Origin of the sequence: Neorhizobium alkalisoli, assembly GCF_002968635.1 — a bacterium.
Lineage (GTDB): Bacteria > Pseudomonadota > Alphaproteobacteria > Rhizobiales > Rhizobiaceae > Neorhizobium > Neorhizobium alkalisoli.
Map to the genome: position 1 here is coordinate 568071 of NZ_PVBN01000002.1, position 53450 is coordinate 621520.

Annotated in this window: 48 protein-coding genes (1 of these 48 only partly in view); 23 read left to right on the forward strand and 25 right to left on the reverse strand. The window is 60.4% G+C overall.

Going from position 1 to position 53450, the window contains the following annotated elements:
* Both C5L13_RS07250 and C5L13_RS07255 read left to right on the forward strand, forming a co-directional pair.
* Positions 1–459, forward strand: the 3' portion of a protein-coding gene (locus C5L13_RS07250; protein ID WP_105382564.1) for a lytic murein transglycosylase. The gene continues 744 nt to the left of window position 1, outside the view; the window shows 459 of its 1203 coding nt (coding positions 745–1203); the start codon falls outside the window, past its left edge; the stop codon is at positions 457–459.
* A gap of 84 nt (positions 460–543) precedes the next feature.
* Entirely contained in the window at positions 544–1509 is a 966-nt protein-coding gene (locus tag C5L13_RS07255; protein WP_105382565.1) for a DMT family transporter, read from the forward strand.
* 370 nt (positions 1510–1879) lie between these two features.
* On the opposite strand, the gene metF is transcribed toward C5L13_RS07255, so the two are convergent.
* From metF to ettA, 4 genes are all read right to left on the reverse strand, one after another.
* Entirely contained in the window at positions 1880–2767 is an 888-nt protein-coding gene (gene metF / locus C5L13_RS07260; RefSeq protein ID WP_105382566.1) for a methylenetetrahydrofolate reductase [NAD(P)H], read from the reverse strand.
* 11 nt (positions 2768–2778) lie between these two features.
* Positions 2779–3774: an ArsR/SmtB family transcription factor gene (locus C5L13_RS07265; protein ID WP_105382567.1), complete on the reverse strand. Its 996-nt coding sequence runs from the start codon at positions 3772–3774 to the stop codon at positions 2779–2781.
* A gap of 145 nt (positions 3775–3919) precedes the next feature.
* The gene (locus C5L13_RS07270) at positions 3920–6202 is read right to left on the reverse strand and encodes a methyl-accepting chemotaxis protein (protein ID WP_105382568.1); all 2283 of its coding nucleotides are present in this window, start codon (positions 6200–6202) and stop codon (positions 3920–3922) included.
* 226 nt (positions 6203–6428) lie between these two features.
* On the reverse strand, positions 6429–8078 hold the full coding sequence (gene ettA, locus C5L13_RS07275; protein WP_105382569.1) for an energy-dependent translational throttle protein EttA: 1650 nt from the start codon (positions 8076–8078) through the stop codon (positions 6429–6431).
* A 141-nt stretch (positions 8079–8219) separates the two neighbouring features.
* On the opposite strand from ettA, the gene C5L13_RS07280 reads away from it, so the two are divergent.
* From C5L13_RS07280 to C5L13_RS29465, 5 genes are read left to right on the forward strand one after another with little or no spacing between them, the layout of a single operon-like run.
* Complete coding sequence (locus C5L13_RS07280; RefSeq protein WP_105382570.1) at positions 8220–9164, forward strand: alpha/beta fold hydrolase; 945 nt, start codon at positions 8220–8222, stop codon at positions 9162–9164.
* Between the two features lie 54 nt (positions 9165–9218).
* On the forward strand, positions 9219–10184 hold the full coding sequence (locus tag C5L13_RS07285) for a DMT family transporter (protein ID WP_105382571.1): 966 nt from the start codon (positions 9219–9221) through the stop codon (positions 10182–10184).
* Entirely contained in the window at positions 10181–11383 is a 1203-nt protein-coding gene (locus C5L13_RS07290; RefSeq protein ID WP_105382572.1) for a CaiB/BaiF CoA transferase family protein, read from the forward strand. Before C5L13_RS07285 ends, C5L13_RS07290 begins: the two co-directional genes overlap by 4 nt.
* Entirely contained in the window at positions 11380–13029 is a 1650-nt protein-coding gene (locus C5L13_RS07295) for a thiamine pyrophosphate-binding protein (protein WP_105382573.1), read from the forward strand. The genes C5L13_RS07290 and C5L13_RS07295 overlap by 4 nt, the downstream gene beginning before the upstream one ends.
* A 59-nt stretch (positions 13030–13088) precedes the next feature.
* The gene (locus C5L13_RS29465; protein WP_280952603.1) at positions 13089–13211 is read left to right on the forward strand and encodes a hypothetical protein; all 123 of its coding nucleotides are present in this window, start codon (positions 13089–13091) and stop codon (positions 13209–13211) included.
* Between the two features lie 50 nt (positions 13212–13261).
* On the opposite strand, the gene C5L13_RS07300 is transcribed toward C5L13_RS29465, so the two are convergent.
* The 3 genes from C5L13_RS07300 to C5L13_RS07310 form a co-directional block, all read right to left on the reverse strand.
* Positions 13262–13603 carry a RidA family protein gene (locus C5L13_RS07300; protein ID WP_105382574.1) on the reverse strand — a complete coding sequence of 114 codons (342 nt, stop codon included), beginning with the start codon at positions 13601–13603 and terminating at the stop codon, positions 13262–13264.
* Between the two features lie 66 nt (positions 13604–13669).
* Positions 13670–14008, reverse strand: coding sequence for a TIGR01244 family sulfur transferase (locus C5L13_RS07305; protein ID WP_105382575.1), 339 nt, complete (start codon positions 14006–14008; stop codon positions 13670–13672).
* 78 nt (positions 14009–14086) lie between these two features.
* Positions 14087–14926, reverse strand: coding sequence for a DUF4432 family protein (locus C5L13_RS07310; protein WP_105382576.1), 840 nt, complete (start codon positions 14924–14926; stop codon positions 14087–14089).
* 193 nt (positions 14927–15119) lie between these two features.
* On the opposite strand from C5L13_RS07310, the gene C5L13_RS07315 reads away from it, so the two are divergent.
* Positions 15120–16508, forward strand: coding sequence for a L,D-transpeptidase (locus C5L13_RS07315; protein ID WP_170117222.1), 1389 nt, complete (start codon positions 15120–15122; stop codon positions 16506–16508).
* A gap of 163 nt (positions 16509–16671) precedes the next feature.
* Here the strand turns inward: C5L13_RS07315 and C5L13_RS07320 are convergent, their stop codons facing one another.
* The 8 genes from C5L13_RS07320 to C5L13_RS07355 form a co-directional block, all read right to left on the reverse strand.
* Positions 16672–17388, reverse strand: a complete 717-nt coding sequence (locus C5L13_RS07320) for a ParA family protein (RefSeq protein ID WP_105382577.1) — start codon at positions 17386–17388, stop codon at positions 16672–16674.
* A 218-nt stretch (positions 17389–17606) separates the two neighbouring features.
* The gene (locus C5L13_RS07325) at positions 17607–18752 is read right to left on the reverse strand and encodes an iron-containing alcohol dehydrogenase (RefSeq protein WP_105382578.1); all 1146 of its coding nucleotides are present in this window, start codon (positions 18750–18752) and stop codon (positions 17607–17609) included.
* On the reverse strand, positions 18749–20134 hold the full coding sequence (locus C5L13_RS07330) for an aldehyde dehydrogenase family protein (protein ID WP_105382579.1): 1386 nt from the start codon (positions 20132–20134) through the stop codon (positions 18749–18751). Before C5L13_RS07330 ends, C5L13_RS07325 begins: the two co-directional genes overlap by 4 nt.
* A gap of 18 nt (positions 20135–20152) precedes the next feature.
* The gene (locus tag C5L13_RS07335; protein ID WP_342588158.1) at positions 20153–20596 is read right to left on the reverse strand and encodes a type II toxin-antitoxin system VapC family toxin; all 444 of its coding nucleotides are present in this window, start codon (positions 20594–20596) and stop codon (positions 20153–20155) included.
* Positions 20562–20981, reverse strand: a complete 420-nt coding sequence (locus C5L13_RS07340; protein WP_105382581.1) for a helix-turn-helix domain-containing protein — start codon at positions 20979–20981, stop codon at positions 20562–20564. The genes C5L13_RS07335 and C5L13_RS07340 overlap by 35 nt, the downstream gene beginning before the upstream one ends.
* Before the next feature lie 83 nt (positions 20982–21064).
* Complete coding sequence (locus tag C5L13_RS07345; RefSeq protein WP_105382662.1) at positions 21065–22435, reverse strand: glutamine synthetase family protein; 1371 nt, start codon at positions 22433–22435, stop codon at positions 21065–21067.
* 73 nt (positions 22436–22508) lie between these two features.
* The gene (locus C5L13_RS07350) at positions 22509–24008 is read right to left on the reverse strand and encodes an amino acid permease (RefSeq protein ID WP_105382582.1); all 1500 of its coding nucleotides are present in this window, start codon (positions 24006–24008) and stop codon (positions 22509–22511) included.
* 130 nt (positions 24009–24138) lie between these two features.
* Positions 24139–24915, reverse strand: a complete 777-nt coding sequence (locus C5L13_RS07355) for an N-formylglutamate amidohydrolase (protein WP_105382583.1) — start codon at positions 24913–24915, stop codon at positions 24139–24141.
* Positions 24916–25087: 172 nt separating this feature from the next.
* Here C5L13_RS07355 and C5L13_RS07360 point away from each other — a divergent pair, with 172 nt between their 5' ends.
* From C5L13_RS07360 to C5L13_RS07380, 5 genes are all read left to right on the forward strand, one after another.
* Complete coding sequence (locus tag C5L13_RS07360) at positions 25088–25975, forward strand: MurR/RpiR family transcriptional regulator (RefSeq protein WP_105382584.1); 888 nt, start codon at positions 25088–25090, stop codon at positions 25973–25975.
* A gap of 139 nt (positions 25976–26114) precedes the next feature.
* Complete coding sequence (locus C5L13_RS07365; RefSeq protein WP_105382585.1) at positions 26115–27218, forward strand: ABC transporter substrate-binding protein; 1104 nt, start codon at positions 26115–26117, stop codon at positions 27216–27218.
* A gap of 65 nt (positions 27219–27283) precedes the next feature.
* Positions 27284–28159: an ABC transporter permease gene (locus C5L13_RS07370; RefSeq protein WP_105382586.1), complete on the forward strand. Its 876-nt coding sequence runs from the start codon at positions 27284–27286 to the stop codon at positions 28157–28159.
* The gene (locus C5L13_RS07375; protein ID WP_105382587.1) at positions 28156–28944 is read left to right on the forward strand and encodes an ABC transporter permease; all 789 of its coding nucleotides are present in this window, start codon (positions 28156–28158) and stop codon (positions 28942–28944) included. Before C5L13_RS07370 ends, C5L13_RS07375 begins: the two co-directional genes overlap by 4 nt.
* 12 nt (positions 28945–28956) lie before the next feature.
* Entirely contained in the window at positions 28957–30018 is a 1062-nt protein-coding gene (locus tag C5L13_RS07380; protein ID WP_105382588.1) for an ABC transporter ATP-binding protein, read from the forward strand.
* 58 nt (positions 30019–30076) lie between these two features.
* Here the strand turns inward: C5L13_RS07380 and metH are convergent, their stop codons facing one another.
* Positions 30077–33841, reverse strand: a complete 3765-nt coding sequence (metH, locus tag C5L13_RS07385; protein WP_105382589.1) for a methionine synthase — start codon at positions 33839–33841, stop codon at positions 30077–30079.
* 163 nt (positions 33842–34004) lie between these two features.
* On the opposite strand from metH, the gene C5L13_RS07390 reads away from it, so the two are divergent.
* Positions 34005–35261 (forward strand): AGE family epimerase/isomerase, encoded by a 1257-nt coding sequence (locus C5L13_RS07390; RefSeq protein WP_105382590.1) that lies wholly within the window; start codon positions 34005–34007, stop codon positions 35259–35261.
* 87 nt (positions 35262–35348) lie between these two features.
* Positions 35349–35834, forward strand: coding sequence for an MgtC/SapB family protein (locus C5L13_RS07395; RefSeq protein WP_105382591.1), 486 nt, complete (start codon positions 35349–35351; stop codon positions 35832–35834).
* 11 nt (positions 35835–35845) lie between these two features.
* Here C5L13_RS07395 and C5L13_RS07400 read toward each other — a convergent pair whose 3' ends face one another.
* On the reverse strand, positions 35846–36472 hold the full coding sequence (locus tag C5L13_RS07400; RefSeq protein WP_105382592.1) for a response regulator: 627 nt from the start codon (positions 36470–36472) through the stop codon (positions 35846–35848).
* Positions 36473–36658: 186 nt separating this feature from the next.
* The gene (locus C5L13_RS07405; protein WP_105382593.1) at positions 36659–38839 is read right to left on the reverse strand and encodes a sensor domain-containing phosphodiesterase; all 2181 of its coding nucleotides are present in this window, start codon (positions 38837–38839) and stop codon (positions 36659–36661) included.
* Between the two features lie 356 nt (positions 38840–39195).
* Here C5L13_RS07405 and C5L13_RS07410 point away from each other — a divergent pair, with 356 nt between their 5' ends.
* From C5L13_RS07410 to C5L13_RS07425, 4 genes are all read left to right on the forward strand, one after another.
* Complete coding sequence (locus tag C5L13_RS07410; protein WP_105382663.1) at positions 39196–40707, forward strand: sensor histidine kinase; 1512 nt, start codon at positions 39196–39198, stop codon at positions 40705–40707.
* A complete protein-coding gene (gene fixJ, locus C5L13_RS07415) occupies positions 40694–41326 on the forward strand; it encodes a response regulator FixJ (RefSeq protein ID WP_105382594.1) in 633 nt (210 codons plus the stop codon). Before C5L13_RS07410 ends, fixJ begins: the two co-directional genes overlap by 14 nt.
* Positions 41327–41423: 97 nt before the next feature.
* Entirely contained in the window at positions 41424–41765 is a 342-nt protein-coding gene (locus C5L13_RS07420; RefSeq protein WP_158693406.1) for a transcriptional regulator, read from the forward strand.
* A 115-nt stretch (positions 41766–41880) separates the two neighbouring features.
* Positions 41881–42531 (forward strand): helix-turn-helix domain-containing protein, encoded by a 651-nt coding sequence (locus C5L13_RS07425; protein WP_105382596.1) that lies wholly within the window; start codon positions 41881–41883, stop codon positions 42529–42531.
* Positions 42532–42658: 127 nt separating this feature from the next.
* Here C5L13_RS07425 and C5L13_RS07430 read toward each other — a convergent pair whose 3' ends face one another.
* The 5 genes from C5L13_RS07430 to C5L13_RS07450 form a co-directional block, all read right to left on the reverse strand.
* Positions 42659–43384, reverse strand: a complete 726-nt coding sequence (locus C5L13_RS07430; protein WP_105382597.1) for a copper homeostasis protein CutC — start codon at positions 43382–43384, stop codon at positions 42659–42661.
* 1 nt (position 43385) lies between these two features.
* Positions 43386–44360 carry an ROK family protein gene (locus C5L13_RS07435; protein WP_105382598.1) on the reverse strand — a complete coding sequence of 325 codons (975 nt, stop codon included), beginning with the start codon at positions 44358–44360 and terminating at the stop codon, positions 43386–43388.
* Positions 44357–45223: an ABC transporter permease gene (locus C5L13_RS07440; RefSeq protein ID WP_105382599.1), complete on the reverse strand. Its 867-nt coding sequence runs from the start codon at positions 45221–45223 to the stop codon at positions 44357–44359. Before C5L13_RS07440 ends, C5L13_RS07435 begins: the two co-directional genes overlap by 4 nt.
* On the reverse strand, positions 45223–46143 hold the full coding sequence (locus C5L13_RS07445) for an ABC transporter permease (RefSeq protein ID WP_105382600.1): 921 nt from the start codon (positions 46141–46143) through the stop codon (positions 45223–45225). Before C5L13_RS07445 ends, C5L13_RS07440 begins: the two co-directional genes overlap by 1 nt.
* A 67-nt stretch (positions 46144–46210) precedes the next feature.
* Positions 46211–47746, reverse strand: coding sequence for an ABC transporter substrate-binding protein (locus C5L13_RS07450; protein WP_105382601.1), 1536 nt, complete (start codon positions 47744–47746; stop codon positions 46211–46213).
* 142 nt (positions 47747–47888) lie between these two features.
* Between C5L13_RS07450 and C5L13_RS07455 the strand changes: the two genes are divergently transcribed.
* The 4 genes from C5L13_RS07455 to C5L13_RS07470 all read left to right on the forward strand — a co-directional run bounded on the left by C5L13_RS07455 (position 47889) and on the right by C5L13_RS07470 (position 51210).
* The gene (locus C5L13_RS07455) at positions 47889–49022 is read left to right on the forward strand and encodes an ROK family transcriptional regulator (protein ID WP_105382602.1); all 1134 of its coding nucleotides are present in this window, start codon (positions 47889–47891) and stop codon (positions 49020–49022) included.
* Between the two features lie 9 nt (positions 49023–49031).
* Positions 49032–50474 (forward strand): M81 family metallopeptidase, encoded by a 1443-nt coding sequence (locus C5L13_RS07460; RefSeq protein ID WP_105382603.1) that lies wholly within the window; start codon positions 49032–49034, stop codon positions 50472–50474.
* A gap of 242 nt (positions 50475–50716) precedes the next feature.
* A complete protein-coding gene (locus C5L13_RS07465) occupies positions 50717–50953 on the forward strand; it encodes a hypothetical protein (RefSeq protein WP_105382604.1) in 237 nt (78 codons plus the stop codon).
* Positions 50954–51024: 71 nt separating this feature from the next.
* Entirely contained in the window at positions 51025–51210 is a 186-nt protein-coding gene (locus tag C5L13_RS07470; RefSeq protein WP_105382605.1) for a hypothetical protein, read from the forward strand.
* 66 nt (positions 51211–51276) lie between these two features.
* Here the strand turns inward: C5L13_RS07470 and ligM are convergent, their stop codons facing one another.
* On the reverse strand, positions 51277–52683 hold the full coding sequence (gene ligM / locus C5L13_RS07475; RefSeq protein ID WP_105382606.1) for a vanillate/3-O-methylgallate O-demethylase: 1407 nt from the start codon (positions 52681–52683) through the stop codon (positions 51277–51279).
* Between the two features lie 472 nt (positions 52684–53155).
* Positions 53156–53450 (reverse strand): TOBE domain-containing protein (locus C5L13_RS07480; RefSeq protein WP_158693407.1); only part of this gene is annotated, 295 nt, incomplete at its 5' end.

A 53450-nucleotide genomic window follows, 5' to 3' on the forward strand; every position in this document is an offset into this window, starting at 1 on the left:
GAGAACCTGCCTTGGGGGAAATCGGGGCTCGGCAACGAGATCGCAGCCGGCGAATGGTTCAAGGCGGGCGTCACCCCGCGTGACGGCAACACGGGCTTTGGCGATCTGCCGGCAGCTCTTGTTCTGCCGCAGGGCCGAAAGGGACCAGCTTTCCTCACCTATCCCAATTTCCGCATTTACCTCGAGTGGAATCAATCCTTTATCTACACGACCTCGGCCGCCTACTTCGCCACCCGTCTGTCCGGCGCTCCACCCTATCTCAAGGGAACGCCTGAGCCCGGCCTCGACGATTCCGGCATGAAGGCGCTGCAGGCCAAGCTGCAATCGCTTGGTCACGACGTCGGAAAGGTCGATGGCATCCTGGGGTCCGGCACGCGCATGGCAGTCCAGAAGGAACAGGCCCGCCTGGGGCTGCCGGCGGATGGTTGGCCGACCATGGGGCTGCTTTCGGCGCTCTGAGCCCAAAGTTCCGCCGCGCAAGATTCGGGTGGCGATCTGGTCGTCTAGGCTATATTCCTCGTTTTCCACGCGAAGGAAAATTTCATGACGACCGCAACCGTTTCGAGACCCAGCGCAACTGTTTGGGCGCTTCTTCTGTTGTTGGGCCTGATCTGGGGCGGTTCGTTCTTCTTCGCACGCATCGCAGTGCTGGAAGTGCCTCCCTTCACTCTGGTCTTCTTGCGCCTCTTTCTGGCCGCGCTCGCACTCCACATCTATCTCCACGGTCGCTTTGGCCTCTACCAGTCCTTAGCGGCCCACTGGCGCTCCTTCGCCGTCATGGGTTTCGTCAACAATGCCCTGCCCCACACGCTGATCTTTTTCGGCCAGACGGAGATCGGCGCGGGTCTCGCCTCGATCCTCAATGCAACGACGCCGATCTGGACGGTCCTGATTGCCAATCGTTGGACGGCGGACGAAAAACTGACCGCGGGAAAAATTGCGGGCTGCCTCGCCGGCCTCGCAGGGACGGCTGTTTTGATCGGACCGAGCATTACGACGGCAGCATCCGCTCCGCTCTGGGCTCTGGTCCTGCCGGTGGTCGCCGCAATGTCCTATGGTGTAGCCGGAACCTACGGTAAGCGTTTCCGCAGCCTTCCTGCTCCGGTTTCCGCCACCGGCCAACTGACTGCCTCGACGCTGATGATGCTGCCTGTTTGCGCGCTCGTCGACCAGCCCTGGACGCTACCTGCGCCTTCCATGCAAGCTGTTGCGGCAATCCTTGCACTGGCACTGATCTCGACGGCATTTGCCTACATGCTTTTCTTCCGGATTCTGGCTACTGCCGGCGCCACCAATGCATCGCTGGTGACGCTCATCGTCCCTCCGAGCGCAATTCTGCTCGGCGCCATGTTTCTGGGAGAGCGATTGGAGGCGCCGGATATTGCGGGCATGCTCCTGATCGGTTTCGGCCTCGTCCTGCTCGACGGACGGCCTCTTCGCTACTGCAGCAAATGGCTTCGAAAAGTGTCAAAAAGAAGCGAAGCGCTCACGGAATATGACGGACAGTAACACTCATACACCACTTTTTAAGCCTGCGGCAATTAAGATTAACAAGAAATTTATATAGCAAATTCAAAAATTTACCGAATTCACATTTGTCGTTTGAGAGTTCGCCAACGGCGGTGCAGCATAGAATCTGCTTTCCAATCGACACAAAACCGACATAGACTTTAACGGTCAACGCAAGGAGGCAGACATGGGACGTACATACTCTCTGAATGTCCTGGTAGTCGGTGTAGCGTTCGTGTTCGTGGCATCTATGCTGTTTATTTGAACGCTACAGATTCCACTGCCCGGTCATAATTTTGCATCCATGACCGTTTGATATCAGCACTTCAATTGAACGCATGCTCCTCTCGTAGAAGCATGCGTTTTTCATTCAGGCCGCGACGGTGCGAGGACTGGCAATCTGCCGGCGGCCGAGACGCTCCAGCACGGCCGAAACGAGCGGCGCCCGGTTCATCGTATAGATGTGGAACTCATGGATGCCGCGGCGGCTCAGATCCTCCATCTGCTCTGCGGCAACGTCGGCGGCCACTTTGGCGCGGTCCTCCGGTTTCTCATCGAGCCCTTCGAAGCGGGCATCGAGAAAAGCCGGCACGGAGGCGCCGCAACGGCGGGCGAACCGCTTGAGCTGGGTGAGGTTCTGTATCGGCATGATGCCTGGCACCACGGGAATGGTAACGCCTGCCGCCTGCACCTTGTCGAGATATCGTTCGAAAATATCGTTGTCGAAGAAGAACTGGCTGAGGGCCCGCGAAGCGCCTGCCTCCGCCTTGGCTTTCAACGCCTCGATATCCGCGCCAAGATCAACGCTCTCGGGGTGCTTTTCCGGATAAGCCGACACGGACACATCGAAGTCCCCATATTCCATCAGGGCCTGCACCAGATCCGCCGTCTGCGCATATCCCTCGGGATGGGGAAGATACTCGGTTCCGATGCCGGTGGCCGGATCGCCCCGAAGAGCAACGATGCGACGGACCCCGGCGGCGCGATATGCCTCGACGACCGAGCGCGTTTCCTCGCGCGAAGCATCCACGCAGGTCAGATGCGCCGCTGTCGAAAGCCTCGCCTCACCGATCATCCGTGTTACGGCGGCAAGCGTCGGCTCCTTGGTCGAGCCGCCTGCGCCATAGGTCATGGACACGAATTCCGGCGCCCAGCCCGCAAGCTGCTCGACGGCCTCCCAGAGCTGGGCTTCCATCTCGTCCGATTTCGGCGGAAAGAATTCGAAAGAAACGCTGAAGGGTTCGCGATTGGCAGTCATGGTCAGCTCCCTTATGAGGCGTTTTGGGTTTCGGCGGATGCGTGGGAGGAAATCAGCAGCCTGCGGTCTCGTGCAAGCCAGACTGTCGCCGTAAGCGCGCCCTCCTTGCCGGAGCCGAGATCGATCGCCTCCTCGACCTCAAGCCCCACCTTGTCCAGCCACTCGGCCATGACCTGGTGGGAAAAACCGAGCCGGATATGCGCATGATCCTCGCGCAGATAGTCAAGCTTGTGAGGTGCCAGATCGACGATGATGATCCGGCCGCCGGGACGCAGCACCCGGGCAGCCTCCGCGATGGCCAGTTCTGGTTGATCGAGGAAGTGCAGCACCTGATGGATCGTGATCAGATCGAAGTCCTGGCCTTCCAACGGCAGGTTCAGGATATCGCCGTGCCGAACGGAGGCTTTGACGATGCCGGCCTTGTCGAGATTGGAGCGCGCCACCGAGAGCATGTCACGGCTGGCATCGATACCGACAGCCCGGCGGTAAAAATTGGACAGGAGTTGCAATATCCAGCCTGTACCCGTTCCAAGATCGAGCAGCGCGTCGATCGGCGTCTTGCCGATCAGCTTCAATAGTGCCGCTTCGACCGCTGCATCACTCACATGCAACCGCCGCAGCTCATCCCACTCCGAGGCGTTGCGGCTGAAATAAGCCTGTGCTCGCTCTGCCCTCAGGCGCTTGACCGCCAGGAGCCGCTCACTGTCGCGCAGCAGGACGGGGTCTTCCTCGGAAGCGGCAGCCAGCAATGTACGGACCAGAACAGCAGCCTTGCCTTCCTGTCTCAGACGGAAATAGGCCCAGGCTCCCTCCTGATAACGGTCGATCAACGACTCTTCGGCCAGAAGCTTGAGATGGCGCGAGATGCGCGGCTGCGATTGCCCGAGGATATCCGTCAGGTCGGTGACCGTGAGGTCGCCTTCCGCCAGCAGCGCGAGCAGGCGGAAACGAGTAGGCTCACCCGCCGTTTTAAGCACATCCACCAATGTATCGAGCGCGAGACCCATGAAAGCCGCATCCCATCCAATCAAGATATAAAGATATGTTTATGTGATTTGGCCGCTCGACGCAAGCGAGAACTCATCTCATAGCCTCCGCTGTAAAAAGAAAGGCGGCCGACAGGCCGCCTTTTTCAGCGAGGCAGATCGGATGTCAGAATTCTTCCCATTCATTTGCGGCCTGCGCCACGGCCGCATTGCCGTGAGAGACCGACAGCCGCGCCTGCTGAGGGCGGGGTGATGTTTGCGCCACCGGCCGTGCTGCCTGCAATGGAGGGGCCGCGACGGCGCGACGCCCGCCGGCATTTTCGCCGAGCTGGAAATGGGACAGCAGATCGTTCAGCTTGTCGCTTTCCTGCGCCAGGCCCGCACCCGCCGCATTCATCTCTTCGACCATCGCTGCGTTCTGCTGCGTCGACTGATCCATGTGATTGACGGCCGTATTGACCTCGGCCAGGCCTACCGACTGCTCCTGCGCCGCAATCGCGATGGCGTCCATATGGGTCGTCACGCTCTGGACAAGCCGCTCGATCGCTCCCAGCCCCTCGCCCGTATCGCTGACCAATTTCACGCCTTCGCCGACGGCAACCGCGGAATTGGAGATCAGAGCCTTGATCTCCTTGGCAGCATTGGCCGACCGTTGCGCAAGCTCGCGGACTTCCTGTGCGACGACCGCAAAACCCTTGCCGGCCTCACCGGCACGCGCTGCCTCCACGCCCGCATTCAGCGCCAGGAGATTGGTTTGGAAGGCGATCTCGTCGATAACGCCGATGATCTGGCTGATCTGTTGTGACGACGTCTCGATCCGCTCCATGGCCAGGACAGCATTGCGCACCACCTGGCCGGATTGGTCGGCCCGAGTGCGGGCATCACGAACGACATCGCGGGCTTCGGCAGTGCGCTTGGAGGTGGCGATCACGTTGGAGGTGATCTCCTCCAGCGCCGCGGCGGTTTCCTCCAGCGAAGCTGCCTGCTGTTCGGTGCGCTTGGAAAGGTTGTCCGAGGCACTCGAAATCTCGCGCGACCCGCTGGTAACCGTCGAAACCGAACTGCCGACGCTGAGCAGTGCTTCGCGAAGCTGACGTACGGACGTGTTGAAGTCCTGACGCAGTGCCTCGAATTGCGAGGCGAAGGGTTCATGCACTTCACAGAGCATGTCGCCCGCCGCAAGCCGCCGCAGGCTGGCGGCAAGGGCACTGGTCGCCTGGTTGAGACGTCCTTCTGCTTCGGCTTCGGTGCTGCGCTGCATCTCGATACGCTCGGCCTCGGCGCGGCGGCGATTGGCTTCGGCTTCCGCCTCCAGCTCGCGGTTCCGGCTTGCCGCATCCCGGAAAATCTCGACCGAACGCGCCATCTCCCCGACCACGTCGCTGCGCTCGGCAAAAGGAATAACGGCGGCGATGTCGCCCTCGGCAAGATTGGCCATGCAATCGCCGATCTTGCGTATCGAGCCCGACAGGCCGCGGGTAATCATCACGCTGACGGTGATCGAAACCGCCATGAAGATGCCGAGAGCAAATAATGTCAGCTGAAGGGTTGAAGATGCATCGTTCCACTTTTGGGTAGCAAGACCGGCGATCTTGCCGGCATTTTCCTGAATGAGCCCGGCGACGAAGTCCCGTCGTTTCACCATGGCCCCAACCCAGGCTTCGAAATCGCCGGGTGCCGGGGTGTATGACTTGAGGGAATCCATTGCCTTTATCGTCTTGTCGATCAGCTGACCGTCCGCCCCCTGCAGGAAGGCATCGTATCTTTGCAGCAGATCGGCCGGCGTAAACTGGCGGAAGGCCTGCTCATAGATGCGGATCTGATGCTTGCCGTGTCCGAACTTGGCGAGCTCCTCGGCGTTCAGCGCACCATTGCGGGTGTATTGCTGGCCGATGCGATTGATAATCAAATAACCTTCATTCACCTGCATGAAGGCATGGTAGCCCTGCACGGCCCGTGAAAGTTCCTGGTTGTCGACGAGGTTGCCGACCCGACCCGCAAGCTCGAGACCGGAGGCCGATATGGGTTGAAGATATCGGAGCGACATCAGCGGATCGGCACTGCCGGCATCGATGGCGGAACGGTATTCGGGAAGCTTGGCCCACCGCTCATCCAGGGATGATTTGATCTTTGCAAGGCCGGTGTCATTTATTCCGAAAGCTACGGTCTTGCCGTAGATATCGACAAGCGCCCTGTATGCGCTGTCGGCCTTTGCCCTTATGTCCGCCCTCGTAGCTGCCGTAGCAGCACCCTCGACAGGCATGACCAGCATCAGTTCGCCGCCCGCGCGGGCGAGCTTTTCCAGCGCCAATGCGCGTTCCAGTTCCCGATAGCTTGAATAGGAACTCCAACTAACGAATGCTCCGAGACACACCACTGCCAGCAGCGGCACCAGAGCCAGAAGCGTCAGCGAAGCGCGAAAAGGCAGCCGCTCGATCAAACGCGACATGAGTCAACCCTCTACGATGGGCTGTCTTCATGACAGCATGACCGGCCCGGTGAACATGAGCCTCCCCCGTCGCGAGCCTGCACTGCCAATCTTTGCAATTGTCTTGATCGGCCGCCGCAAGAATCACCCCCAAATCTAGGGGTGATGGATTCAGCATTCCTTTACCGTCTCTGGAAAGTAGAAAGCCCCGGAGGTCCGGGGCTTTGCACAGAACTCACTGAAGATATCAGCGGGTCAAACGCTTGTAAGTCACACGCCTGGGGTTGACCGAATCCACCCCGAGCCGACGAATTTTGTCCTGCTCGTAATCCTCGAAATTGCCTTCGAACCACTCGACATGACTGTCACCCTCGAAAGCCAGGATATGGGTGGCCAGACGGTCGAGGAACATGCGGTCGTGGCTGATGATAACCGCGCAGCCGGCGAAGTTTTCGAGCGCGTCTTCGAGGGCTGCCAGCGTTTCCGTGTCGAGGTCGTTGGTCGGTTCGTCGAGCAGGAGAACGTTGCCGCCGGCCTTCAGCATCTTGGCGAGATGCACGCGGTTACGCTGGCCGCCCGACAGATTGCCGACCTTCTGCTGCTGGTCGCCGCCCTTGAAATTGAACGCGCCGCAATAGGCGCGCGAGTTCATGTCGTACTTGCCGAGCTTGATGATGTCGTTGCCGCCGGAGATTTCCTCCCAGACGGTCTTGTTGCCGTCGAGCGAGTCGCGGCTCTGGTCGACATAACCGAGATGTACGGTATCACCGATGCGGACATCGCCCTCATCCGGCTTTTCCTGGCCGGTGATCAGGCGGAAGAGTGTCGTCTTACCCGCACCGTTCGGGCCGATGACGCCGACGATGCCGCCGGGCGGCAGCTTGAAGGTCAGGCCTTCGAAGAGTACGCGATCGCCATAGGTCTTGGAGATGTTCTCAGCCTCGATGACGACCTGCCCGAGGCGTTCGCCGATCGGGATGATGATCTGCGCGTCGCCTGGACGGCGGTTCTCGGCAGCCGCGACCAGTTCGTCATAGGCACGGATACGCGCTTTCGACTTCGCCTGACGTGCCTTGGGGCTTGCGGCAATCCATTCCTGTTCGCGGGAGATGGCCTTCTGGCGGGAAGCCTCTTCGCGGCCTTCCTGCGCCATGCGCTTCGCCTTGGCCTGCAGGTAGGCCGTATAGTTGCCCTCATAGGGAATGCCGCGGCCGCGGTCGAGTTCGAGGATCCAGCCCGTGACGTTGTCGAGGAAGTAGCGGTCGTGGGTGATCATCAGCACGGAGCCCGGATATTCGCGCAGGTGCTTTTCCAGCCATGCGATCGTTTCTGCGTCGAGATGGTTGGTCGGTTCGTCGAGCAGCAACAGGTTCGGCTGGGAGAGCAACAGCTTGCAGAGCGCCACGCGGCGCTTTTCACCACCCGAGAGGTTGTCGACGGGGGCGTCGCCCGGCGGGCAGCGCAGCGCGTCCATGGCCATCTCGACCTGGCTTTCCAGATCCCAGAGGTTCTGGCTGTCGATGACGTCCTGCAGCTTGGCTCCCTCTTCCGCCGTTTCGTCGGAATAGTTCATCATCAGCTCATTGTAGCGGTCGAGAATCGCCTTCTTGTCGGCGACGCCTTCCATCACATTGCCCATGACGTCCTTGGAGGGATCGAGCTGCGGCTCCTGCGGCAGATAGCCGAGCGTCGCGCCCTCGGCGAGCCAGGCCTCGCCGGTATATTCCTTGTCGAGCCCTGCCATGATCTTCAGCACGGTGGATTTACCAGCGCCGTTCGGGCCGAGGATACCGATCTTGGCATCCGGATAGAAAGAAAGATGGATGTTTTCCAATACCTTCTTGTTGCCGTAGGCCTTGTTGAGGCCGGCCATGTGATAAATGAACTGACGTGCCATAGGATAAACTGCTCCGGGAGGGGATTTGGTTTTGCCGCTATGTAGTGCATCCGACCGAAGAGTGTGAAGCACTTTTCGGAAAAAACCGATGCACAAGCGGGAAAATCGCGCATAAAGCGGTGCAGGAGACGGGAGGATCGCATGTTCGACGAAACCAGACAGCTCGCAAGCCCCACCGGCGCGAGCCTCGCCTACCATCATCAGCCGGGCGCCGAACCGGTGACGGCAATCCTCCTCGTCTGCCACGGTCTTGCCGAGCACTCGAAGCGCTACAAGCCGTTCGCCGAAGCCATGGCCGACCACGGCTTCCATGTCTACGCGTTCGATCATCGTGGCCATGGAGAAACAGCGGCGCCGGATGCGCCGCTTGGACGTTTCGCAAGGCGCGACGGCGTTCGGCTCGTTTCTGAGGATGTCAAGGCCATGCGCGACATGGCCGCTAGAAATCACCCCGGTCTGCCGGTCTTGCTCTTTGGTCATTCCATGGGAGGCCTGATCGCACTCAACGCAGCGATCGATCATCCCGACAGTTATGATGCCGTCGCCGTCTGGAATTCAAACTTCAATCCCGGCATGGCCGGACGTGCAGCGCAGGTGATCCTTCTGGCGGAAAAAGCGCTCAAGGGCTCGGACGTGCCGAGCGGCCTTCTACCAAAGCTGACCTTCGACGCCTGGGGCCGCTCGATCCCCGGCCGTCGGACTACGTTTGACTGGCTGAGCCACGATCGCGAGATCGTCGATGCCTATATCGCCGATCCGCTTTGCGGTTTCGATGCCAGCGTCTCGCTCTGGCTCGACCTCTTCGAAATGACCTTTCGAGCTCCGAAACTGATCGGCAGGCTGCGAACGGATCTGCCGGTCCACCTGATCGGCGGCGCCGAGGATCCGGCGACCAACAATGGCCGCGAAATCCTCTGGCTCTCAGAGCATCTTAAGAAGAGCGGTCTTTTGAACGTCACGACGAAAATCTGGCCGGCCACCCGCCACGAGACGCTGAACGACACGGTCCGCGCTCGCGCTGCCGCCGAATTCGCCGCCTGGGCAAAAGCTGCTCTTCCCCTCCCGATGTTGGCCAAATCGGAATGAGTTCATGACATTTAATCAAGTGCTTCCGGTGCCTCCCCCCGCTATAGGAAGAGCATGAGTTCGCAGCCCACAAGCCTCGCCGGATCGATACCCGAGAGCCGCACCGTTCACGGCCTCGGTCTGATGCTCCTTGCAATGCTGATCGCGCCGCTCATCGACATCTTTTCCAAGCTTGCGACCGACACCGCCTCCCCGACCTTCATCACCGCAGCCCGTTTTGTTTTCCAGGCGCTCTTCATGCTGCCGATCGTTCTCTGGAATGGCTCCTGGCGCACGTTTTCCTGGCGGCTCAGTGGCTATCACGCCATCCGCGCCGGCCTGATCACTCTCGCCATGATCTGCTTCGTCGCAACCCTTGCCGTCATGGAGGTGGCCGATGCAGTCGCCATCTTCTTCGTCGAGCCGATCATCCTGACGGTGCTGTCCAGCATCTTCCTCAAGGAGATTATCGGCTGGCGCCGCTATACCGCCTGCACGATCGGCTTTCTCGGCGCCATGATCGTCATTCGCCCGAGCTTCGAGGAAATCGGCTTCGTCGCCGTGCTGCCGATCGTCACCGCTTTCTGCATAGCGATCTTCGCCCTCATGACCCGCGCCCTTTCGCATCGCGAGGACCCGTGGTCGATGCAGTTCCAGATGGCGCTGTGCGGGATCCCTATCTCTGCCGTCCTGCTACTTGTTGGCGGCCTCTCCGACACCGCCTTCCTCGCCCCATCATTGCCGGATTGGCTGACCGTCACCTGGCTTGTCGGTGTCGGTGCGTTTGCGGCCCTTTCCGGCATCCTGGCCGTCTATGCCTATCGGGCGGCCCCCGCTTCCGTCATCGCGCCGCTGCAATATTTCGAGATCGTCTCCGCCACCCTCTTCGGCTGGCTGGTCTTCGGCGATTTTCCCGACCCGATGAAATGGCTCGGCATTTCCATCATCATCGGCTCCGGCCTCTATATCATCTGGCGCGAGCGGCGGGTCGCGTCGACGAAACCCGTGACCCGCACCGCAAAGACAGCCGTGGCCCCATGACCGAGACGAAAAAGAAACCGCCGCTTGACGGTATACGCGTCATCGAACTGGCCCGGGTTCTCGCCGGTCCCTGGGCCGGTCAGATGCTGGCCGATATGGGCGCCGATGTCATCAAGGTCGAAAACCCAGACGGCGGAGACGATACGCGTGCCTGGGGACCACCCTTCGTCGAAGACGCCACAGGCGAGAACCTTTCTGCCGCCTATTATCACTCCACAAACCGTGGCAAGCGCTCGATTGCCGTCGACCTGAAGAGCGAGGAAGGGCAGGAAATCGTTCGCCGTCTCGCGGCGACGGCGGACGTGCTGATCGAGAATTTCAAGCTTGGCGGATTGACGAAATATGGGCTCGACTACGAAAGCCTCAGGAAAATCAATCCGAAGCTGATCTATTGCTCGATTACCGGTTTTGGCCAGGACGGCCCCTATGCGAACCTTGCGGGCTACGACTACATCGTCCAGGGCATGTCGGGCTTCATGTCGATCACTGGCGCCCCGGACGGCGAACCGATGAAGGCAGGTGTCGCGATTGCCGACATATTCACCGGCATCTATGCGGTCACAGCGATCCAGGCAGCGCTGATCCATGCCATGAAGAGCGGCGAGGGCCAGTTCATCGACATGGCGCTCCTCGATGTGCAGGCGGCCGTTCTTGCCAACCAGAACATGAACTATCTGATTTCCGGCAAGGCGCCGGTCCGGCTCGGCAACGCGCATCCCAACATTTCGCCTTACGAGGTCGTGCCGACGCAGGATGGCCATCTCATCCTCGCCATTGGAAACGACGGCCAGTTCCGTCGCCTCTGCCGCATCCTGGACATGGAGCAGATGGCCGACGACGAGCGCTTCTCCACTAATAAGGCCCGCGTCGCCAACCGCGACGAGGTCCGGCGGTTGGTTTTGGCCCAGACAGCCAAATGGAAGAAGGCGGATCTGCTGGCTGCCTGCGGCGAGAATGGCGTACCCGCAGGCCCGATCAATTCGATCGAAGAAATGTTCGAGGATCCACAGATCAAGGCTCGCGGGCTTCGAATCGACCTCGAGGCCGCCGACGGCACAATCATTCCGGGCGTCCGCAGCCCGGTTGTGCTATCTGAGACGCCGCTCGCCTATCATCGTCCAAGCCCGGCACTTGGGGAGCATACGACCGAGGTGATCGGCGAACTGGAAGAAATGGAAAACAGGGGGAAGCAGAAATGAAGACCGGCGGTCAGCTCATCGTCGAGGCGCTCAAGGCGAACGGTGTCGAGCGCATCTCCTGCGTTCCGGGCGAAAGCTATCTGGCCGTGCTCGACGCGCTTTACCAGAGCGGCATTGAGGTGCTCGTCTGCCGCCAGGAAGGCGGCGCAGCGATGATGGCCGACACATGGGGTCGCCTCACGGGCGAGCCTGGCATCTGCATGGTGACGCGCGGTCCCGGCGCGACCAATGCCTCTGCCGGCCTGCACATCGCCCGGCAGGATTCGGTCCCCATGATCCTCTTCATCGGCCAGGTCCAGCGCGAAGCGCGCGAGCGCGAGGCCTTTCAGGAAGTCGAGTACCGCCGGGCTTTCACCGAGTTCGCCAAGTGGGTCGGCGAAATCGACGATGCCCGTCGGATACCGGAATTCGTGACCCGCGCCTTTGCGGTCGCCACCTCCGGTCGCCCCGGCCCGGTCGTGCTGACGCTGCCCGAGGACATGCTGGTCGAGGAAGTCGTGGCGCCTGAAGCCCAAGCCTACATGCCGGTCGAAAGCCATCCCGGCAAAAGCCAGATCGCTGCATTCGAAACCATGCTGAAGAATGCTCAGCGTCCGATGTTCATCCTCGGCGGCACCCGCTGGAGCGAAGAGGCGGTTGCCGATTTCCAGGCTTTCGCCAGCCGTTTCAAAATCCCCGTCGGCTGCTCCTTCCGCCGGCAGATGCTCTTCGATCACATGCATCCCTCCTATGCAGGAGACGTCGGCATCGGCATCAATCCAGCACTCGCAAAGGAAATCCGGGAATCGGACCTGCTGGTGCTGCTCGGCAGCCGCATGTCGGAGATGCCCTCCTCCAGCTACACACTGATCGACATACCCTACCCGAAGCAGAAGCTCGTCCATGTCTTCCCCGATCCGGAAGAGCTGGGCCGCATGTACCGGCCGGATCTGGCGATCTGCGCCGCGCCGGCTGAATTCGTCGCCGCATTGAAGGACCTCGAGCCGCCGGCCCTGCCGCTCTGGGCGGAACGAAAGTCGGCAATGCACGATGCTTATCTCAAGTGGTCGACGCCGCCGGAAGCAGGGCCCGGCCCGGTCAAGATGGGTCCGATCATGCAGTGGATCGAGGAGAACGTCCCGGACGACGCGATCTTCACCAATGGCGCCGGCAACTACGCCACCTGGCTGCACCGCTTCCACCGCTTCCGGAAATACAACACCCAGTCCGCCCCTACTTCCGGCTCCATGGGTTACGGCCTGCCGGCGGCGGTGGCGGCAAAGCAGCTCTTTCCGGAGCGCGAGGTGGTTTGCTTCGCCGGCGACGGCTGCTTCATGATGCACGGGCAGGAATTCATCACCGCTGTCCGTTATGGACTGCCGATCATCACGGTACTGGTCAACAACGGCATCTATGGCACGATCCGCATGCATCAGGAGCGCGAATATCCGGGGCGCGTCAGCGCCACCGACCTCGTCAATCCGGATTTCGTTGCCTATGCCGAGGCCTTCGGCGGGCATGGCGAACTGGTGGAGAAGACGGAAGAGTTCGGGCCGGCCTATCTGCGTGCCCGTGCCAGCGGCAAGCCGGCAATTATCGAGGTGAAGCTTGATCCGGAAGCGATCACGCCGAGCAGAACGCTTACTCAGATCCGCCAAAGCTCATAATCCGAACCTGGCGAGCGCGGCGTCCTGGAACCGATCATCTGACCCGTCGTTGATCGGTCATGGCAAAGGATACGAAACGTAAGGCTATCGGCGGAATGACGGCCTTCGTCGTCGTCATCTTCCTGCTCGCAATCGCGCTGGCCGCCTTCTATTTCTTCGGCCTCACGCCCGGTGAAGCCTGAACCTTGAGGAAGGAAGCGGGACCGGCTCGCACCGATCCCGAGCAGTCTGCTTAGATCGCAGCCGTGACGATGAACTCGACCTTGTACTTCGGAGCAGCGAGCTTGGCTTCGCTGGTAGCGCGGGCCGGCGGATTGGCCGGATCGATCCAGGCTTCCCATACGGCATTCATTTCACCGAAGGTGGACATATCCGAGAGGTAGATGATCGTCTGCAGGATCTTCGACTTGTCGCTACCGGCAGCAGCGAGCAGGCGATCGACTTCTGCGAGCGCGTCCTTGCACTGATCGCTGACGCTTTCGCCTTCTCCCACCTGACCGGCGAGATAGACGGTGTTGCCGTGGATCACGGCGCCGCTCATGCGGGCGCCCGGCTCGATGCGCTTGATGCTCATGGAACTACTCCTGAATTCTGAGCTGGGGGAAGACCTCGCGCTCCAGGCACGAGGCCCGATGAAATCTCAGCCGCGAATATGCTGGCTCTTTTCGTAGATTGCGGTCGAACGGGCACCGGAACGGCAGAAACCGAGCATCGGGCGCGGGAATTCGTCAAGCGCGTCAACCATGGCATTGATGCCCTCCGCTTCGACGCCCATGCGACCGACCGGAATGTGGCGGATGTCGAGGCCAAGTTCCTTGGCGCGTGCCGCGATATCGGCAAAATGCGGCTGGCCCGGCTCTTCATCGTCGGGTCGATGGCAGACGATGGACTTGAAGCCCATCGCCTTGATCTGATCGAGCTCTTCGACGGTGATCTGACCGGTGACGGAATACTCGTCGTTGATCTGGCGGATATCCATGGCTGAGCCCTCCGTTTTCAATGTGGCGCAAGCATTACGACGGTGCCGCGGGGGCGTCAATCAGGGAACCGCCGCGCCTCAGCCAAAGCTGAAGCGCAATCCATACTCGATGCTCTCCCCGGGCTTCAGCAAGCCGAGCTCACCCTTTTCCGCGAGCTCGTAGCGGCTCACCCAACGATGCGAGACCGGTTCGATGCCAAGTACATGAGCCGGCTCCTTCTGGTTCCGCCAGATCTGTAGGTGCGGCAGCGTATCCGTCTTGAACTTGACCTTGAGAGTGAGGCCACCGATTGCGGCTATGGGACCAAGGGCAATCTCGGCCCACTGCTCACCATTCTCTTTCGCTGGCACACAGAAGACACCGCCAGGATCGGCACCGAACTTCCAGGGAAAACCTTCGCCCTCCAGCATCTTCCCGCTGAGGCGAACATGATCGTCGAACAGCCATGCCCCGACATTCATGTGATACATATGTACAGGCGCAAACGCCTTCGTGCCGCTATTTGTGATCTTGTCCGAAAGCGTCACCTCCCCCGTCGCGCCGTCGATCCTCCAGTGCCGTTCGAGCAGTGCAGGCTCGCCTGACGCCATCGTCACCCGCACCCGGGCACGGCATTCCGCATCGCCATCCTGAACGTCCCAGAAGAGTATCTCGGCAGGATGGGAAGAAAAGGAGCCGTGAAGCGGATATTTCCGCCCGTCGGCCGCACCCTCGATCGGCTCGGGGTGGCGGATATGGTCCGGCCCGCAGGTAAAAAGGAAGCCTTCCAGCGAATGGTCGATTCGCGGATCGCCGTCGTCGGGAATGGCACGGCCCGGCGACAGGTCGATGTCACCGATCAGGCAACCGCCGATATCGAGCACGGATGTCTCGTCGAGGAAAAGTGTGGGACCTCTGGCCGCCGAAAACGCCTTCATAATCATTCCCTTCACGGTTTCGTCAAAAGTTCTACCCGATCGTGATATGAATTTAACGGGACATTCATGACGAATTCACTTTTTCCACACTACGGTCAAATTTACCTTGTCTGTGGCGACAGGTGCGGGCTGGGAACGAAGACCCGAGTTCCCGATTTACATATATTATGAAAACCAGGAAGTCGGTGACACAGTGAAGCGGCTATTTTTTGCAGGAATCAGCCTCGTCGTTTTGACAGGTGCCCAAGGCATTCCATCTGCAGAGGCGCAGAGCCGGTACCGTTACCCGTCGGAGACGATCCTGGTCGCCCCGGACGGCGCGATCCTGGACTATGTTCCAGAACGCGGCGATGTCGTCATCAGCCGCGACGGCATGGGCCGGCGCGTTTTTATCGACCGCTACGGCAATGTGCTGGCCACCGAAGTCCGCCAGGAGACCTACCGCCCTGCCCGTTCCGAGGAATATCCGCCTGCACCCGGCGGATATCGCAACTCCCGCAATCTCGGCGGTTATCAGGACGGTTACGGCTATCGCGACTACCGCGAATACCGGCCGGGCGAGCCTGGCGACGTGACCGGGACCGTTCCCGATCGCGGCTCGATCACCCGATTGCCACTGGAAGACCAGCCGCTGCCGGGTGCCGATAACGACTATCCGCAAGAGGCCTCCATTGAGCCCGATCAGCAGGCGATCGAGGCTCTCCATCCGCAGAAACCGATCATCACCGTGACCAAGAAGCCGCAGGCGGAGATCGCCGCGCTTCAGGTCTTTCTCGATCGCGAGGGCATCTCCCCGGGTGTGATTGACGGACACCTCGGCGACAACGTCAACAAGGCCATAGCCGCCTGGCAGGAGATGACGGGCGAAACGCTCGATCCGAACAATTCCGAAGACATCATGCAGCGGCTGACCTATTCGGGCGGCCTGCCGATCGTGGACTACACGATCACGCCGGCAGACGCCGCTGGCCCCTATGTCGCATCTATCCCGGATGACTACGCACACAAGGCGCAACTCCCCGCCATGTCTTATATGTCGGTAACGGAAAAGCTCGCCGAGCAATTCCATATGGACGAGAATTACCTGAAGGCGCTGAATCCGGGCGTCGATTTCACAATCCCCGGCGTAACCATCAAAATCATCAATCCGGGGCAGCCGAAGATCGGCCAGGTGACGCGGATCGTCGCCGACAAGGGCCGGAAACAGGTCTTCGCCTATGGCGAGGATGGACGCCTGGTCTCAGCCTATCCGGCGACCATCGGCTCGACCGACACGCCGTCGCCGACAGGCACCCATACGGTCCAACGCATCGCCTTGGACCCGGGTTATACCTACAATCCGAAAATCAATTTCAAGCAGGGCAACAATGACCAGATCCTGCAGATACCCCCTGGCCCGAACGGCCCGGTCGGGACGGTCTGGATCGCATTGTCCAAGCCGACCTACGGCATCCATGGCACACCCGAGCCGTCCAAGATCGGCAAGACCAACAGCCACGGTTGCGTGCGCCTGACCAACTGGGACGCGACCGAACTCGCCAAGATGGTGAAGCCCGGGACGACGGTGGAATTCGTCGAGTAAACGGCAGCAGGATAGCCGAACGAATCGCATTCTTTCGTCTATCGGGCCTTCCTGCCGGCAGCTCGCTGCCAACCCAAGTCCAATCAAACAAAACGGCCGGTTCATTGAACCGGCCGTTTCACATATAAGCCTCGGGCTGAACGAGGCTCGAGTAAAGGTGGTCTCAGGCGGCGTTTCGGCCGAAACCGAAGATGCGCGGCGCGCCGGACCGAATGACCTTCACCGGCATCAGGTGCATCACCTCTTCGGCGAATGACCGCGCATTTTCCTTGGCCTTGTCCACATTGCTGACCTTGGCAGGATCGAGGGTGTGGAGAGTGCCGCCCGTTTCAAAGAGTTCCTTGAAGGCAATTCTTTCGCCGATAGGAGTGTTGAGCACGTGTACCCCCCGCGCCGCCAGAAGCCCCTTGATCGCCAGCATGGCTCTGGTGGTAACCATCGACGTGACGCGCGTCAGCACCACCGAATGAGCGATGTGAAGATTGGCCTTGTCCCTGAGGAAGGTCAGCAGGTCGAGGATCTGAGCCGCCCCCTTGGCATCCATTGCCGAGCCCTGAACCGGGATCATCACGTGATCGGAAAGGCCGATTGCGGTGGTCACGAGCGCGTCGCGAGCGCCGGCGAGATCGATGATGAAATAGTCCGTGCGCTGGCCGAGCTCCCGCAGATGACATTGCAGCGAAGCAACCGTGACTTCGGACACGACTTCGATGTTTCGGGTATGTCCGGATGTTTCGAACCACTGGCTGATCCAGCGCTGCGGATCGGCGTCAATGACCGTGACGCGAAAACCCTGATGGGCGAGTTCGGTAGCGAGCAAAAGCGCGGCAGTTGTTTTTCCGGCGCCACCCTTGGCATTTGCAAAAGATATTACAGGCATTTTCGGTCCTCGAAGAAATCCTGAGCCGCATCGCTCACGAGGACACCGGGAAGCATGGTGTCATGACGCCATCCTTTCCAAACATGGTTAACGAATTGTAAAATTAGCCACCATGAAAATAAACCAAAAGATTTAGCTCGAACCCTAAAGTGCAGAAAAACCCGGAGATTTTGGCCTGCGGGCTTCCGTTAATACCGATCCTGCCCGGTGAAAAAGTATTAAAAGCAATCGAGGAAAAGTGCTTTGGTGTTCTCCATCGTCATCGTGACGGGATTGCCGCCGCAGCTCGGATCCTCCATCGCCATGGCCGTCAGCTCATCGATTCGGTCGGGCTTGATTCCCAAGGCCGTAAGATTCTCCGGCACGCTAAGTTCGGAACGCAGCGAAAGCACGTAATCGTAAAAACCGTCGAACCCGCCGGCAATCCCCAGATAAGCCGCGGCGCGGGCAATCTTTTCCTCGATCGCCGGGCGGTTGAAACGCAGCACCGGCGGCATGACGACGGCATTGGTCATGCCGTGATGGGTGTTGTAGACGGCGCCGATCGGGTGCGACAGCGAATGGATCGCGCCGAGCCCCTTCTGGAAGGCGACCGCGCCCATCGCGGCAGCCGACATCATATTGGTGCGCGCTTCGAGATCCTGTCCGTCCTTGAAGGCGCGCGGCAGGAATTCCTTGACGAGCCGCATGCCCTCGAGCGCGATGCCACCGGACATCGGGTGATAGAAGGGCGACGAATAAGCCTCCAGGCAGTGGGCAAAGGCGTCCATGCCGGTGCCGGCGGTGATCGCCTTCGGCATGCCCATCGTCAGTTCCGGATCGCAGATGACAACACCGGGCAACAGTTTCGGGTGGAAGATGATCTTCTTCACATGGGTGACCGAGTTGGTGAGAACCCCTGCCCGCCCGACTTCGGAACCGGTCCCGGCCGTGGTCGGCACCGCAACGATCGGTGCGATCTTCGATGCATCGGCACGCGTCCACCAGTCGCCGATATCCTCGAAATCCCAGACGGGCCGGGTCTGCCCGGCCATGAAGGCGATCAGCTTGCCGAGATCGAGACCGGAGCCCCCGCCGAAGGCAACGACGCCATCATGGCCGCCCTCCTTGTAGGCCTTGATGCCGGCCTCGAGGTTCTTCTCGTTCGGATTCGGATCGACATCGGAAAAGATCGCCCGGCCGAGGCCTGCCTCTTCGAGAACATCGAGGGCGTGGCCGGTGATCGCCATCAGCGCAAGTCCCCGATCAGTGACCAATAGCGGCTTGTTCAAGCCCAGCGTCTTGCAGGCGTCCGCCAGTTCCTTGATGCGGCCGCGGCCGAGCTTGATGGCAGTCGGATAACTCCAGTTCGCGACGATATTCATTTCGTGGCCTTCTTCAGGTGATAGGATTTCGGGCGGGTCAGATTGTGGAAGCCGAGTACGGAAAGCGAGCCGCCCCTGCCGGTTTCCTTTACACCTGTCCAGACGAGCGCCGGATCGAGATAATCGGCCCGGTTCATGAACACGGTACCGGTTTCGATCTCCTGTCCGAGCCGGCCGGCGCGTTCGGCATCCCTGGTCCAGAGCGATACGGTCAAACCGTACTGGCTGTCGTTCATCAGGCCGAGCGCCTCTCCGTCGTCCCTGACCTTCATGATGCCGACCGCCGGACCGAAGGTCTCCTCCCGCATGAACGGCATGGAATGATCGACATCGACGAGGACCTGGGGAGCGAGATAAGCGCCGCCGTCATCCGCCGGGAAAAGTTTCGGGTCGATCAGAGCCTTGGCGCCCTTCGAAACCGCATCGGCGATCTGCTCGCGCACCACCTTGGCGAAGCGCCTGTTCGCCATCGGCCCGAGCGTCGTTTCCTTGTCGAGCGGGTTGCCGAGCTTGTAGTTCGACACCCAGGCCACCGACTTCTCGACGAACTGGTCGTAGAGCGATTCGTGCACATAGATGCGCTCGATGCCGCAGCAGCACTGACCGGAATTATAGGTCGCGCCGTCCATCAGCACGTCGACCGCCGCATCGAGATCGGCGTCCTCCATGACGTAACCGGGATCCTTGCCGCCGAGTTCGAGGCCGAGGCCGGTGAAGGTACCGGCAGCGGCGCGCTCGATAGAGCGTCCGCCTTCGACGGAACCGGTAAAATTGATGAAGTTGAACAGGCCCTGCGATATCAGGGTCGCCGTGGTGCCGTGATCGAGGAAGAGGTTCTGGAAGACATCTTCCGGCACGCCGGCCTCGACGAAGGCGCGCACCAAGCGCTCACCGACGAGCAGCGTCTGGGAGGCATGTTTGATGACGACGGTATTGCCGGCCATCAACGCCGGGGCGACCGTGTTGATCGCCGTCATGTAAGGATAGTTCCACGGCGCGATCACAAAGACGACGCCATGCGGCTCGCGCTCGATACGCCGTTCGAAGCTGGCGCTGTCCTCGATTCGCAACGGGGCCAGCGCATCGGCGGCGATCGACGCGACATAATTCGAGCGTTCGTTGAAGCCCTTGAATTCGCCGCCGTACCGCACCGGGCGGCCCATCATCCAGGCAAGCTCCGGAACCACCTCGTCAGCCATCTCGTTCAGCCGCGATACGCCCTTCAATACGAGCTGGACTCGCTCTTCGAGCGGTCGCTTCGCCCAGGCCTTCTGCGCATGCCGAGCCCGGCCGATCGCTTCCGCCGCCGCTTCCGCCGACATGGCCTCGCGCTCGGCATAGACCGAGCCATCCACCGGCGAGATACATTGGATCATCGTCATTCAAACATCCTCCAGTAGTCAACAGGCAAGCGTGCGCACATGGCCCGCGGTTCCGTAGGCAAGAATCGCGCGGTCGCGCGTGATAATGGTCAGGTCGTGTTCGCGGGCGGTTGCGATCAGGATGCGGTCAACTGGGTCCTTATGCAGAGGTTCCGGCAGATAGGACGCGCCAACCAATATTGAGGCCGTAACAGCCTCCACCGCAACACCGCTATGCGCAACGAAATCCTCGAACCACACCAAAGGCCCCTTGGTCGAGGGTATACGCCCACGGGACACGAGCATGCCAACCTCCCATGCCGACATCACTGATACACAGAGCCCCCCATTCCCATCCAAAACCCCGTTAAGCGCATCTGATGCGGCATCGGAAAGCGGTTTTCGATTTGCCGACCAGATAATGGCGCACGTATCGAGAAGAAATTTCTCACTCATTGTAAAGTTTGTCGCTCCATTCGGCATCGATCGGCGCGGTCAAATCCAGATCGTCCGGGATCGTCATCGTACCTTCCATACATCCGAAAATCGGATGTATGTCGCCGGCTTTCCGATTGTCGGATGAAGAGACCGTTGCTTTTTGTCGTCTCTCTCCTTGATGGGCATATTGAGCCTGTTTTGTTTCCGCGAACCCGCCAGCCTTACCGCGACGGCGCGCCGCAACTTCTTCCAGCGGCACGCCGAAATATTCTGCGATTTGATCCTGCTCTTCGGCACTCATTTTCCGTTTCCCGTTCAACATCCTAGAAACCGCGCCGGGATCAAGTGCCATGAACCGCGCCATATCACGCAACGATGCTTTTCGCTCTTCTAACTTTGTATGAAACCAGACGCTATCAATATTGCTCATCGCGGCTTCCCGTTGCTGCAAACAAGCAGCTAGAATATATGATGAGAAATTCAACAACAAGATCGCACAACGTTGCGATTATCTCAAACCCTCTCGAATCCGCGCGCTACTTCCCAATCCGTCACACGGCGGTCGTATTCCTCCTGTTCCCACTGAGCTGCCCGCACATAGTGGTCGATGACATCGTCGCCGAAGGCGGTTCGAAGCAGTGCGGAACCGTGCAACAGATGGGTCGCGTCGCGAAGTGTCTTCGGGATTTCCCGGATATCCTTGCCGGCATAGGCGTCTCCGACAAAGGCGGGCTCGAGCTCCATCTTCTTTTCGATCCCGTCGATCCCGGCTGCCAGCAGCGCCGCCATGGCGAGATAGGGGTTGAGGTCGGAACCGCCGACGCGGCATTCGACCCGGATGCCGCGGGTAGCCTCGCCGCAAAGCCGGTAGCCGGCGGTGCGGTTGTCCTTCGACCAGACGGCCTTGGTGGGCGCGAAGGTGCCTGCCATGAAACGCTTGTAGGAATTGATGTAGGGGGCAAGGAAATAGGTGATCTCGCTTGCGTGGTTCAGCAGACCGGCCACGTAATGCTTCATGGTCGTAGACATGCCGTATTCACCCTCCTTGTCATGGAAGAGCGACGTCTTTCCGTCGGTGCTCCAAAGGGATTGGTGAATGTGGGAGGAACTACCGGCTGCGCTGTAGTTCCATTTTGCGAGAAAGGTGATGGCCTTTCCCTTCGACCACGCGATCTCCTTGGCTGCATTCTTGATCACCACATGCCGGTCCGCCATGGTCAGCGCATCGGCGTAGCGGACGTTGATCTCTTCCTGGCCCGGTGAAGCTTCGCCCTTGGAATTTTCCACCGGAATGCCGGCGCCCTGCAGACCGGTGCGGATCGCCCGCATCACCTCCTCCTCCTTGGTCGTCTGGAAGATGTGATAGTCTTCGTTGTAAGCGCTCGCGAGCTTCAGGTTGCGGTAGCCGTTTTCGCGCGCGCTGTCATAGGTCTGGTCGAACAGGAAGAATTCGAGTTCGGTCGCCATGAATGCCTTCATGCCCATGGCTTCCAGCCGAGCCACCTGCTTTTTTAGGATGGCCCGCGGCGAATGCGGCACCTCCTCGTGCGTATGATGATCGAGCACGTCGCAGAGGACCAATGCCGTGCCCTCGAGCCAGGGCAATTTCCTGAGCGTCGAGAGATCGGGTTTCATGGTATAGTCGCCGTAGCCCTTCTCCCAGCTGGACGCCTTGTAGCCCGGGACGGTCTCCATCTCGAGGTCGGTGGCGAGCAGATAATTGCAGCTATGGGTTTCTTCGTAAGCGCTCGCGACGAAATATTCCGCCTGGAACCGCTTGCCCATGAGGCGGCCCTGCATGTCGACCAGAGCGGCGATAACGGTGTCGATACGGCCTTCGGCGACATCGCGCTTCAGATCGTCGAAAGAATAACTGGCGGTCATGCCTTGCATCCGTTCCTATTGAAAATGGGAGGCGCGGCCTGCAGAGAGCAAGCCGCGCCGGCAAGTGGATCAATCAGGCGAGCGAGGCCGCTTGCTTATGTTCCATCGCGAATTCCTCCTCGGGGGAGAGAATCAGACGATGGCGGCCGACGAATGCGAAATAGGCAATCGCGATCGCAAACCAGATGACGACCCAGAGCACGCCCTTGGTGAAGTTCGGGTCCTGGATCTGATAGAGCAGCGTGACGACGGCAATGACGATCGTCAACGCGGCTCCGGGGATACCCAGCGGCGAGCGGAAGGGCCGCTCGATGTTCGGGAGCTTCTTGCGCAGGATGATGAAGGAAATCCCCTGCATGATGTAGGAGAACATCGCTCCGAACACCGCCATGTTGAGAAGCACGCTGCCGATGATGCTGCCGCCCTGCTCCGCGCCGAGCGAGAACCAGATCACGAGCATCACCGCAAGGCCGACGATCGCACCGGCGATCATCGCCACGTGAGGCGTCTTGTAGACCGGGTGCGTCACCGACAGGACCGTCGGGAAGTAGCCGGCACGGGACAGCGAATAGACCTGCCGCCCCTGCGCGTAGAGGATCGTGTGGAAGCTCGCGATGAGGCCCGTCAGTGCCACGAGGCCGAGGATCACCACGCCGCTATCGCCGTACACCGCCTTGAAACCGTCAAGCAACGGCTCAAGCGACGACCCGAGATGGAACGAGCCGACGCCCGGAACGGACGGGTTGAGCAGGACGATCATGAAGGCGGAGACCATCAATGTCACCATGCCGAGAATGATACCCTTCGGCATGTCCCGCTTGGGATCGACAGATTCTTCGGCTGCCAGCGGCAGCTGCTCGATCGCCAGGAAGAGCCAGACGGCGAAGGGGAGCGTGGCAAGCACGCCGGAGAAGCCGAAGGGGAACCATTCGCCATTGCCTTCAGGCAGTTCAACGGCCTTGCCATCCGGGCCCACGCCGATATTCAGCGCCCAGCGCGAGAAATCCATGCTCGGGATCGCGCTGATCCAGAAGAACACCAGAACAGCCAGCGAAAGAACGGTGATGACCAGTGTCACCTTGAACGAGAGCTCCAGCCCGAAGACATTGAGGGCGAGGAAGATCGCGTAGAAGATCATCCACACGAGCGGCGAATAGGCCGCATCGAGCCCCAGGATCGAGTTCACGTAGGCCGTGATGAACGTCACGATAACCGCTGGCGTCAGCACATATTCGACGTTTTCGCAAAGGCCGGTGATGAAGCCGCCCCAGGGCCCCATCGCCGTGCGGGCGAAGGAATAGGCCGCGCCCGTGTGCGGCAATGCGGGGCTCATCTCGGCAATCGAGAACGTGAGGCCGAGATACATCACCGCGATGATGATGCCGGCAACCAGCATGCCACCCCAGCCGCCGGTCGCAAAACCGAAGTTCCAGCCGGAAAAATGTCCGGAAATAACCGCCCCGACGCCGAGCGCCCAGAGCGACCATACGCCCGCATAGCGGGAGAGCCCGCGCTTTTCGAAATAAGAAGCGTCAGCTTTCTTGTAGCTGACGCCCGCAGATGAACTTTCCATGCCCTTTTCTCCTGATCAAGAACCGGGCGGCCAACCATCATGATCAGCCCCCACCCCAGTCGACATATCTTGGCGCCGCCCGTTTTTTTTCCGGTGTCGACGCCTGCAGCTTTCACTGCTCCCCAGGGTCTTATCTTGGGAATTCTGCGAGGCTTTCCCGCAGCAGTCCTGTCAAGAAATCGGCCGCGACCCCCTGGCCGGTTTCGTCTGCAATCAAATCGTTTCTCACCTCGATCATCACGTTGAGCAGCCCCGCGGGCAAAGCGTGAACTTCAAGCGTATGGGTGACACCGTCGGCCGGTCCGTAAGGCTCGTTGCGCTCGACCCGGTAGAGGTCGGTATCGGAAGCCGCCTCCAGCATTCGATCTGCAAGACGGCTGTCCGTATCGTGGAGGATGCCGATCTCGACCGAACGCGCCTTGCCGAAATAGACCGGCGTGAAACTGTGGATCGTGACGAGCACGCTCGCTTGTCCCCTTGCCCGCCTGGCGGCAATCTCCTCCCGGATGCGACCGTGAAACGGCATGTAAAGCGCCGTGGTGCGCCGGGATTTTTCGGCATCGGAAAGGTTCTCGTTACCCGGGATGCGAAAGACTTCCGAAACGTCGCGCATTGCCGCAGGCGAGTCCGGCGGGCGGTTGCAATCATAAACGAGGCGGGAGAAGCGCTGGCGGATGAGTGTGGCGTCGAGCCCCTTAGACATCAGCCGCGCAACAGCGAGCGCACCTGGATCCCACGCAATGTGGGACGTGAGCGCCTCCTCCGGCAGACCGAGATTGCCATAGCGCTCCGGCAGACGCCTTGAGGCATGCTCGCAGACCAACAGGACCTCGCCCCTGCCGCCGGAATTCTCCACGGCAACGGGTTTACCGTCCGCCTCCGTGAAAAATTCCGATTGGACCAGCATGAAAGGTTTCCCGCGAAATCTGACTGAAATTGACCCAAGAAGAGAATTCTTCACTTTTTGAGGATCGTCAACGTGAAACTGAAAAATTCTCTTCAGAGAGGCCGTTGACTTCTCTCCAGAAACAATCGTTAATCCTGTCACAAACCGGCGAAGACCGGAGGGAACAGCTTTCGTGCCACCAACAGCACGCACCGTATCGGATGTCATTCGTCGTCGTTACGACGGACTGACGCGTGCGGAAAAACAGTTGGCGGACAGCCTATTGGAGAACTATCCCGTGTCGGGGCTCGGCAGCATCACGACGATCGCGGAAAACGCCGGCGTCTCGACTCCGACCGTCGCGCGCATGGTGCAGAAACTCGGCTACAAAGGTTACCCGGAATTCCAGTCCCACCTGCACCAGGAACTGGAAGAGACGATCTCCAATCCGATCGCCAAGCACGATCGCTGGGCCTCCAATGTGCCCGGAACCCATATCCTGAACCGCTTTGCCGAGGCGATTACCGCGAACCTTCGCGATACCCTTTCGGATTTGGATACCCGGACTTTTGAGGGTGCTGCCGCACTCCTCCGGGACCGCGATCGAAACATCCATTTCGTCGGTGGCCGCATCACCGGTTCGCTGGCGGAATACTTCTTCACCCACATGCAGGTCATACGCCCGAAGACCACGCTCATCACCAACAATTCGAGCTCCTGGCCGCAGCACGTGCTCAACATGAACGCGGGCGACGTTCTGGTGATTTTCGATATCCGCCGTTACGAGCAGGAGATGGCGACGCTGGCAGAGGCCGCCAGGGCCAATGGCGTCGTCATCATCTTGTTTACCGATGTGTGGGCCTCGCCGGTCACCCAACAGGCGCAGCACGTGTTCAAGGTGCGTACCGAGGCTCCTTCCGCGTGGGATTCGTCCGTCGTCACGCTCTTTGTCGTCGAAGCTTTGATCGAGGCGGTCCAAAACGCCACCTGGGAGGAAACCCGCGAACGCATGAACTCTCTTGAGGGCCTTTTCGAACGGAGCCGCCTCTTCCGCCGGCCTGGCCGTCAGAACTTATCCTGAATGAAAATCATGAGGCTGGAAATTGCAGGCAGATCAGGGACTTCATGAGCAGATGCTGATGCTTTCGGACTGTCATAGACGATACATAAACTGACTCTACGAGTCGCGCCCGACACGACCTGAACCCTAGGAGGATAACGTGCTCAACAAGACCCAACGTCTTCTTTCGATGACGACCGCCCTCGTCATTGCTTCGGCCAGCCTAGCTGCCGCCGAGCCGAGCGCCGAACTGATTGCTGCCGCAAAGAAGGAAGGAACGCTGACCACGATCGCACTGCCCCATAACTGGTGCGGTTACGGCGACGTGATTGCCGCGTTCAAGACCAAGTATGGGATCGAGGTCAACGAATTGAACCCCGATGCCGGTTCCGGCGACGAAATCGAAGCCATCAAGGCAAACAAGGGCAACAAGGGCCCGCAGGCTCCGGACGTGATCGACGTCGGCCTTTCCTTTGGACCGTCGGCAAAGGCCGAAGGCCTGCTTATGCCCTACAAGGTTTCGACATGGGACAGCATCCCCGATAGCGCCAAGGATGCCGAAGGCTACTGGTATGGCGATTATTACGGCGTTCTCTCCTTCGTCGTGAACACGGACATCGTCAAGGACGTACCCAAGGACTGGGCCGATCTGAAGAAGTCGGAACTGGCAAATTCCGTCGCCCTTGCCGGCGATCCGCGCGCATCGAACCAGGCCGTCCAGGCCGTTTATGCGGCCGGTTTGGCCGCAGGTCAAAAAGACGCCACCAAGGTTGGCGAAGCCGGTCTCTCCTTCTTCGCTGACGTCAACAAGGCCGGCAACTTCGTGCCCGTCATCGGCAAGTCCGCCTCGCTTGCCCAAGGGTCGACCCCGATCGTGATTGCCTGGGACTACAATGGTCTTTCCTGGCGCGACAGCCTCAAGGGCAACCCGCCGGTTGAAGTCGTGGTCCCGGCTTCGGGCGTCGTGGCCGGCGTTTACGTGCAGGCGATTTCCGCTTTCGCTCCGCATCCGAACGCGGCAAAGCTCTGGATGGAGCACCTTTATTCGGACGAAGGTCAGCTCGGCTGGCTGAAGGGTTATTGCCACCCGATCCGCTTCAACGATCTTGCCAAGAACAACAAGATCCCGAAGGCGCTTCTCGACGCGCTGCCGCCGGCTGCAGCCTATGAAAAGGCGGTTTTCCCGACGCTCGATGAACAGGCCGCCGGCAAGACCGCCATCACCACCAAGTGGGACAGCGTCGTCGGCGCCAACGTCAAGTAACTTTGCGAGCAGTCTTCCCGCTTGTGGCGGGAAGACTTCCCTTCCTCCGAAAGAAACTCCGCATCATGAGCGCCGCTACTACGTCCTTCATCGACCGCCGCACTGTCGTCGATTGGCTCGGCATCGTTCCGTTCATGATCTTCGCGTTGATGTTCCTGATCATTCCGACGCTCTATCTGGTGACCGGAGCCTTCTTTACGCCCGACGGCCAGTTCACCTTCAAGAACATCGCCGACCTCTTCACGCCCTCCATCATCAGCGCCTACTGGATCAGCATCAAGGTCTCCGTCGCCTCCTCGCTCGGGGGCGCCCTGATCGGCTTCTTTCTGGCCTGGGCGATCGTGCTCGGCGGCGTCCCCTCCTGGGTGCGCTCCGGGCTTTTGACCTTTTCGGGAGTTGCGTCCAATTTCGCCGGGGTTCCGCTTGCCTTCGCCTTCCTCGCCACCCTCGGGCGGACCGGCCTCGTCACCGTCTTGTTGCGCGACTGGCTGGGCTTCAATCTCTATTCCACCGGCTTCAATATCCTGTCCTTCTTCGGGCTGACCATCACCTACATGTTCTTCCAGATTCCGCTGATGGTGCTGATCCTGACGCCGGCGCTCGACGGCATGAAGAAGGAGTGGCGCGAGGCCTCGGAAATCCTCGGGGCCTCCACCTGGCAGTATTGGCGCATGGTGGCGCTGCCGATCCTCTGGCCGAGCCTGATGGGTACGACGCTGCTTCTCTTTGCGAACGCCTTCGGAGCGATCGCCACCGCCTATGCCCTCACCGGCTCGTCGCTCAATATCGTGCCGATCCTGCTCTACGCGCAGATCCGCGGCGACGTGTTGCATAACGCCAATCTCGGTTATGCGCTGGCGCTCGGCATGATCGTCATCACCGGCATCTCCAATCTCCTTTACATCCTGCTGCGCATGCGCGCTGAACGGTGGCAGAAATGAAGACGCAGAAGATATTGGCCTGGATCGCCATCGCCATCGGCGTCATCTACTTCTTCGTTCCCCTGATCGGCACCTTCGAGTTCTCGCTGCGCATGCGGCGAGGCGAATATTCCGTCGACGCCTATCAGTCCGTCTTTTCGGATATGCAGTTTCGGGAGACCTTCGGTTTTTCGATGGTGATGGCACTGCTCACCATCATCTTCGGAATGCTGCTTGTCGTACCGACCGCCTATTGGGTGCGTCTGCGGCTGCCGCAAATCCGCCCGGTCATCGAATTCATCACGCTGCTGCCGCTCGTCATCCCGGCGATCGTCATCGTGTTCGGCTACCTGAGGCTCTACAATTCATCCTCATGGCTCCCCTTCACGGGCTCCACGTCCGGCACCAATGCGTTGCTGGTGTTGTCCTATATAACGCTCTCCCTGCCCTACATGTACCGCGCCGTGGACACGGCGATGCGTGCGATCGATGTCAGGACGCTGACGGAGGCTGCGGAGATATTGGGGGCAAAGTGGCCGACCATCATGCTTCGCTGCATCTTCCCCAACGTCATGTCGGGCGTCCTTTCGGGTGCCTTCATCACCTTTGCGATCGTCATGGGCGAATTCACGATGGCCGCCCTTCTCAATCGCCCGGCCTTTGGGCCCTACCTGCAGCTCGTCGGTGCCAACAAGGCCTATGAGCCTGCGGCCCTCGCCGTCATCGCTTTTGCGATCACCTGGTTTTCGATGGGCCTCCTTCAACTCGTTTCCCGTTTCAGCAAGATGGCACCCTCCCGGCCATAAGGAATTTCCTGCATGTCTTTCCTCGCCCTTGACAATATCAAGAAGAGTTTCGGTCAGACGCAGGTCGTCAAGGACTTCAATATGTCCATCGAGAAAGGCGAATTCGTTTCCTTTCTCGGACCTTCCGGCTGCGGAAAGACGACCGTTCTGCGCATGATCGCCGGGTTCGAAAGCCCGAGCGACGGTACGATTTCCATCAACGGCAAGAACCAGAACCGCCTCAAGACCAACCAGCGCAATATTGGCATGGTTTTCCAGGCCTATGCGCTTTTCCCGAACATGACCGTGTTCGACAACGTCGCCTTCGGTCTCAAGGTCGCCGGCAAGCCGAAAGAGGAAATCGAAACCCGCGTGAAGGAGATGCTTGCCCTGATCCGGCTCGACCATCTTGCCGACCGTTACCCCTATCAGATGTCGGGCGGTCAGCAGCAGCGCGTTGCGCTGGCCCGGGCGCTTGCCCCGAAACCGCAGGTTCTGCTTCTCGACGAACCCTTGTCCGCGCTTGACGCGAAGATCCGCGTCTCCCTGCGCGAGGAAATCCGCCAGATCCAGCGACAGCTCGGCATCACCACGGTATTCGTCACCCACGACCAGGAAGAAGCACTCTCGATCTCGGACCGCATCGTCGTGATGAACGCCGGCCGCGCCGAACAGATCGGCACGCCGTCGGAGATTTATAACCGACCGAACACCCGCTTCGTCGCCTCCTTCGTCGGTACGCTCAACATCATCGAGGCGACCGTCGTCGATCCGTCCGCCAATACCGTGAAAGTCGGCGACAATACCGTCAGACTGCGTGAACCGGTCGGCGCATTGAAAGTCGGCGACAAGATCTCGATCGCGCTCCGTCCGGAAGCCGGCTCGCTCTCCGAAAGCGCCAAGGGAGACACCGCGATCGTCGGCAACGTCATATCTTCGCATTTTCTCGGGTCGGTGATCCGCACGAAGATGGATGTCGGCGGCAACCAGATCTCCTTCGACATGTTCAATGCCCCGGATGCCGTACTGCCGCAACCGGGCGAAGTGCTGACCCTTCGCTTCTCGTCCGGAGATTTCCTGATCGTCAGGGACTGACCCGCAAGCGGCCGCTTGGCCAGGAAGGGGTAGTCCCCCTTCGGCGCCAGTATCAGCTTCAGGCGGCATCCTCGACAAGCGAGGACGGCACGTAGTTGAGGACCGGGCCGAGCCAGCGCTCGACCTCCTCAACCGACATGCCCTTGCGCTTGGCGTAATCCTCGACCTGATCACGCTCGACCTTGGCAACCCCGAAATAATACGAGGCCGGATGGCCGATATAGAGACCGGATACCGAAGAGCCGGGCCACATGGCGTAGCTGTCGGTGAGTTCCACACCGGTTGCGTTCTCGGCGTCCAGCAGCCGGAAAAGCGTCGCCTTTTCCGTGTGGTCGGGCTGCGCCGGATAGCCGGGTGCCGGGCGGATGCCGGCATAGGCTTCCGTGACCAACTCGTCCGACGAGAAATTCTCGTCCGGCGCATAGCCCCAGAACTCCTTGCGCACGCGCGCGTGCATGCATTCGGCGAAAGCCTCCGCAAACCGGTCCGCAAGCGCTTTCACGAGAATCGACGAATAGTCGTCGTTGGCTCGCTCGAAGCGCTCGGCAATCGCGATCTCCTCGATGCCGGCGGTAACAACGAAGCCGCCGACGTAATCCTGGACGCCGCTTGCCTGCGGCGCCACGAAGTCCGAAAGGGCCACATTCGGCCGGCCGTCCCGCTTCGAAAGCTGCTGGCGAAGGGTGAAGAAGGTTGCAAGCTGCTGGTCCCGGCTGTCGTCCGTGAAGAGACGGATGTCATCGCCGACCGTATTGGCCGGCCAGAAGCCGATCACCGCCCGCGGCCTGAACCACTTTTCGACAATGATCTTGTCGAGCATCGCTTGCGCATCGGCATAAAGCTGACGTGCCGCCTCGCCCTGTGCTTCGTCCTCCAGGATTGCAGGAAAACGTCCCTTCAGTTCCCAGGTCTGGAAGAACGGGGTCCAGTCGATATACTTCGCCAGCTCGGCAAGATCGTAGGTTTCGAACACCTTCGTGCCGGTGAACTGCGGCTTGACCGGCTTGTAGTCCACCCAGTCGACTTTTTCGGAATTGTCGCGGGCGCGGCCGATCGGCAGACGGGTCTTTTCCGCCTCCGAGCGGGCATGGGCGGCAGCCACTTTGCTATATTCCGCCTGAATGGTGCTGACGTAGTTCTGCTTCGCCTCCGGCGACAGCAGCGACGATACGACCCCAACCGCGCGACTTGCGTCGGTGACGTAGATCGCCTGGCCACGATCGTAGCGCGGATGAATCTTGACCGCGGTGTGGACACGGCTGGTCGTGGCGCCGCCGATCAGAAGCGGAATGTCAAAACCCTGGCGCTCCATCTCCGAGGCCACGTGCACCATCTCGTCCAGTGACGGCGTGATGAGGCCGGAAAGCCCGATGATGTCGACCTTCTCGGCAATCGCCGTTTCCAGGATCTTGGTAGTGGGCACCATGACGCCGAGATCGATGATCTCGTAGTTGTTGCAGGCGAGCACGACCCCGACGATGTTCTTGCCGATGTCGTGGACGTCGCCCTTGACGGTTGCCATCAGCACCTTGCCGGCGGACTTCCTTTGGTCCCCGCCGTTGAGCCGCTTCTCTTCCTCCATGTAAGGCAGCAGCACCGCCACCGCCTGTTTCATGACCCGCGCCGACTTCACCACCTGTGGCAGGAACATCTTGCCCGAGCCGAAAAGATCGCCAACCACATTCATGCCGGCCATCAGCGGCCCTTCGATGACATCGAGCGGCCGCTTGGCCTGCTGCCTCGCCTCTTCGGTATCCTGTTCGATGAAATCCGTATTGCCGATGACCAGCGCATGGGAAAGACGCTTCTCGACAGGCCATTCGCGCCATGCGAGATCCTGCGCTCTGGCCTCCTTGGTGCCGGTGCCGCGATAGCGCTCGGCGATATCGAGCATCCGCTCCGTCGCATCGTCGCGCCGGTTGAGTACGACGTCCTCGCAGGCTTCGCGGAGCTCCGGGTCGATGTTCTCGTAGATTGCCAGCTGGCCGGCATTGACGATGCCCATGTCCATGCCCGCCTGGATGGCGTGGTACAGGAACACCGCATGCATCGCCTCGCGCACCGGCTCATTGCCGCGGAAGGAGAAGGAGAGGTTCGAAACGCCCCCGGAGATATGCACGAGCGGCATCCGCTCGCGGATCGTCTGGGTAGCCTCGATAAAGGCGAGGCCGTAGCTGTTGTGCTCCTCCATCCCCGTGGCGATCGCGAAGATGTTGGGGTCGAAGATGATGTCTTCCGGGGGGAAGTCCGCCTCCTCGGTCAACAGCTTGTAGGCACGCTCGCTGATCGCGACTTTCCGCTCGTAGCTGTCGGCCTGCCCCTGCTCGTCGAATGCCATGACGACCACGGCGGCTCCGTAATTGCGAAGCAGGCGCGCCTGGGCCAGAAACTTCTCCTCGCCTTCCTTGAGCGAGATCGAGTTGACGACGGGCTTGCCCTGCACGCATTTGAGACCGGCTTCCATGATCTCGAATTTCGAAGAGTCGAGCATCACCGGAACGCGGGCGATATCCGGTTCGGCGGCGATGAGATTCAGGAACTCGACCATCGCCTTCTGGGAATCGATCAGCCCCTCGTCCATGTTGATGTCGATCACGGACGCGCCGTTTTCCACCTGATCCCGAGCGACCGCGAGGGCGGATGTCAAATCGCCGGCAGTGATCAGCTTGCGGAATTTTGCCGAGCCGGTGACGTTGGTGCGCTCGCCGACGTTGACGAACGGAACATCCTTCGTGAAGACGAAGGGTTCGAGGCCCGCGAGCGACATGAACGGTTTGTGCTCGGGTACCTCACGCGGCTTGTGCGGAGCAACCGCTTCGGCAATCGCGCGGATATGCTCCGGCGTCGATCCGCAGCAGCCGCCGACAACATTGACGATACCCTCTTCCGCAAAGCCCTGGATCTGCCGCGCCATATCGTCCGGCGTCTCGTCGTAGCGGCCGAACTCGTTCGGCAGGCCCGCATTCGGATAGGCGGAAATGAATGTATCGGCGACCGCGGAAAGTTCCTGCAGGTGCGGCCGCATCGCATCGGCGCCGAGCGCGCAGTTCAGCCCGATCGTGAAAGGCTTGGCGTGACGGACCGAATACCAGAAGGCCGACGGTGTCTGGCCGGACAGCGTCCGCCCCGACAGGTCGGTAATCGTGCCTGATATCATTACCGGCAGGTGAATGCCCTTTTCGGCAAACCGCTCCGCGCATGCGAAAATAGCCGCTTTGGCATTCAGCGTATCAAAGATCGTCTCGATCAGGATGATATCGGCGCCGCCATCGATGAGCCCGTCGATCTGTTCGCCATAGGCGCCCCGCAGATCATCGAATGTCACCGCGCGGTAACCGGGATTGTTGACATCAGGCGAGATCGACGCCGTGCGGTTGGTCGGCCCGATGGCGCCGGCGACGAAACGGCGACGACCGTCTTCCTTCTCTGCGCGAAACGCCGCGCGTCGCGCCAGACGGGCGCCGTCACGGTTCAGATCGTAGACCGCATTCTCCATCTGGTAATCGGCCTGGGCGATCCGCGTGGAGGAGAAGGTATTGGTCTCGATGATGTCGGCACCGGCCTTGGCATAGCGATAGTGAATCTCTTCGATCGCCTGAGGCTGGGAAAGAATCAGAAGGTCGTTATTGCCCTGCTGGTGACATGCGCATCCGACAAAACGCTCTCCGCGGAACTGTTGCTCGTCGAAGCCGAGACCCTGAATCTGGGTCCCCATGGCGCCGTCGATGACAAGGATACGCTCCCGCGCGGCAGCCTGAAGCGCGGCAAGAATTTCCGCGCCGTCGCGGCGGGCATCTTCCGGACCAAACAGATCATCCAACATAGCAGCACTCCCAAATCGCAGCAGGTGACTTAATGATATAAAGATGTCTTTATGTGAAGTCCAGCTTAGTTGACGCATTCTGTCCAAGTTTTGCCGATGACAGACTATTGCAGGGAAGTTATAGCCTCCAGTCAGAAACGGCGAACGCATCAGGGAGAAGAGCATGAGCGACGGCGGAGCGACGGCACAGAAATGGAACAACCTCCCGTACCATCGCCGCTGGCTGCTCGATCAGGCCGACGGCCTTTTTGATTTCTTCCAATACCGTGCAGTCAATCCGGCCGGCGGATTTTTCGACCTCGACGATACCGGCCTTCCCTTGGGGGGAGCCAATCCGACCCGCGGTATCCATGCATCCGCTCGTATGGTGCATTGCTTCTCGATCGGCTACCTGCTCGGCCGTCCGGGCTCGGGCGACATCATCGATCACGGCATGCGCTACCTTTGGGAACGCCACCGCGACAACGAGCATGGCGGCTATTTCTGGCAGGTCAACGATGACGGCGCCGTGGATTCCGCCAAACAGGGGTACGGACATGCTTTCGTCCTGCTCGCCGCGTCCTCCGCCAAGGTCGCCGGCCACCCGCTTGCCGACGATATGCTGGCGGATATCAGCGAAATTCTCGATACGAAATTCTGGGAAGCCCCTCACGGGGCGATTGCGGAAGAATTCAATAGCGATTGGTCGCCGATCGACGGCGGCGGCTATCGCGGGCAAAACTCCAACATGCATCTTACCGAGGCCTTGATGGCCGCTTATGAGGCGACTGGAGACAAGACCTACCTCGTCAAGGCCGAGAGTATCGCGGAACTTATCGTCCGCCGTCTGGCCGGCAGCGTAGGCTTCCGGGTCGCCGAACATTTCGATCGGCAATGGACCGTCGACAAGTCCTATTACCATCCGGACGAGATGTTCCGCCCGGCCGGCACCACGCCGGGGCACTGGCTGGAATGGGCGCGTCTCTTGCTCCAACTGTGGGTGCTGGGCGACAAAAGGCACGGCTGGATGCCGGATGCCGCAAAATCACTCTTCGTCCAGTCCATGTCACTGGGTTGGGACAGGGAGAAGGGCGGCTTCTTTTACACGCTCGACTGGGATGACAATCCGGCCAAGACCAACAAGCTCTGGTGGCCGATGTGCGAAGGTGCCGGCGCGGCACATTTCCTCAATGAACATCTCCCCGCGGACCGCTTCTACGAAGACAGCTATCGCCTGATCTGGGGCACGATCGCCAATCGCTTCCTCGACCATCAAAACGGCGGCTGGCATGAAGAATTGACGGAAGATCTCGTTCCGGCCCACACGCTCTTCCCGGGCAAGGGCGACATCTACCATGCATTGCAGGCGTGCCTCATCCCGCTTTTCCCGGCCACCGGCAGCTTGACGAAAGTGATCGCCGAAACCAAAGGGCGCATTTGACGCCATCCCGGGAGGTGACGGAACCATCCCGGTGCGGATCAGTTTTTCGAAAGTCACAAAACTGTAACATTCGGAAGACGATCAACGATGCTCAACAGCCTTGCCGAGGAATTTTCGCACGAGGCACCGGTTGCGATTGAAGTACTTCTGGTGAGGCTTTTGGGCGCCGCTCTTCTTTGCGGATTGATCGGCCTTGAGAGAGAATTCCGCCAGAACCCGGCCGGCTTGCGGACCAACATGTTGATCGGCCTTGCCGCTTCCGTCTTTACGATGGTCGGTTTGCAGGTCATCCACGAATTCGGCAACCGGCCGGACACGGTGCAGATCGATCCGATGCGCCTTATCGAAGCCGTCACTGCCGGAATAGCCTTCCTGGCAGCCGGTATCGTCATTCATACGCGCGGCGATGTGAAGGGGCTGACGACCGGCGCCAGCATGTGGCTCTCGGGTGCAATCGGTCTTTGCGCCGGCCTCGGCATGTGGCTTGTGGCATTCACGGCCACGATCGCCGGCGTCATCATTCTTTGGCTGCTGCGCAAAACAGAGGTCGCTGCCGGAATGAAGGAAGATTGAAGGTCGTAGCCTTACCCTTGCCCTTGCGCAACCATGCCGCGGATAAGGGCTGCCAGCGCTTCATAGTCGTAAGGCTTGGTGATAAGCGCCGTCTGGCTCAAGCCCTCCGCCTCGGGAACGTCGGAATCGCCGGTGGCAAAAACGACGGGAAGATCCGGCAACACCTCGCGTATTTTCAGCACGAGCTGCGGTCCGCTCATTTCGGGCAGATGAACATCTGTGACGGCAATATCGATCCGCACGTCGTCGACGGCAGCAAGCGCCTCCTTCGCTGATCCCGCCTCCACCACGATCAGGCCCGCGTCCTGAAGAAAGTCGGCGGCGGAGATCCGGATCAACGCCTCGTCCTCCACAAACAGCACCGTGATCCGCTGATCTTGGCGGACCGGTGCTTCGGCCGCCGGATGAGTTGCCGGTGTCGATGCCGATGGCACCCTTTCGCCGCCCTGCATGAAGGCGACATCACCGACGTCATCAGTCATGAGCGTCTCGGTGTGGCTTGAGCCGCGATCCTGCATTTCCCCGCCTGCAACCGGATAGGACGTCGCAGGTGGGCGCTCTACCCCACCCGTCGGCGGAATAGGCGACAGGGATCGCCGCTTCAGATCGTTGTTGAAAAGCTCCGTCAAACGGAACATGGGCCGCCCCCGACACTAACACGTACCGGGAGGTTATAGAGGTTCGGCGATCATTGACAATTGAAATCAAATGTCGGCCAAACAAAACCACGCATATTATTATAAAGATCTAAAAAATATCGGATTTCATAACGTTGTCGCTAGTTTTGGCGCAGTCGCCGCCCCCTGGAGGCGAGGAATGGGTCACTAGATCGTCATCCGCTGGTTGGTCGCCGGCCGAGCGATGAGACGGGCGATCGCCTCCGCCGGCATCGCCTTTCCGTAACGAAAGCCCTGCCCCGCCTCGCATCCCATGAGCCTCAGCGCGTTTTCCTGCTCCAGCGTTTCAATTCCCTCGGCGATCGTCCGCAGTCCAAGCTCGCTGCTGAGCATGATAAGGGCGCGCGTGATGGCCGCGTCCTTCGGCTTGGTCAACAGGTCGCGTACGAAGCTCCGATCGATCTTCAATGTCGTCAAAGGATAACGCTGCAACGACCCGAGCGAGGCATAACCGGTGCCGAAATCGTCGAAGGCAACGCCGACCCCTAGTTTGCGTAGAGCCTGGATCGTTTCCAGCGACTGATCGTCATCCTTGAGCGTAACGGTCTCGGTGATCTCGATTTCCAGAAACTGCGGGTCGAGACTGTAGCGGGCGATCAGGTTTTCCACGAAACGCGGCAAGTCACCCGCCCGCACCTGCGCGGGGAAGAGATTGACGCCCATCTTGACCGGCGGATAGCCAACCTGTCTCCAGGCCGCCATCTGGCGGGCGGCTTCATCAAGCACCCAAAAACCGATGTCGAGCGCGATCGAGCTTTGTTCCAGGGCCGGCAGAAAGGCCGCCGGAGCCAGCAGGCCGCGTTCGGGATGCCGCCAGCGGATCAGTGCTTCGACGCCGAACACCTCGCCGGTTTCAAGGATCACCTGCGGTTGATAGTGCAAAACGAGCTCCTGCCTGTTCAAGGCGCGAAGCAGTTCGTCCCTCAGCGTGCGGCGTACCAGCGTCTCGTTCCGCATCGAGGGCTCGAACATTCGCGAAACGCGCCCTCCGGCCTGTTTGGCGCGATACAACGCGAAATCAGCACCGGCGATCAGCTCCTCCGCGTCAGACCCGTGGGACGGAGCAAGCGAGAAACCCACGCTTGCGCCGACGCGCAATGTGTGGCCGCCAACCTCGAAAGGCGCTTCGAAGGCCTCAATCACGATGTTGGCATTTTCCTGTGCGACGCGAGGATCACCGGTACCTGGCACGAGTACGGCAAATTCGTCCCCGCCGAAACGGGAGACCGTGACGTTGCGGTCGAGAACGGCAGGCAGGCGGACGCCGATTGCCTGCAACAAAGAATCTCCGACGGCATGGCCCAGCCGGTCGTTGACGTCTTTGAAGCCGTCGAGGTCGAAGAGCAAAACCGCAAGCGGCCTGCCCTGCCCGAGTTCTTCGCGTAGCAGACCCTCGAAACGATGCCTGTTGCAGAGCCCCGTCAGGGTATCCTGGCTGGCCAGCCTGAGAAGCCGCACGTCGCGATCACGCCGCTCCGATATGTCCTTGATGATGGCACCGACACCGACGCCCTGCTCGTCGTGCCAGACCGTTAAGGCCAGTTCGATCGGAAATTCCTCGCCATCCTTTCGACGTGCCGAAACCTCGACCGTTTTGCCCCGCAGGTTGGAATCACCGCCCGAAATCACGCGGGCAAAACCGGCCTTGTGAGCTGTCCTGAACCGTTCCGGAACGATAAGTTCAAGCGGATTTCCGATCATTTCGTCGCGCTCATAGCCGAACATTTCGAGCGCGGCTTGGTTCACGAACTCGATACGGCCCTTCGGATCGGCGGTGATCAGCGAAAGATCGGTGGAATCTGCAAACTTCGCCGCCGTGGCCTGAGGTATTCCCTCGCGGCGAAGCTCGATATGCTCCATCACCATGGATGCCAGGCCCGCCAGCGCTTTCCTCTCGCGTTCCGAAAAGTTGGCCCGCGCTTTGGTGTCGGCGATGCAGAGGGCGCCGATCCGCCAACCGTCCGGCGTGGTCAAAGGCGCTCCGGCGTAAAAGCGGATGAATGGCTTGCCGCTTACGATCGGCAAATCCGAAAACCGCGGATCAACCTTTGCATCCGGCACGACCAGAACATCATCCGTCGCAATCGTATACTGGCAGAACGATTCCGACCGAAGGGTCTGCCCGAATTGGTAGCCGGCGCAGGACTTGAACCACTGCCGATCCTCTTCGATCAGCGTCACGAAAGCCATACGGGTGGAGAAAAGCTCCGACGCGAAACGGCAGATCCGATCAAAGCGATTTTCCGAGGCCGTGCCCGCGATCCGGTAGCGATCCAGAACATCGAGCCGTCTACGCTCGGCAATGTCCATGCTGTCGGCGTTAGACATCTCTACTCCGCAAATGGGCTGTGAAGCCGCAACATAGCCATTCATGAATTAGAAAAGCGATAACAACGCATCTAGAATGAGCGGTATTTCCGAAGATGACTCAGATTTTCTCTTTGTGGCCTTTTTCCACGTCCGCTGCTGAAAAGCCCAGCCCGCAATGTTCCATCGTGAATAGGTCCGTCTGCCGACGCCGAAGACAGACAAAAGCAGTGTATCACGGGTTTGCCGTCGTTTCCGCGGTTGGACGTGACGCCCCTCGGCGTGCTAATATTCGTTCTCGATAACCTGTCAGGTTTTGCATGAACAAACAGGAGAGACTTTCTGTGAACGACCGACGACAGGCAGGCGTCGTTGACATGCAAATGGTCGCGGACAGGAAGGACGGCCTTATCCAGTCTTTTCTAAGTCGCCGATTTTCTACTGCTGAGGCCTATTTCATAGCGGTCGCCTGTGTATTGGCCGCTTTCGCCTTGCGCCTTGCTCTGCACGGCCTGCTCGATGACCGGGCAACCTTTACCTTCTTCATTCCACCCATTCTGATTGCCGCAATCATCGGCGGCATACCGGCATCGGTCTTCTCGGTCGGCCTCTCGGTCCTGGCTGTCTATGTCATCAAGGAATTTACCCCGCGCGGACCGACCTTTTCGGAAATGGCCGTTGTCGGCGTCGTGGGCATAGCGATTGCGCTTGTCGGCGAAATCCTTCATTCCGCGCGCAAGACAATCGAGAAGGCCCAGGCCCGGGCGGCTTCGCGCGAAGCGCATCTGCGCTCTGTACTTGATACGGTCCTCGACGCCAGCATCGTAACCACCAAGGACGGGACGATCGTATCCTTCAATGCGGCGGCTGTCCGACAGTTCGGGTACACCGAAGACGAGGCAATCGGGCAAAACCTTCGAATCCTGATGCCCGACCCCTATCATCGCGAGCATGATGGGTATCTCGCCCGATATCTGGCGACCGGCGAAAGGCGGATCATCGGCATCGATCGGGTCGTCGTCGGGCGCCGCAAGGACGGCTCCACGTTCCCCATGAAGCTCGCCGTCGGCGAAACCCAGTCAGACGGCGAAATCTTTTTCACCGGTTTCGTGCGCGATCTGACGGAGCGGGAGGAATATGCCGCCCGGCTTCAGGAAATTCAGGGGGAACTGGCTCGGCTCGCCCGCCTCAACGAAATGGGCGAAATGGCTTCGACGCTCGCCCACGAACTGAACCAGCCGCTGTCGGCGATCTCCAACTATGTCCATGGCTGCGCCCGCCTGCTGCGCGACATCGACGAACCGATCGCGGTGAGGATGCGCGAAGCACTGGAGGAAACCGCCAAACAATCACTGCGGGCCGGCCAGATCATCAAGCATCTGAGAGAATTCGTCACCAAAGGGGAGACGGAAAAGGCGCCTGAGAACATTCGCCGGCTGGTCGAGGAGGCCGGGGCGCTGGCATTGGTCGGTTCACGCGAGAAAGGCGTCAGGGTCGTCTTCGAATTCGCGCCCGGTCCTGAAATCGTGGTGGCCGACCGTATTCAGATTCAGCAGGTGCTGACAAACCTGATGCGCAACGCAATCGAAGCGATGAGCGAGTGCGAACGGCGCGAATTGGTCATCCGCACCGAGCCCGAAAGCAGCACCCTGATGATGATTACCGTCCGGGACACCGGACCCGGCATTCCGGAGGAAATTGCCGAACAGCTTTTCAGGCCCTTTGTCACCACCAAACCCGGCGGGATGGGGATAGGCCTTTCGATTTCAAAACGTATTGTGGAAGCCCATGACGGCGAGATGATCGTATCGCGTAATCCGGCAGGAGGAGCGACCTTCCGTTTCACGCTTCCGATCCACAAGGGGGAGAGCGAGAATGCAGACAGATGACTATACGGTTCATATCGTGGATGACGAAGAGCCGGTCAGGAAATCTCTCGCATTCATGCTGACGATGAATGGGTTTGCCGTGCGCATCCATGAAACGGCTTCATCCTTCCTGCAGTTCGCCCCCAGCATCCGCAACGGCGTATTGATAACGGATCTGCGGATGCCGGACATGACCGGCGTCGAGCTGATCCGCAAACTCCTGGCGGAATATGCGAATCTCCCGGCCATCGTGATCACCGGCCATGGCGATGTCCCTCTGGCCGTGGAAGCGATGAAGGCCGGCGCCGTCGATTTCATCGAAAAACCGTTCGAGGATACGGTCATCATCGAAGCGATAGAGCGTGCTGCAGGGCAATTTCGGGAAAAACCCGCTGATCTCGATGACCTGAGCGAAGTCAGAAGCCGCCTTAAGAGCTTGAGCGATCGGGAGCGGCAGGTATTGGCGGCAGTGGTCGCCGGTCAGCCGAACAAGTCGATCGCATATGATCTCGATATCAGCCCGCGAACGGTCGAGGTGCATCGGGCAAACGTCATGGCGAAGATGAAGGCGAGGAGCCTGCCTCAGCTCGTCCGCATGGCCATCGCCGCCGGCCCGCACCTCGGTGAACGGGACAATTAATTCCCATTTCTTGATCCAACGCAAAGCGTACCGGTCCTGAAGGCGCTAAGAACCGGATGTCGGAGGTAACCTGCCGTCCATGTTTGCGGATAGTTTTGTGCACCCACAGTTGAGAAACATCGTCATCATCGAACCGGACCTCGGCCTCCGGCAATCACTGACGTTTGCGCTCGAGGTGGAGGGATATCGGGTCGAAGCCCTCGACGCGTGGCGCAAGGGGCATATTCCGGCCACTCCGGCCCTCTGCATGATCATCGATGACAACGTATTGCGCACCCGCGAGGACGCAAGGCGATATCTGCGTGACCTGGGCCAGACTGTCATCCTCCTCACCGACGGCGTATGTCCTCCCGTAAACGATAACGGTTTCATTCTCGCGAAACCGTTCGACGGTGCCGATCTGCTGCGGCTCGTAAGAAGCCTCGAAGCGGCAGATTGAGGTCCCCCATCCATTTTGCTCAGCCGCGGCTACGTACATATCCCTAGTGATAGAACCGAATTTTTCGCTGTCCCGTCTTGAGGCATCCTCAAGCCTCAGCACGGGAGAATGCCGGATGCAAACCGCCGCCGTCCACGATCAAAGACCGCATACGTCGAGCCGGACGACTGCGAGTTCTCCCAAGACTGCCACCTTCTGCAGACCATATCCCGTTGTCGCCTTTGCGGCAGGCGCCGAAATCTATGCCCCCGGCGACAGGGCCGGCACCTTCTATCAGGTCGAATTCGGCGCGGTACGCGTGCATCGGCTGCGGTCGGATGGACGACGGCAGATCATAGCTTTCCATCTGACCGGAGAAACATTCGGCTATGAAGCCGACCGGACCCACAGTTTCTTCGCGGAAGCGATTACGCCGACGGGGCTGCGCGCCATGAGCCGCCCAGCAAACGACGAAGCTTCGCCGGAACTTCTGACGCTGGCGTTGCGCGGCATGCTGCGCGCCCAGGAGCATATCATTATGATCGGCCGGCAGACCGCGGTCGAGCGGATTGCCAGCTTCCTGGTTGACATGTCCGACCGCCAGGGAGGCCTCGATCAGTTCGACCTGCCGATGAGCCGGCTGGACATCGCCGACCATCTCGGCCTGACGATCGAAACGGTGTCGCGCGTGTTCGCAAAGCTTCGGTCAGGCGGGTTCATCAGGCTGAGGAGCACGCGTTGCGTCGAATTCAAGAAATCCGAAGCGCTCCGTAGTCTCTGCGCATAAACTGAAGTGGCAATGTCCGGGCAACGCCAGTCGCAGCCGGCCAGAAAAAGCATCTTCGCCATATCCGATACTCCTCCCAGGCTGCTCACGGCAGGTCGTCCTCCTCTCGGGACGGCCTGCCGTCGAGTCAACTAATCCCATCCAGCAGGGTGCGCATGCTGCGCACGATCCCGCTGTCGGTGACATTGGAGACGAGAGTCTGGAAACCGAAAGCAACGGCTCTATGGTCCGTGCTTTCCGTTGGGCGACGGCAGGAGCTATGGATCTCGCGCGCACCGGTTTCCCGCACGATCCGTTCGACATTCGCAAGGTTGACGCCGCTACCAGGCATGATCGACAGACGTCCCCTCGCCCGTTCCACGAGCCTGCCAAGCAGATCGATGCCATCCGGGGCGCTGACTTCAAGACCCGAAGTCAAGATCCGTTCCACGCCCAGATCGGCCGCCTGCTCCAGCGCCTCATAGGCATCCGGAACCAGGTCGAAAGCCCGATGCAGGGTAATGCCAAGGCCGGCGGCGCGGCTCGTCAGCCGGGTTAGGAGAGACAGGTCGAGCGTATTGTCCGGACGGCTTGCGCCGACCACGACGCCCGCCAGACCGGCAGCGCGCACCGCATCGATATCGGCAAGCATGGCTGCTTCGTCGTCGGCGCCGAAGACGAAGTCTCCGGCGCGCGGCCGTATCATTGCATAGACAGGAACGGGCGCTTTCGCCGCGAGCGCCAAGAGGCCGGGCGGCGGGGTCAGTCCGCCGACGTCGAGCGCCGAGCAAAGTTCGATCCGGTCCGCACCTCCGGCAATCGCGGCCGCAAGGCCCTGCGGGCTGTCGACGCAGACCTCGAGGAGAATGCCCACATCAACCTCCTTGATGGCCGAGCACGGCGGCCCCGACCAGACCGCCGTCATCCTGCCTAAGCGCCGGCGTCACCAGGGGGTGACTGAAGCGATTGAGGATGCGCTTGCGCACAGCCAGATCCAGCGCATCGATCAAGGGAGTGACGGAAGCAAGCCCACCACCGACCGGTACGATCGAAGCACCCGTGACATTGACGGCCAGCGCGAGCGGGTCGGCGATGAGCTCGATATAGACCGCGACCGTTTTGACGGCCCGCGCTTCGCCCGCCTGCCAGCCTTCGAGGATGTGGTGGCTGGTCTCCTCACGGCCATGCAGGAAATCGTGCAGCCGCTCGATCCCGCGAGCACCGCCGATCGTGTCGACGCAACCGGATTGGCCGCAGCCGCAGGAAAACCGGGGGACATGCAGCATCTCGCCGTTCACCGCGACGGTCGTGTTGAGGATAGGCCCATGCCCCCATTCGCCGGTCACGCCGCCGGCGCCCCGCACCAGTCGCCCGTCGATCGCCAGCCCGCCGCCGATTCCGGTGCCCATGATGGCACAGAAGACCACCGAATGGCCCCGCCCTGCTCCTTCATTGGCTTCCGCCAGCGTCAGGCAGTCCGCGTCGTTGGCAGCCAGCACCCGTCGGCCAAGCATAGCCGACAGTTCGTCCACGAGCCGTCTTCCGGTTATGCAGGGGATATTGGCCGATGTGGTCCTGCCGTCGCGGGGGTCGACGAGACCGGCGATCGACAGCGCCACGGGCGACGCCGGATCACCTGCACCTTGGTGCCGCTCGATCAGTGCCGACAGCGAAGCAGCCAGATCATCCCAACTTGCCGCGGGCGTCGCCACCTTCTCGAGCAGCACGAGCGCGCCCGGTGCCGGTGACACGGCGAACTTCATGAACGAACCGCCGACATCGACGCAGAAAACCGGCTTTCCCGGCCCTCCGTGACCTTTCCACTCCGCTTCTACCGAAATCGCGCTCATTTGCGCGGATCCAGGAGGTCGCGCAACCCGTCGCCGAGAATGTTGAAGCCAAGGACGGTGATCATGATCGCCAGTCCCGGAAACAGCGACATATAGATATTCAGACCGAGATAGTTGCGGCCGTCGCTCATCATCGCGCCCCATTCGGGCAGCGGCGGCTGTGCGCCGAGGCCAAGGAAGGAGAGGCTTGCGGCCGATAAGATGACGGTTCCGGCGGTCAGCGTCGACTGCACGATGATCGGCCCGATCGCGTTACGCAAAATGTAATGGGTCATGATGCGGCGGCGCGAAATCCCGAGCGAGATCGCAGCTTCGACATAGTCCATGCTCTTCAGACCAAGCGTGAGGTTTCGGCTGAGCCGGGCGTAGACCGGTACCGAAAAGATGGCAATGGCAATCAGAAGATTGATGAGGCTGCTGCCGAGCACGCTGACGATCAGGATCGCAAGCACGATGCCCGGAAACGCGAAGAGAATGTCCATGGCCCACATGATTGCCTGGTCGACATAGCGGCCGCTCATGCCGGAGAGAATGCCGAGCGGAACGCCCACGATCACCGCCAGGCCGACGCTGAGCACCACTTCGAGCAGCGAAATGCGCGCGCCGTAAAGGACGCGGGCAAATATGTCGCGACCGTTGTCATCCGTCCCGAACGGATGCGCCCATGAGGGTGGCTCCATGGTCGCAAGCAGATCCTGCGCGTAAGGATCCGCCGCAGCGATCAACGGTGCAAAGATCGCCGCAAGCACGATCAGCCCGATGAGGAAACCGCCGAGAGCGATGCTGCGGTGAGCCGCCATCCAACGCCAGGCGCGCGATAACACCGGGCGGCGCGGTGCAATGTCTGTTTCGATCGACGCCATCAGTCGAACCTTATCTTCGGATTGAGGATCGCGATCAGAAGCTCCGCGAGAAGGTTCATGACCACCACGCCGGTGACGGCGACGAGCGTCACGCCCTGGATAACCGGATAGTCCCGATAGCGCACGGCATCGACGAGGAAACGACCGATCCCCGGCCAGTTGAAAACCGACTCGGTGACGACCGCACCGCCGACAAGACTGCCGAAATTGAGGCCGACGATGGTGATGATCGGGATCAGCGCGTTGCGCAGCGCATGGCTCCAGTAGATCGTCTGGGGAGCGACCCCCTTGGCGTAGGCCGTGCGGATATAGTCCTGTGACATGACCTCGATCATGCTGGAGCGGGTCATGCGGGCAATGACGGCAGTCGGCAGCACGGCGAGCGTGACCGATGGCAAAATGAAGCTTTTCCATGAAGACGCACCCAGCAGCGGCAACCAGCCGAGCTGGACGGAAAACGTGTTCATCGCCATCAGAGCCAGCCAGAAATTGGCGATCGAGGCGCCCGCAATGGCGAGGATCATGACGACCTGGTCCGGCCAGCCGTGCCGATAGATCGCAGCGATCATGCCGGCCGGCACGCCGATGCCGACCGCCAGGAGATACGCGGTGATTGCAAGTCCGAGCGTAAACGGCAGACGCTCGGCAATCTCGTCGACGACCGGCAGCTTGGATTTGATGGAAATCCCGAGATCGCCTCTTACGGCTCCATAGGCGAAGGAGGCATACTGTTCCGGCAGGCTGCGGTCGAGACCGAGGCGGCGGGTCATGTTATCCACGGCTTCCTGCGTGGCTTCCGGTCCCGCCATCAGTCGCGCCGGATCGCCCGGCAGAGCGCGGATGGCAACGAAGACCAGAAGCGATACCCCGATGAGGATCAACGGCAAGGCCAGCAGCTTCTTGGCGATATAGGCTTTCATCCGCTCGCTCGATCAATTCACCTCGAAAAGACGGCGGGCGATATTCCTCGCCCGCCCGCGCCTGAGATTATTTCCTGGCTTCCTTGACGACGATCAGGCCGCCCGGAATGACCCAGGTGCCCTTGACGCTCGCCCGCGTCGCAAAAAGATCCTGCTTCGTGAAGAGCAGCACATGCGGTGCCTGTTCGTTCACCAGCTTCTGCGCATCCACGTAGATCGCGTTGCGCGCCTTCTCATCGAGGGTCGAGGCCGCCTTGTCGATCAACTCGTCAAGCTTCGGATCGGAGAAGAAACCAAGATTGGCACCGGCCGGTGACGCGCTCTTGGAATAATAAAGGGGGCGGAATTGTAGATCCGCGCCGTTGACGCCCGAGGACCAGGAAGCGATCGAGGAACCGATATTGTCTTTCTCCTTGCCTGCCGGATCGAGGAACGCCGCCTTCGACCAGACACCGCCCTCCATCTTTCGCACGTCGAGCTTGACGCCGGCTTTCGCCCACATGGCCTGCAGCAGCTCGCCGATACGGGATTCCTGCTCCTGTACGATGGTCGACATGGAGAAGCCGTCCGGGTAACCGGCCTCCTTCAGCAGCTGTTTCGCCTTCTCGATGTCATAGCTATAGGGCGCGAGCGACTTGTCGTAACCGGGCGTGACCGGCGCGAGCGGCGAATTCGCAGGCTTCGCAAACCCCTGCATGAAGGCCTTGACGATACCTTCCCGGTCGGTCGCGTAGTTCAGCGCCTGTCGGACGCGCACATCGTCGAGCGGCTTCGTCTTGGTGTTCAGCGAAACCCAGAACACCGCCGAGCCGTCGGTGGTGCTGAGTGTCATGTCCGGATTGGCCTTGAGCTGCTGGGCAAAGGCCGCAGGGAACGGATTGACGACATCGGCATCGCCCGTCTGCAGCGCCATGTTCATGACGGACGGCTCCGGCGTCCAGGTCCACTTGATCTCGTCCTCGCCCTTCGGCGCGCCGCCCCACCATTCGGTGTTCTTGGTCTGCAGCACGTATTCACCGGACTTGTATTCGGCGAGCTTGTAGGGACCGGTGCCGACGGCTTTGCTGCCGATCGTCCCTGCCGTCTCCGCGGCTGGGCTCACCATCAGGCACGGACCGGTGGTGAGCAGCGCCAGGAAAGCGGGATACTGGCTCTTCAGCTTGAACTGCACGGTCATCGGATCGACGGCAGTCACGCCTTCGAGAAAGGTGCGCAGGCGACCGCTCGCGGCAAGCCCGCGTTTGGTATCGAGGTGGCGGGTGAAGTTCTTGACCACGACATCGGCATCGAAGGGGGTGCCGTCATGGAACTTGACGCCCGGGCGCAGCTTGAAGGTCCAGAGAAGACCTGCGGCATCCGAAGACCATTCGGTGGCAAGCGCCGGTTTGAGCGAAAGATCGGGATCGCGCTTGACGAGGCCTTCATACATCGGATCGAGCAGAGCGGCTGTGTAGGTTGCGGTCTGGTCGCCCGGATCCATGGAACGCGGCGCTTCGGTCTGCATCACGTTCAGCGTCGCAGCGCTTGCGGCGATCGGAAATAGGAGACCGCCAGCAACCGCTGAGGCGAGTACAAAACGACGATTTTCCAGAAATTTGGCCATGATTGTTCACCCTTGTTTTGTTGACGTGAGGGTAGCTCTCGCTACCTTAGATCATTTTTATAATTTATTGTCATTGATTTGTTCACTTTCTGAACTTAGTGTCAAGACCGCAAATCCAGAGGACCCAAGCCGCTTGAACGCCATGCTCACTTCCTCCCAGCGCCAGCTGCTGCGCGCCATCAGCGAGTCCGGACCACTCAGCCGGACCGAGATGGCGCAGATGCTGGGATTGAGCAAAGCCGCGATGAGCGGCATTGCCCGCGACCTGATCGATCTCGGCGTGCTGCACGAGACCGAAATCGTCTACGGCCAGGGCCGGCCTTCGGTACTGCTCGACCTGCATCCCGAATGCGCATTCTTCGTCGGTATTTCTCTGCTCGAAGATCCGGCGCCGATGATCCTCAGCGATCTCAACGGCAAGATCATCGCCCGTCAGGCGATGCCGCTGTCGCGCGACCCGAAGGTCATTGCCGAGGCGATTACCGAGGGCCTGCCGAGCCTTCTCGAAGCCCATCCCGACGCGAAGGAAAAGCTCTCCGGCATCGGCGTGGCCCTCTCAGGCTTCGTCGATGAATCCCAGGCAAACTGCGTGCAATCCACCCTGCTCGGCTGGCAGGACGTGCCGCTGGCAAAAATCATCCGCGAGCGCTCCGGTATCGAAACCTTCATCGAGAACGATGCGAAGGCCGTCGCGGTCAGCGAAAAGCTGTTCGGCAGTGCCCGCGAAATCCAGAACTTCAGCGTCGTTTCGCTCGGCGACGGCATCGGCTGCGCCCATTTCATCGACGGCAAGCTCTATCGCGGCAATCACGGCGGCGCCGGCGAAATCGCCCATTGCACCATCGAGCCCGGCGGCTCACCCTGCCGCTGCGGCAAGCGCGGCTGCCTCGATACCGTCGCCTCCATGAAGGCGATCAAGGAAATGTCGCGCGCCGAGGGGCTCGAATGCACCTCGCTGTCGGACATCGAAAACGAGGCATCGACCGGCAATGCGGCAGCAATCCGCATCCTGCACCGCGCCGGCTCGGCTCTCGGGCTCGCGATCGCCAACCTCATCCAGATGAACGACCCCGGCCTCATCCTGATCACGCATGTGGAAGGTTCGTTCGAGGGTCTTTTCGGCACGGTGGTCAATCAGGCCATCGAGACCAACGTCCTGCCGCGTTACGCCGGCCAGACGCCCATCCGCATCAAGCGCGTGGACGGCGATGTCTGGGCGCGCGGGGCGGCAAGCATTGCAGCCCATAATTTTCTGATCGGTTCCCATACTAGCTGAGGTTTTTCCATGCGCATTGCTGTCGGCGGCATCCATATCGAATGCAGCACTTACAACCCTGTCCTGAACGAGGAAAAGGACTTTCGCGTCGTACGCGGCGAGGAGCTGACCGCATCGCCCTATTTTGCCTTTCTCAAGGATTACAAGGCGGAATTCCTGCCGACCATTCATTGCCGCGCCATCGCCGGCGGCCCGGTCGCCCGCTCCACATACGAGCGTTTCAAGGCCGAATTTCTCGAGCGCCTGGAGCCCTTGCTGCCGCTGGACGGTCTCTATCTGGCGATGCACGGCGCCATGTATGTGCAGGGCATGGAGGATGCCGAAGGTGACTGGATCACTGCCGCCCGCGAACTCGTCGGCCCCGACTGCACGGTTTCGGCGAGCTACGACCTGCACGGCAATGTCAGCCAGCGCATCATCGACGCGCTCGACATGTATTCCACCTATCGCACCGCGCCGCATATCGATGTCGAGGAGACGATGCGCCGCTCGGTGAAAATGCTGGTCGAAAGCCTGAAGACCGGCGTGAAGCCGGTATTGCTCTGGGCGCCGATCCCCGTCGTGCTGCCGGGCGAGCGCACCAGCACCGTGGATGAGCCGGCAAAGAGCCTCTACGAAATGATGCCGGAAATCGACGCGATCGAGGGTGTCTGGGACGCCTCGCTGATGGTCGGTTACGTCTGGGCCGACGAACCACGCGCCACGGCCGCTGCGATCCTGACCGGAACAGACCGCGCTGTCCTCGAACGGGAAGCCAGGCGTATCGCCGGGGCCTACTGGGATGCGCGCGAAAAATTCGTCTTCGGCTGCGAGACCGGCTCGATCCAGGAGTGCGTCGCAAGAGCGGTTGCCAGCAGGACCTCCCCGGTGGTGCTTGCCGAATCCGGCGACAACCCGACTGGCGGCGGTGTCGGCGATCGCGCCGAGGTGCTTGCCGAGCTGATCGCCAAGGGCGCCACCGGCGTCGTGTTCGCCGGCATTGCCGACAAGGCCGCGGCCGAAGCCTGCTACGCTGCCGGAGTCGGAGCGGAACTCGACCTTTCGATCGGGGCCTCGCTCGACACGATCGGCAGCAAGCCGGTGCGGACCAGGGTAAAGGTAAAATTCCTGCACGACACCACCGACCTCTCCGATCGTCAGGCGGTGGTCGTGATCGACGGCATCGAGTTGGTGCTGTCGGCGAAGCGACGGCCCTACCACAACATCTCCGATTTCACCCGTCTCGGTCTCGACCCGCAGACGGCCAGGATCGTCGTCGTGAAATCCGGCTATCTCTCGCCGGAACTCGCACCGATCGCCAATCCCAACCTGATGGCGCTGTCGCCGGGTGTCGTCGATCAGTTCGTCGAGCGACTGGAGCGCCACCGCAAGCAGCGCCCGACCTATCCCTTCGACAAGGATTTCGCCTACGAGCCGCAGGTGTTTTCGTCGGCGCGCTCCGCAGGACGGTGACCCGACTGCACGAAGCCCAGCGCGGCTCCGGCGGCGCCAATACCTTCTGAAGACGTGCGGCGGGCGGGGAAATTCTCACCCCACCGGGAAAATTTTGCCAGTCCGCTTCAGGCGCTTAGGGCTTTTCGTTTCCCCGCCTTGTCCCCGCATCGAAGACCCGCCGCATAATCGTTCCCGTCATCGGATGGGAAACCGGGTTCGCGAACCGGTCGCATCCTCGGTCTTGCGAAGTCCGGTTTCCGATGATGGTCGCCGAAGCGGTCGAAGGGGGCTGGGAAATCCCCGGACAATCGCCGAAACGGCCGGGGCAGGTGGAAAACCTGAATACCCGATACCCGAATACCCCGCCTGCCCCATTCCCTCTAACGCCACCGCGCCGGATTTCATCCGCGCGGTCAAAGGTGCTGCCGGAAGTGTTTTCCATTGCAGCAAAAGATGACGAAGCCGACGCCTATTCGAAATTCCGTGAGACTGGCTGACGCCGTTCAGGAACCAGAGGCTGGTCCCACGTGTTTCCCTTGGGCGCCATGAGGATGCAGGAGGAAGCAAGATGGGTATCGAACAGGCACCGACCGAAAAGGGTCGCGAATCCGCGCGTGGATTGAAGCAGAGCACTCGAAAGGAAGAGAAAAAGGTCGAAACCCAAAAGGGGTCCGACCTCGCGAAGGGGGCGGATCGTTTCGAGGAACGTTCGAAGAGCTCGGACGGCAAGAGCGCCGGCGCGAAACAACGCTGATGACGGTCAGTCGGACAGAATACGAAGCGGCGACCGAAGGTCGCCGCCCGGATTTGCCATGAGAAATCAGCTTCTCTTCGTACGCCAGCTTTCGGCATAGTTTTCGCGAGCTTCCCGCGCATAGGGCGTCGGCGACACGCGCACCCGGATCTCGGCCTGCTTGTGCCCCTGCTCGATCGAGGTCTTGCCCGTCCCCCCGTTCGGCTCACCCCAGATGAGCGTCAGCACGTCGCCTTCCTGGATGTCCGCATCCACGACGCCGAGCGACAGCATGCAGCGTTCGTTGTAGCTGTAGCCGTTGAACATCGACATGCCGACCACCTTATCGCCATGCATGATCCTGTCGGCGCTGGAGGACGCGTAATTCGGCTGCGGCAGGTCGATCCACTTATAGGCCTGCTCGCCCGGAACGAAGCTCGACGCAATGACCTTCATCACGTCTTCCGCGTTCCATTCGAAGGTGACCTTCTTGCGATGCGGCTGGCCCTTCATCTTTTCGAGCGCCTCGCGCCCGACGAAGTCGTGGTCGAATTTGACGTAGATGCCGTAGCCGAGTTCATAAGGGGTGACGTAGTAGTCCTCGATATTGTCGGAGATCAGGCTGCCACCGATCGAACCTATGGCTTCGTAGCTGTCTTCCGTCAGCCAGTCGCGATATCCCTGCAGTTCGGGGTCTGTATAGATCGCCGGAAGCGGCGACGGGATCCAGCCGGATTCGAGCGTATTGGTCGAATAGGCACGCGCGCCGACGAGATAGAGATCGACGCCGGCATCTTTCGCGGCCTGAACCACGATCTCGCGGACTTCGTCCTTTTCCGCATAAGGCCCCCATATTTCGAGCCCCGGAGCGCCCGCCATGCCATGGCGCAGCGCCTGAACCTTCCTGTTGCCGACGTTGATCCAGTCGACATGGAAGAACTTGATGTCGGGGATCGGACCGCCGTTCATCTTCTCGAAGATCTTCGGTGCATCCGGCCCCTGGATCTGGAAACGATAGTGAACCCGGTCGACCTGCTTGCCGTCCGGACGAGAAGGCGAGCGCGGGTCGTGGGTAAGCTTCACATCGTGCTTGCCGAGCGAGGCGTTGTAGCGCAGCCAGTTGGCAGTCGGCGCACGGCCGACGAGCACGAACTTGTCCTCCCGCTCGCGAAAGATGATCATGTCGCCGATGACGTAACCCGCCGGCGTCACCGGAACGTAATGCTTGGCACGATTGGTGTCGAAATTCGCAAAGCTGTTGATCGCGAGACTTTCGAGAAATTTGGCCGCGTCCGGGCCTTCGACGATCAATTCGTCCATGTGGTGCGACTGATCGAAGAGAACGGCCGACTCGCGCCACGCGACCTGTTCCGTCCGCCAATTGGAAAACTCCGGTGCGACGACCGGATAGATATACATGCCGATGCGCGAATTGCGCAGCACCTCGACCGGATTTCCCTTTTCCTTCAGGATCTGAGTCAGATTCCTTGCCATAGACCTTCCCTCCGTTGCTCTCCGATCCGTGCCTCCCGCGCCGAATGGCGGGAGTGACTGCATCGGTCGTAATTGCCATTGCAAATGAGGGGCCGCGGTCTCCTCCCGCCAATCTCCTCACGACCGGTTCTCGCTCTCGGCCTGCCGCCAAACGACGAAAGCCTCGCTCTACCTCCCGGCTCCGACAATTCATAGAACAAGGGTTTGGCATGCACAACAACAAACCGGCGAAAATGCATACATAAAATATGTCAGTTTTGGCTGATCACCGCGCCATACCGTGTATCCGCAAGATAAAATGGGAAATTTCGGCACATCATGTATACATGACGACTTGTGAGCGCGGCGAAGAGATTTCCCCCACAAACGACGCCAAGCCGTCCACGATAGGTGAAATGCCCGGTGCAAGACGCACGAGGTTCATCTGGCAGGAGGACGACAGTCCCCGCAGATCCGAAGGAGTGGAATCCGCTCAGCTGCGGACGGCCCAGGCCGCGTCGGAGGGAGCAGCCACCGTCACCGCACGGCCGATCCCGACATCCGCCAGCGACGGCGTCTCGATATGCAGCGTATGGTCTGCGGTTTTGACCATGATGGAACGGTGAGGCCCGCGGAAAATCGCCTGGCTGATCTCACCCGACCAGGAGAGGCCGCCATTCGCCGCCCCGGCCTCGCCAATCTGCAGGTTTTCGGGCCTCACCATGACGGTCACCTCCGCTCCTGCCGGCATCTCGCTGGCCGCGTGACATTCGCCCGCCCACCCCTTC

Coding starts and splice junctions, on each gene's coding strand:
- C5L13_RS07380 (WP_105382588.1), top strand. CDS start 28,957: ATGTCTTTCCTCGCCCTTGACAATATCAAGAAGAGTTTCGGTCAGACG.
- C5L13_RS07295 (WP_105382573.1), top strand. CDS start 11,380: ATGAAGACCGGCGGTCAGCTCATCGTCGAGGCGCTCAAGGCGAACGGT.
- C5L13_RS07465 (WP_105382604.1), top strand. CDS start 50,717: ATGATGGTCGCCGAAGCGGTCGAAGGGGGCTGGGAAATCCCCGGACAA.
- metH (WP_105382589.1), bottom strand. CDS start 33,841: ATGTTGGATGATCTGTTTGGTCCGGAAGATGCCCGCCGCGACGGCGCG.
- C5L13_RS07450 (WP_105382601.1), bottom strand. CDS start 47,746: ATGGCCAAATTTCTGGAAAATCGTCGTTTTGTACTCGCCTCAGCGGTT.
- C5L13_RS07325 (WP_105382578.1), bottom strand. CDS start 18,752: ATGAATATCGTCGCGAACTGGAGTTATCCGACTGCCATCAAGCTCGGC.
- C5L13_RS07435 (WP_105382598.1), bottom strand. CDS start 44,360: ATGAGCGCGATTTCGGTAGAAGCGGAGTGGAAAGGTCACGGAGGGCCG.
- C5L13_RS07375 (WP_105382587.1), top strand. CDS start 28,156: ATGAAGACGCAGAAGATATTGGCCTGGATCGCCATCGCCATCGGCGTC.
- C5L13_RS07425 (WP_105382596.1), top strand. CDS start 41,881: ATGCAAACCGCCGCCGTCCACGATCAAAGACCGCATACGTCGAGCCGG.
- C5L13_RS07355 (WP_105382583.1), bottom strand. CDS start 24,915: ATGCTGGTCCAATCGGAATTTTTCACGGAGGCGGACGGTAAACCCGTT.
- C5L13_RS07460 (WP_105382603.1), top strand. CDS start 49,032: ATGCGCATTGCTGTCGGCGGCATCCATATCGAATGCAGCACTTACAAC.
- C5L13_RS07280 (WP_105382570.1), top strand. CDS start 8,220: ATGTTCGACGAAACCAGACAGCTCGCAAGCCCCACCGGCGCGAGCCTC.
- C5L13_RS07255 (WP_105382565.1), top strand. CDS start 544: ATGACGACCGCAACCGTTTCGAGACCCAGCGCAACTGTTTGGGCGCTT.
- C5L13_RS07400 (WP_105382592.1), bottom strand. CDS start 36,472: ATGTTCCGTTTGACGGAGCTTTTCAACAACGATCTGAAGCGGCGATCC.
- ettA (WP_105382569.1), bottom strand. CDS start 8,078: ATGGCACGTCAGTTCATTTATCACATGGCCGGCCTCAACAAGGCCTAC.
- C5L13_RS07370 (WP_105382586.1), top strand. CDS start 27,284: ATGAGCGCCGCTACTACGTCCTTCATCGACCGCCGCACTGTCGTCGAT.
- metF (WP_105382566.1), bottom strand. CDS start 2,767: ATGACTGCCAATCGCGAACCCTTCAGCGTTTCTTTCGAATTCTTTCCG.
- C5L13_RS07270 (WP_105382568.1), bottom strand. CDS start 6,202: ATGTCGCGTTTGATCGAGCGGCTGCCTTTTCGCGCTTCGCTGACGCTT.
- C5L13_RS07265 (WP_105382567.1), bottom strand. CDS start 3,774: ATGGGTCTCGCGCTCGATACATTGGTGGATGTGCTTAAAACGGCGGGT.
- C5L13_RS07410 (WP_105382663.1), top strand. CDS start 39,196: ATGCAAATGGTCGCGGACAGGAAGGACGGCCTTATCCAGTCTTTTCTA.
- C5L13_RS07350 (WP_105382582.1), bottom strand. CDS start 24,008: ATGGAAAGTTCATCTGCGGGCGTCAGCTACAAGAAAGCTGACGCTTCT.
- fixJ (WP_105382594.1), top strand. CDS start 40,694: ATGCAGACAGATGACTATACGGTTCATATCGTGGATGACGAAGAGCCG.
- C5L13_RS07390 (WP_105382590.1), top strand. CDS start 34,005: ATGAGCGACGGCGGAGCGACGGCACAGAAATGGAACAACCTCCCGTAC.
- ligM (WP_105382606.1), bottom strand. CDS start 52,683: ATGGCAAGGAATCTGACTCAGATCCTGAAGGAAAAGGGAAATCCGGTC.
- C5L13_RS07330 (WP_105382579.1), bottom strand. CDS start 20,134: ATGACGATGATCCAATGTATCTCGCCGGTGGATGGCTCGGTCTATGCC.
- C5L13_RS07395 (WP_105382591.1), top strand. CDS start 35,349: ATGCTCAACAGCCTTGCCGAGGAATTTTCGCACGAGGCACCGGTTGCG.
- C5L13_RS07320 (WP_105382577.1), bottom strand. CDS start 17,388: ATGCCTGTAATATCTTTTGCAAATGCCAAGGGTGGCGCCGGAAAAACA.
- C5L13_RS07445 (WP_105382600.1), bottom strand. CDS start 46,143: ATGAAAGCCTATATCGCCAAGAAGCTGCTGGCCTTGCCGTTGATCCTC.
- C5L13_RS07455 (WP_105382602.1), top strand. CDS start 47,889: ATGCTCACTTCCTCCCAGCGCCAGCTGCTGCGCGCCATCAGCGAGTCC.
- C5L13_RS07305 (WP_105382575.1), bottom strand. CDS start 14,008: ATGGATATCCGCCAGATCAACGACGAGTATTCCGTCACCGGTCAGATC.
- C5L13_RS07300 (WP_105382574.1), bottom strand. CDS start 13,603: ATGAGCATCAAGCGCATCGAGCCGGGCGCCCGCATGAGCGGCGCCGTG.
- C5L13_RS07470 (WP_105382605.1), top strand. CDS start 51,025: ATGGGTATCGAACAGGCACCGACCGAAAAGGGTCGCGAATCCGCGCGT.
- C5L13_RS07340 (WP_105382581.1), bottom strand. CDS start 20,981: ATGAGCAATATTGATAGCGTCTGGTTTCATACAAAGTTAGAAGAGCGA.
- C5L13_RS07310 (WP_105382576.1), bottom strand. CDS start 14,926: ATGAAGGCGTTTTCGGCGGCCAGAGGTCCCACACTTTTCCTCGACGAG.
- C5L13_RS07405 (WP_105382593.1), bottom strand. CDS start 38,839: ATGTCTAACGCCGACAGCATGGACATTGCCGAGCGTAGACGGCTCGAT.
- C5L13_RS07440 (WP_105382599.1), bottom strand. CDS start 45,223: ATGGCGTCGATCGAAACAGACATTGCACCGCGCCGCCCGGTGTTATCG.
- C5L13_RS07345 (WP_105382662.1), bottom strand. CDS start 22,435: ATGACCGCCAGTTATTCTTTCGACGATCTGAAGCGCGATGTCGCCGAA.
- C5L13_RS29465 (WP_280952603.1), top strand. CDS start 13,089: ATGGCAAAGGATACGAAACGTAAGGCTATCGGCGGAATGACGGCCTTC.
- C5L13_RS07335 (WP_342588158.1), bottom strand. CDS start 20,596: ATGCCGAATGGAGCGACAAACTTTACAATGAGTGAGAAATTTCTTCTC.
- C5L13_RS07290 (WP_105382572.1), top strand. CDS start 10,181: ATGACCGAGACGAAAAAGAAACCGCCGCTTGACGGTATACGCGTCATC.
- C5L13_RS07285 (WP_105382571.1), top strand. CDS start 9,219: ATGAGTTCGCAGCCCACAAGCCTCGCCGGATCGATACCCGAGAGCCGC.